Genomic DNA, 57,671 nt, shown 5'->3' with positions numbered 1-57,671 from the left:
GGGTCCGGGCCTGCGGGCGCACGCCTCCAAGACCGCCGAGGAGGCCGTTCCCGCACTCGGGTTCACCCCGTCCCTGCGCATGGAGGGGCTGCTCGACACCGATGTCCCGCACACCATGGCGGACGAGGTGGTGGCCGTGCTGAGCGAGGCATTGGCGAACATCGCCCGCCACGCGCACGCTTCGTCCGCGGAGATCGCGCTCATCGTCCGTAAGGAGCGACTCATCCTGACGATCACCGACGACGGCGTCGGGATGGGCCCAGGCGGACATCGCAGCGGGCTGCGCAATCTCAGCGAGCGCGCGCAGAACCTGGGCGGAGACCTCACTCTGGCCGTGCCGGCCGGGGGAGGTGCCCTTCTCCGCTGGGCCGTACCGCTTGCCGATCGCCGTTAGCGAGTTCCGGCAGCATCAGGCGTCCTTGTGGGGCAGCGGGTTCAGGCGGACTGCCAGGACTGCCGCCTGGACCCGGCGCTCGACTCCGAGTTTTGCCAGAAGCCGCGAGATATGGTTTTTGACGGTCTTCTCCGACAGATAGAGCCGCTTACCGATCTGCCGATTGGTCAGTCCCTCACCGATCAGATCCAGTATCTCGCGTTCGCGCGCGCTGAGAGCGCCCAACTGACCTGCTCCCGAGGAGGGTTGTGCGGCGGGGGCCCGGAGACTGCTCATCAGCCGCCCGGTGGTCGCCGGGTCCAGCATCGACTGCCCCGACGCCACTGTCCGCACCGCTGTGACCAGATCGGAGCCCTTGATCTGCTTCAGGACATAGCCGGCGGCCCCGGCCATGATCGCGTCCAGCAGAGCGTCGTCATCGTCAAAGGACGTCAGCATCAAGCAGGCCAACCCCGGCACCCGGTCACGTAGTTCACGACATACGGTGATGCCGTCACTGTCCGGGAGCCGGATGTCCAGAATGGCGACATCAGGGCGTAGTGCCGGACCGCGCACCAGCGCCTGCGCGCTGGTTCCCGCCTCACCGACCACCGTGATGTCCGGTTCCGAGTCGAGGAGGTCGTGCACCCCGCGTCGTACGACCTCGTGATCATCGAGCAGGAAGACCCGGATCGGTGATTCCGGTGAGAAAACGCGTTCTTGGATCACATCGCCCTCCAGGCGTCAGCTGTCGTCCGCGTGTGGTCCCGCTGCCGACGGGGCCCGTCATGGTCCAGCAGAGGAGTTCTGGCGGCGTGGAACCCGGTGGACAGCCACCCGCGCAACCCACAACCCGACCGCCGTTGCGGCACACGCGTCCAGGACCGCGACGGCGCCCGGACTCGACGATCATCCGTGCCATGCGGCCGCGCGCCCCGGCTTCGAGCCGGCCGCCGAACAGCATGTGCTGCCGGGCGTCGAGACGCGTCGCGGCCCGGCGGGCGCCCCGTACCGGGGGAATGTCCCCTTCTGCGGCCGTACCGTCGAGCGGGCCGCTGCTGAAGACCCAGACCGTCCGGTCCAGCAGCGCCGCACGATGCCGTCGCGAGAACCTCGCTGCGGCCCCGTGCCAGCGCCCCGCGTACTGCGCGCCGCCGATGGCCTGGGCTATGCCGCGGGTCGAACCGTTCTTCGTTCCGTACGCAACGAGCGCAAGCCGCGCCATGGCCGGTCCCCTGCCGTCAGATGCCTTCAGATGTTTTCAGGGTTTGTGGATCCAGGCGTCCGCAACCGCCGTCAGCCGGCAGGCGCAGCGCCCCTGCCAGGACCTCCTCCACCACTTCACGGTGCAGGTCCGCGTCCGGGCGCAGAAACAGCTGGAGGAGGTCCCGGGTCACGATGCCCACCAGGCGGTCCTCGTCGTCGACGACCGGCAGCCGCTCCACTTCGTGTTGCGCCGTCATCCGCGCACCGACAGCAACGGTTGTCCTCGGCGTGGACCGTAGCGGCGGGGGTCGACATCAACTGACGGGCCGCATGCGCTCGGACGCTGATATTCCGGTCCCACCGGCTTCGCCCCTGGGGTAGCGGCCGCCGTTCGGGTGGGAGCGCTGTGCCGTCCCGATCGCACATCAAGTCGCTCTCCGAGACGATCCCCATCACCCTGTCGTCACCGTCCACGACAGATAGGCCGCTGATCCGATGGCGGGCGAGGAGACGGGCGGCCTCCTTGAACGGAGTGCCGACTCGGCGCACACCAGGTCGCCCATCATCACCGAACCGATCTTGCTGTGTCACATGAAGCCGTCCTTTCAGCTCCGCTCGAACGATCACGGATCGCCGCAGCGACCCCCCCCGACACCGCTCCCACGAGTGCGGCGGCTCCTTCAATGTGCCGCACCGACAGGTCGTCGCGCTGGGGGCCGAAGGACCACGCAAAGGGCCAACCGGCCCTAACACGTGGCGCGATCAGGCTCGGCACGGGAGCATGCGGGTTGCCGTGCGCGTCGCGACGTTACGGTTCGGGGGAGAACGCCGACCCGGTCTCCACTCCGTGCTATCTGGCCCTGGGGTGGACGCCGGTGGGCTGCCTGACTTCCTTCAGGCCGCCGGGGCCGGCCGTACTCGCTCTGATCGCGTCCTCGGCGGTCCCCTCTACGGAGCGGGCGCACGCGTGAAAGCCGTCCGCCGGCGAACCTCAGGGAGGGCGCGGCCACGAACGGCAAAGATCGGCATCCTGGGGGTGGTCTACGTCGGCATTCCGCTGTGAGCGGCCGTTGCCGTGCCAGTCCAGGCACATCGCAGTCGCGTCGTCCCGCAGGTAGCCGTCGTTGGCGTCGACGATCGCCGGGGCGCTCTCAGCCTGTCGCCCCGGCCCAAAGCCACCTTCGGTCGGCTGCCCTCACAGCGGCTCCGTCTTCACGAGGCGGTCGAACCGCCCAGCGCCACGTTGGCCAGGTGCTCCCACACGATGCGCGACTTACCGTCGTGCCACTGAGCCACCGGTGACAAATAGGTGGCGCCGCTTCACAGCAGCGCGTGCGGATACTGCTGGGCGCGGTGCTGGAAGGCCAGGACCGCGGGGTTCTGGACGGCACCGCCGCGGATCTCGATCGCTCGGCGAATCGTGCCGTCACCGTCCCAGCCGGCCGGCCCTTCGAGGACCGGCCGCAGGAACGGGATCAGCGCCTCGCTGTTCTCCCAGGTGGCCGCATCCCACAGGTAGGAGGGGCTGTGGTCCACGGCGTAGTAGTGGATGTGGTCGCCCACGGTGAACATCGGCTCGTTGAACGTGGTGGGCTGAGCCCAGGCGAACCCCATGCCCGTGTCGCAGGAGACGTCGATGACGAGGGTGCCAGGCGCGAGCTTCGGCAGGTCCTCTTCTATCAGGAACATCAGCGGCGCCGCGGTGTCCTGGAGCACGCAGTTGACAATGATGTCGTGCCCGGCGAGGAACTGGGCCAGCGGCTCCGGTCCGTTCTCAGTGAGCGCGATGCTGCGCCGCGGGTTGAGGGTGTCGTCGGCCACGTCATGGTCGAAGTGCACGATTCGTGCCGAGTGGATCGGTGAGCTGACGGCAGCGGTGCCGCGAGCGGTCAGCACGTCCACGTCGTGAACGCCCAGCGCGCTGAGCGCGGTTACCGCGCCGCGGGCGGCGGCGCCGAAGCCGATCACTACCGCACGCCGCCGACGCCCGTAGTCACCGGTCGTCCCGGTCAGCTGCATGGCATGCAGCACCGAGGAGTAGCCGGCCAGCTCGTTGTTCTTGTGGAAAACGTGCAGGCTGAAGCCACCCTCCCGGGTCCAGTGGTTCATCGCCTCGAAGGCGATCACCGTGAGCCTGCGGTCGATGGCGGCCTGCGTGACCTTCTCGTCCTGCACACAGTGCGGCCACCCCCACAGCACCTGCCCGTCCCGCAGCTCCGCCAGATCCTCGTGCAACGGTTTGGTCAGAAGGATGACGTCACACCCTGCGATCAGCTCCTCGCGTGAGCGGAAACCGGCGACCCACGGTGCGAGCCGGCGGTCCGAAACCCCGAAGTGCTCTCCGTAACCGGCCTGCAGATAGATACTGCGCTGAAGGTCGACGTCGATGCGGTCGAAGTGCGCTGGGTGGATCGGCAGACGGTGCTCGTTCTCTTTACGGGTCTGCGACATGATGCCGAGCTTGAGCTTCTGCAAAATTCCCCTTTGCTTACTACCGGTGTAACACATCCCGGTCTGCGGGGGGCTTGGTCAGCAGTGCTCGGTCGGCGGGGCGCCCTCAACTGCGGACGAGATCGAGGAATGCTTCGTTGAGCGCCCCAAGGCTCCGCTCACCCACGCATCGGCTCAAGTCCCCGACCGCTATCCGGCTTTCGTCGACGAGCGCGGGCCGAGTTTCCGCGCGCTGCTCCAAGGCGGCACAGTGGCCGGTACATCCTGGACCACAGTCGTGATGGGCAGAGTGCGCAAAGCGGCTGCTGAGCGTACGCAGGAAAGGCGTCACGGTCCTCCCCCCCCCGGCGTCGCGAGGGCCGTGGAAGCGGCTATCCCCGTTATGGCACTTCTGGACCCGCTCGTTCAACGACGCGGGCACGGCTTTCAGCGCCCGGCAGGCCGGGGCCGGGCGGCGCGCACGTCAGCCTCCGGCTCCGGTCGCCGTGCCGCCCGGCCCCGAAACGGCACCGCACCCTCAGCCCCGGACCACCGCGCCCAGCCACGCCCCGACGACGAGCAGACAGGCGTAGAGCTCGGCCATCACCGAGTAGCCGCCGGCGCGCAGGATCGTACGGGCCGAGGCCCAGCCGTCCCCGCGACTGCCCAGCCGCACCCGCTCCGCGCCGTACAGTCCGCCGAGGAACCCGGCGATCCCGCCCACCACCGGCAGCACGAAGAAGCCCGCGACGCATGCCGCGCCGGCCACCAGGACCGACCGTTTGGACACGCCGGCCGCCTTGAAGCGGCGGGGCGGCAGGAAGGGGCGCAGCGCCTGGTTGAGGAGGAGGACGCCGGTGGCGCACGCCAGTACGGTCCAGGCGAGCCCGGTCGCCTCGTCCAGCGCCCACCACGCCACGGCGGCCCACACGATCGCCTGCCCGGGGACGCCGGGGACCAGCACGCCGCCCAGGCCCAGCAGGATCACCGTGCCGACCGCGAGGAGCTGCCACACGCCCATCTGCCCAGAGTGCCGGAACCCGCCCGCCCGCGCAGTGCGGGCCGTCCTGCCCCTGACGTGCGGTGACCGCCCTCTGGCCCAGCGTGATCAGCGGGCCACCCAGCCCCGCTCGTAGGCGTGCCAGCCGAGCTGGAGCCTCGTCGTCACGCCGGTGAGTTCCATCAGGCCCTTGACCCGGCGCTGCACGGTCCGCAGGCCGAGGTCCAGCTGCTTGGCGGCGCTCGCGTCCGTCATCCCGGCGAGCAGCAGCGAAAGGATCTCCAGGTCGGTCGCGTCGGGACCCGGGACCGACTCGACGACGCCGCGCCCTCCGGCGCCGAGCCGCAGCGGCACCGCGTCCCGCCACACCGCGTCGAACAGGCCCATCAGCGATGCGAGCAGCCCGCTCGCGTGCACCACGAGCGCCGCGGGCTCCGCGTCCCTGCCGGTCAGCGGCACCATGGCCAGAGCGCGGTCCGCGACCACGAGCTCTGACGGCACCCGCTCCACGGTGCGCACCTGCTCGTCGCGGCCCAGCGCGGCGGACAGTTCGGCGACGGTGTCGGGCAGCGCGAGCACCTGGCGCTCGGCCACCAACCGATGGCGGACCCCTGGGTTCGAGGCCGCGTCCTCGGACCCGCCGTCCAGCCCGGCGGCCGCGAACGGCCCGCCCGCCACCAGCGCGCACACCTCGTGGGTCGCGCCCAGCCGCACCTGGTGGAAGCGGTGGGCGACCGCGCTCGCGCCGGTCACCACCTCCACCAGGTCGTGCACGGCAGGCTCGGCCGCGTCCGCCCGGTACTCGGTGGCCAGCAGCGCCGCCGCCAGCTCGGCCCGGTCCAACTCGTGGCGCTGGCGGGTGAGAAGGGCGCTGAGGGCGACCCCGGGCGGGGCCGCGACCCACCGGCCGGTCCGGGCGGAGGACCGGGCGGCGAGGCCCTGGCGCTCCAGGCGGCGCAGCGCGCGCTCCGTCTCGCTCTCGGGCAGCGTCAGCCGGTGCGCGAGGTCACTCACCTCGGCCGCTCCCACCGCGACCAACGCGCGGTACGCCGACTCCTGCGTCTCGTCGAGACCTATCGCTCCCAGCACCCGGACCGCCTCTCTCACCTGCGCGACAGCGGGAAACTGCCCCGGCGCGAACCTGCCGCGCACATCATCGCCGTATCGCGCGCCGCGCTGCCAACGCGCGTACGCCGCGGCCGGCGACCCCGTGTGCGGCGCCGGGCCCCGCTCCCCCGAGGCGGAGGGGCACGGGGGACATTTCTGGGGCGTCACGGCACTTGTCCGTTGAGCACATTTTCCCGATGCCCCGGTTTCGGCTGCCCCCGCCGGTGGACAATAAGGGCATGAGCCAGCAGGGGGAGAGGCCGACCCGGGACGACGACTGGTGGAGCCGGCTGTACGACGAGCCGCCCCAGGACATCGGTGCCACCGGTGCCACCGGCTCGGACGAAAGCCTGGACGACCGGTTCGACTCGGCGTCGCAAGCGGTGAGTTGGCCGCCCCTGGCGCCGCCCGGGCCCCCGAAGGGAGAGGCCGCGCGGGCCCGGCCCCCGAAGAGGGAGGCCGCGCAGACCCCGGCCCCGGGCACGCGAGCCGAGCGGACCGCGACCCCGGGCGCGGGGGCAGCGCAGGCCCAGGCCCCGGGGGCGGATCCGGTCCAGGCCCCGGCCCCGGGGGCGGAGCCGGTCCAGGCCCCGGCTCCGGGGGCGGAGTTCGTTCCGCCTCTGGCCCCGGGCGCCGAGCCCGTTCCGCCTCTGGCCCCGGGCGCCGGGCCCGTTCCGCCTCTGGCCCCGGGCGCCGGGCTCGTCCAGTCCCTGGCCCCGGGCGCCGGGCCCGTTCCGCCTCTGGCCCCGGGCGCCGGGCCCGTCCAGTCCCTGGCCCCGGGCGCCGGGCCCGTTCCGCCTCTGGCCCCGGGCGCCGGGCCCGTCCAGTCCCTGGCCCCGGGCGCCGAGCCCGTTCAGCCCCTGGCCCCGGGCGCCGGGCCCGTCCAGTCCCTGGCCCCGGGCGCCGAGCCCGTTCAGCCCCTGGCCCCGGAGACGGGGGGCGTCCGGTCCGACGAGTTCGCGGCACGCCTTGCTCCGCCGCCGCCCGCCCCGCCCTCCACCCCGTCTCCAACCCCCGCCCCCGTCAAGACTCCCGAAGGGACACCCGTCGAGGCGCCCGCCCCGCCCCGAACCGCCCCCGACGAGCAGTTCGACCCTCCTCGGGCCACCGCGCCCGCGCCGTTCACGACGGTGCCACGGCCCCGTGCCGGGTATGTGGGGGACGGGCCGCCCACCTATGAGGCCGAGCCCACCGCGTTGCCCGGCGCCCGCCCCGACGGCCTCGACGAACTCGTCGCGGACACCGTGCTCGACGGCGCCCGCTACGGCGCCTACGTCCTGCGGGCCGGCTCCTCGCGGGGCGACTCCGCGCGCTACCGGGGCGAGCCGCGCCGCGACGCCCTGCTCACCGCCCGCTTCGGCACCGGCGAGAACGCCCTGGTCCTGGTCGCGGTGGGCAGCGGCGCGCGCACCAGCGAACGGGCCCACCTGGCGGCCGCCGACGCCTGCCACTGGATCGGCGGCGCCATCGGCCGCAGCCACCTCCGCCTCGCCGAGGACATCCGCGCGGGCCGGCGCGGCGACCTCAAGTCGGGACTGCACCGGCTCATCGACCGCAGCTACGGGATGCTGCGGGCCCGCGCGGGAGAGCTGGGCCTGCCACCGGGGGAGTACACGGCGAGCCTGCGGTGTCTGCTGCTCACCGCCGACCCCGCCTGCCGCACCCGGGTCTTCTTCGGCATCGGGCACGGCGGTCTTTTCCGGTTGCGCGGGGGAGTCTGGCAGGACATCGAGCCCGCCGTGCCCGAGCCGGGCGCCGTCACCGGGGCGCCGGTGGTGGGGTTCGGTTCGGCGCCCGCCGAGTCCCCGGCTGAGCAGAGCCTGACCATGGACCTGGGCACCGTCGAGCCGGCCCGCCCCTACATCGAACCGCCCGCGCCCCCGGGCGAACCGTTCCGCTTCCGGGCCTCCGTGGCCCGCCCGGGTGACGCGCTCCTGCTGTGCAGTACCGGCCTCGCCGAACCCCTGCGCGGCGAGAGCGCTCTCGCCGGGGAACTGGCCGAACGCTGGGCGGGCCCCGAGCCGCCGGGCCTCGCCGCCTTCCTCGCCGACCTCCAGCTCAGGGTGAAGGGTTACGCCGACGACCGTACGGCCGCCGCGGTCTGGGAGGCGTGATGGCGCAGGCCATGGGTTGATGGACCCATGGCCAAGCAGAACGTCGCAGAGCAGTTCGTCGACATCCTCGCGCGCGCGGGCGTCAAGCGGCTGTACGGAGTCGTCGGTGACAGTCTCAACCCTGTCGTCGACGCCATCCGCCGCACCCCCGGCATCGACTGGATCCAGGTCAGGCACGAGGAGACCGCCGCGTTCGCGGCCGGCGCCGAGGCCCAGCTCACCGGGGGGCCTGCCGCGTGCGCGGGGTCGTGCGGCCCGGGCAACCTGCACCTCATCAACGGCCTCTACGACGCGCACCGCTCGATGGCCCCGGTCCTCGCGCTCGCCTCGCAGATCCCGTCGTCGGAGATCGGCCTCGGCTACTTCCAGGAGACCCACCCCGACCAGCTGTTCCGGGAGTGCTCCCACTACAGCGAGCTGATCTCCAACCCGCAGCAGATGCCACGCGTACTCCAGACGGCGATCCAGCACGCGATCGGCCGGGGCGGCGTCAGCGTCCTCGCGCTGCCCGGCGACATCGCCTCCGCCCCCGCCCCCGACAAGGCCATCGACCACGCCCTGATGACGTCCCGGCCCACGGTCCGGCCCGGGGACGGCGAGATCGACCAACTCGCCGCCCTCATCGACAAGGCCAAGCGCGTCACCCTGTTCTGCGGCAGCGGCACCGCCGGGGCGCACGCGGAGGTCATGGAGTTCGCCGAGCGGATCAAGGCGCCCGTCGGGCACGCGCTGCGCGGCAAGGAGTGGATCCAGTACGACAACCCGTACGACGTCGGCATGAGCGGCCTGCTCGGGTACGGCGCCGCCTACGAGGCGACCCACGCGTGCGACCTGCTCATCCTGCTCGGCACCGACTTCCCGTACAACGCCTTCCTGCCCGACGACGTCAAGATCGTCCAGGTCGACGTACGCCCCGAACACCTCGGCCGGCGCTCGAAGCTGGAGCTCGCGGTGTGGGGGGACGTGAAGGAGACGCTGCGCTGTCTGACGCCCCGGGTCAAGGTCAAGACGGACCGCAAGTTCCTGGACAGGATGCTCAAGAAACACGCCGACGCGCTGGAGGGCGTCGTCAAGGCCTACACCCGCAAGGTGGACAAGCACGTCCCGATCCATCCCGAGTACGTCGCCTCCGTCCTGGACGAACTCGCCGCCGACGACGCCGTGTTCACCGTCGACACCGGTATGTGCAACGTCTGGGCGGCCCGTTACATCTCGCCCAACGGCAGGCGCCGGATCATCGGTTCGTTCAGCCACGGCTCGATGGCCAACGCCCTGCCGCAGGCCATCGGCGCCCAGTTCACCGACCGTGGCCGCCAGGTGATCTCGATGTCGGGCGACGGCGGCTTCTCGATGCTGATGGGCGACTTCCTGACACTCGTCCAGTACGACCTGCCCGTGAAGATCGTGCTCTTCAACAACTCCTCGCTCGGCATGGTCGAGCTGGAGATGCTGGTCGCGGGGCTTCCCTCGTACGGGACGACCAACCACAACCCGGACTTCGCGGCCATCGCGCGCGCGGCCGGGGCGTACGGGGTGCGGGTGGAGAAGCCCAAGCAGCTCGGGAGCGCTCTCAAGGACGCGTTCCGGCACAAGGGGCCTGCGCTGATCGACATCGTCACCGACCCGAACGCGCTCTCCATCCCGCCGAAGATCAGCGCCGAGATGGTCTCGGGCTTCGCCCTGTCGGCCAGCAAGATCGTCCTGGACGGCGGGGTGGGCCGCATGCTCCAGATGGCCCGCTCCAACCTCCGCAACGTGCCCAGGCCCTAGAAGCGGGGCCCCTCGGCGAACCACGCGCCCGCCCCGCGCGTCCTCACCTTCACCCGGTGCCCCAACACCGTTTACGCTCAACCGGGTTACGCCGATGACCAGGCGAGAAGGGCCGGGGGATTCACACCATCATGAGTGGTACCGACGGGGAGAAGAACGGCGGGACGGACGACTGTGTCGAGGGGGGCATCAAGCCGCTCGCGGTGAGCGATCCGGCGCGCATCGGGCCGTATCTGCTGCTGGGCCGGCTCGGCGCCGGCGGCATGGGGCGGGTGTTTTTGGCGCGTTCGGACAGCGGGCGCACCGTCGCCGTCAAGGTCGTACACGAAGAGCACGTGTCGGACGAGCACTTCCGGGCGCGCTTCCGGCGGGAGATCGAGGCGGCGCGCAAGGTCGGCGAGCGGTACACGGCGCCGGTGCTCGACGCGGGGCCCGACGACGAGCCGCCGTGGGTCGCCACGGGGTACGTCCCCGGGCTCTCGCTCGAACAGATCGTGCGACGGCACGGGCCGCTGCCGGTCGCGTCGCTGCACGCCCTCGCCGAGGGGCTGTTGAAAGCGCTCAAGGACATCCACGGCGTGGGGATCGTGCACCGCGACCTCAAGCCGTCCAACGTCATGCTCACCGTTGACGGCACCAAGGTCATCGACTTCGGGATCGCGCGGGCGCTTGAGACGTCCGTGGAGTCCCTGCTGACCAGTACGGGGATGGCGGTCGGCTCGCCCGGCTTCATGTCGCCCGAGCAGGTGCGCGGCCAGAGCGCCGGGGCCAAGAGCGATGTGTTCACCCTCGGGTGCGTGCTGACCTACGCCGCGACCGGGCAGCTGCCGTTCGGGCACGGGGCCAGCAATCAGCACGCCGTGATGTTCCAGATCGTCGAGGGCGAGCCCGACCTCGCGGGCGTCAAGGACGAGGCGCTGCGGGCGCTCATCGCCCGGTGCCTGGCCAAGGACATCGACCAACGGCCCGGCGTGGACGAGCTGTTGGCGGACCCCGAGCGCACGCGTCCGCGCTCCGCGCGGGGTGCCTGGCTGCCCGCCGCGGTCGTCGCGCGGCTGGCGCAGCAGTCCGCGCGGCTGCTCGACGCCGAGGCGAAGCCGCTGCGGGAGCCGCCCGTGGACCGGGCGACCATCGGCCTGCGGCCCGGAGCCGGTCCCGGCGCGGGCGTCATCGAGGGGGAAGCCGTCACCTTGCGCGAGCGCGAGCGGGGACGGGAAGGGGAACAGGAACAGCGGCCTCGTCGCCGGCGCCGGCTGATCGTGCTGCCGGTCATCGCCGTGCTCGCGGTCGGCGGCGGCACGATCGCGGTGATCGCGCCCTTCGCGAGCGACAGCGGGAGCGGGGCACACGCCGACGCCCCGGCCGCGAGCGCGAGCACCGGTGGGAGCGCGGGCCCGAGCGCCAGTGCCGGAGCGGGCCCGTCGGGCAGCAACTCGCCCAGCGCGCCCGGCGGTTCGCCCTCGCCCTCGGCGTCCGACAAGGACAAGGGCGACGCGAAGGGCCAGGACGGCAAGGCGGGCGACGGCGGGGTGAACGCCCCGGCGAACGGCGGGGCCTCGGCGCCCCCGGCCGGCGGCGCCGGAGGCGGAGGCAGCGGTCCGGTGAAAAGCGGTGGCGCGGGCGCCGGCGGCGGATCGGGGTCCTCGGGATCATCCAGCTCGTCCGGCGGGTCGGCTTCGTCCGGTGGTTCGGGGTCCGGTGGTTCGGGGTCCGGTGGTTCGGGCTCCTCCGGCGACAGCAAGCCGCCCTCGGGCTCTCCGCCGCCGGACCTGAAGGCGTACCAGCTCAAGTACAACAACTCCTGCGTCGGCGCGTGCTCGATGCCGTTCACCGCGAGCTGGACGCCGCTGTCCGAGGCGACCAGGTACGACATCCACTTCACCAACAAGGGCAGCAACTTCACCAAGAAGAACGTCGACACCATCTACTCCACGGGCGGCAGCAGCTACGTCGTCAACGGCCCCTTCTCCGGCGACGAGATCTGCGTCACGGTGCGCGCGGCCAACAAATTCGGCGCTTCCGCCTGGGCGGAGACGTGGTGCGGCACGGTGCCCTACTGAGTCGGCCCGGCCGTTCGGGGGGCGACGGTCCGGTCCGCCCGCTCACGTACTCGCCAGTACGTCTCGCGTGTCCCGTGCGTACCCGGGAGGTGGCGCTCCGGGCGGGATGTCGTGGGACCGATGCGGGGGGCCGCCTTCGCGGACGGCGACGAACGGCCTACGGAAGGCTGTACGCGCCCGGCGCGGCACGGCGGTCCCCGTCTGCGAGCCCCGGCGTCCCGTGGCGCCCGCACCGCTCGGTTCCGGGTACGCCACAAGACGTAGCCGCGAAGGATGGATCGGCGCAGGCCGACCGGTCGGTGCGTCTGCGTGCGGGGCGGCCCCAAGTGGTGGGGAAGTCAAGGGAGTTGGTGGCGGATCATGCGGGGCGGCACCGGTCCGCGGCCCTCCTCCACTGCCAAGGGGATATGCCGGACGCGGGGGAGGGGCCGCCCTCGGGCCGACACCCGCGCGGTCGTCGAGCGGACCGCGCGTGGGGGAGCGCGGGACCGATCCGGCGAAACCGGGGCCGACCGCCGCATCGGCCCTCCGCCCCGGCCGGGCATCGTGGGCCGGTCCCCTGGATCCGTGGCCGGCTCACCGGCCCGGACGCGTACCGCCCTCGTGCGGCTCGTATGGCGCCGTCAACGGGCTGGGCGGGGCCCGTCGTCCCGCGCCCCCGGGCCCGTCGTCTTGTCCGGCGCATGCCGAACGGCAGGAGTGGGCCTGCTGGGCGGCGGGGTCGCGCGGGGCGCATGAACGGGCGCACGGTCCGCTCGCGCGGGCCGCGCGCCGGAGCCCGACCGCCCGGTGGCGCGCCTCCGTTGGGGGCCGGTCCTGGGCATTCTCTTTGGGTTGCCGCGGAATCACCATGAGTGACCAGGCCGAGGCGGGGCATGCATCCCGTGTGCGTGTTCGAGGGAGGAAGGTCGTCACACCGTGCAGGTGGGGGCTATGACAGGGCATCAGGCAGGGTTCGGGTCCGCGGGGGCCGGGCCCGCCCGGACACCTGATGCGCAGCAGGGGGACCAGCGCCTGCTGTGCAGGAGAGTGGGGCACGCGGATCTGACGGCGGTGGCGGAAATACGTCGCGCACTCAGGGAACTTCTGCGCTCCTCGCGGCATTCGCGAGCGGCGGACGTGGCGGAGCTGCTGACCAGTGAGCTGGTCACCAACGCCCTCGTGCACACGGACCGGGGCGCCGTGGTGACGGTGACGGTCGGGGAGGCCGGGCTGCGCGTGGAGGTGCGGGACTTCGTGACCGACCTGCCCACCCCGCGCCGACCGACGTCCGACGACGGGACGCACGGCAGGGGCCTGGTCCTCGTCGAGGCGCTGGCGGACGCGTGGGGCGTGGACGAACACGAACGGGGAAAGATCGTCTGGTTCGAACTGGGCGATGGCGCGCCGCCGAGGTATTAGCCGCCCCGCCCCGACGCCCGGCCCACGCGAGCGGCCGGGACGACGACGACGCGACGACGACGGGTCGATGGCGGGTCGATGGCGGGTCGGCGCGGTCAGCCGAACTGCTGCTCAAGGTCCTTCAGTTTGCGCTCCAGGGAGTCGAGCCGGGGCAACGCCTGGGTGTCGTCCTCGGCGGTGAGGTCCACGGTCCTCGCGGCCGGGGCATCAGGGGTCCCGACGGACTGGAGGGAGGGCCGGCTGCGCTGCGGCAGTTGCCCCGGCTCCGCCTCGGCCGGCTCCGCGACAGCCTTGGGCTGCGCGGAGCCGGGTCCCGGCCCGATCCCCTGGACGCCGACCTGACGGCCGCCCCTGCCGCGCCCCCAGGCCCGGTTCTGCCGGCTGAGCGCCTTGAGGTGCGCCCGGTCCAGCTTCTCCTGATCACGCCTGCGGAGCTTGTTCTCCTCCTTGGCGCGCTTGTCCTCGCGCACCTCGTCGACCGCCTCGTCCAGGGTGCGTACGCCTTCGAGGAGCATCAGCGACCAGGCGCCGAAGGTCTCCCTCGGGGCGCGCAGCCACCGCACGATCCGGATCTGCGGCAACGGCCTCGGCACCAGGCCCTGTTCGCGCAGTGCCGCCCGGCGCGTCTGCTTCAGGGCGCGGTCGAAGAGCACGGCGGCCGAGAGCGACATCCCGGCGAAGAACTGCGGGGCGCCCGCGTGGGCCATGCCGCGCGGCGCGTGCACCCAGTTGAACCAGGCCGCCGCGCCCGCGAACGTCCACACCAGCAGGCGTGAGCCGAGCGCCGCGTCACCGTGGCTCGCCTCGCGCACCGCGAGCACGGAACAGAACATGGCCGCGCCGTCGAGGCCGAAGGGGACCAGGTACTCCCAGCCGTCCGTCAGATTGAGGTTCTGCCGGCCGAAGCCGACCAGACCGTGGAAGGAGAGCGCGGCCGCCACCGCCGCGCAGCAGAACAGGAGCACATAGGAGGCGGTGCCGTACACCGCCTCCTTCCTTCTGCGGCGCTCCTCGCTGCGCTCCCACGAGTCGTCGCCGGTGGCGTTGTCACCGGCGCGCTTGCCGCGAGCGAGCACTACCAGAGCCACGACGACCCCCACGATCATCACGCCGCCCGGAAGCAGCCAGTCAAGCGATATGTCGGTCAGTCGCATGCGGTGTCCCTTGCATCGCGTAGGGCGTATCGGCCGCCATACTGCTCCAGCCGCACGGGGCGGCAGGGGGTTTTCGGGGCAAGAGGACGCCAACGGAGTGCGAGGGCAGCCTGATAGGGGCCATGAGCCCGAACTGCCGTGCGGGGGAGGCGAGTTGTGTTCGGCCGTTGCTCACCCGTACGGGTGGCATGGAGTCAGGAAGCGGCGCTGAGTTTCGCCACGCGGTCGGCGTCGCAGGTGCGCGGGCACGTGACGCAGGTGTCCTCGGGGCGCACGGTGTAGAAGAGGCAGCAGCTCGCCCGGTCGCGGGTCGGCAGCCGGCGCCCGTCGGGCCCGGTCAGGTCGCGAAAGCCCGGGGTGCCCACATACGGCTTCTCGGTGCCGGGCAGCAGCGCGTCGAGCGCCGCCATCGCGCGCGCCTCCTCGCCGAGCAGCGAGCCGACGTACCAGAGCCCTTCGACGATCTCGTCCGTCGCCATGCCCCACAGGGCCCGCTTGCCCCGCCGCATGCGCGGCCCGAACCCGTCGAGCACCGGGCCCAGATGCTCGGCCACCGAGGCCCGCACCGCGCCCCGCAGCGCCTCCTCGTCCGCGACGACCCGGGCGCCGGGAAGGGCGGCCGCCGGATCGTCGGGGAGGCAGGCGAACTCCCGCACCCGCACCGTCATCCGGCCCAGGGCCCGGTGGTGGGCCACGTCGGCGACCGGGATCCGGGGCACCCGGCGGCTCAGGAACCAGGGCACGGTCACCAGCAGGCAGGCCGGCCAGGCGTAGCGGTGGAAGCCGAAGGAGGCGATGACGTCGGGGCGGGCCTGGTGTTGATAGTCCCGCAGGACCTGGGCGTTGTCCCAGGCCAAGAACGTGTCCAGGGCCGCGCCGCCCTCCGCGAGCTGCGCCGCGCCGACCCAGCCCGCGCCTCGCGGCGCCTGTTCCGATCGCGCCAGCTCCCTGATCCTCAGCGAGGGGAACACCTCGGCGAGGCGGGCGTAGGCGTCCGCGACGGGGCTCGGCAGCGGGCGGGGCAGCAAGGTGGAGACGGTCATACGGGACCACCGAATCACGATCGTTAACAGGTAAGCCTTACCTTAGCGGATGTGCGCCATGTTTGACCTCGCGCTTGGTCCGCCTATGGTCTGTGGGGGCAGACGGAGCCGTGGGAGGCCGGGGTGGAGCAGGGCAGAGCGCGCGAGGCGGCCGTGCCGCCGTCCGGGGCACCCCGCGTCCCCGGGCAGGCGAAGGGCCCGGGCGCGCGCGCCGGTGACCCGCGCGGCGAGCACGTCCACGGCGGACCGCCCGCGTCCCGCTCCGTCCACCGCCATTCGGTACGCGGCCAGATCCTGGCCGCCCTGCGCACCGCCCTGGTCGACGGCGAGCTCGCCCCCGGCGAGGTGTACTCGGCGCCCGCGCTCGGCGAACGGTTCGGGGTCTCCGCCACCCCCGTGCGCGAGGCGATGCAGCAGCTCAGCCTCGAGGGCGCCGTCGAGGTCGTGCCGAACCGGGGCTTTCGGGTCACCGAGCGCAGCGCGCGCGAGCTCGCGGAGCTCGCCGAGGTGCGGGCCATGATCGAGGTGCCCGTCATGCTACGGCTGGCCCGCACGGTCCCGGCGCGGCGCTGGGTCGAGCTGCGCCCCCTGGCCGAGGCCACCATCGAGGCGGCGGCCACCGGCGACCGCGCGGGCTACGCCGAACGCGACCGCGCCTTCCACCGGGCGGTCCTCGCGCTCGCGGGCAACGAGCAACTGGTGCAGGTGGCCGACGATCTGCACCGGCGCGCCCAGTGGCCGCTGACCGCCGCGCCGGTGACGCGCCGCGGCGACCTGGTGGCCGACGCGGCCGAACACCAGGCACTCCTGGACGCCCTGTGCGCCCAGAACCTGCCGGTCGTCCAGGCGCTGGTGCGCGAGCACTTCACCGGCTCGGCGCTCTGAGCCCCCGCCGACGGCGCGCCTGACACGGCGTCATTTTGCGGCCTGACGCTTCGTCACCTTGCCGTCTGACCTGGTGTCAGGTCGCCGGCGACGGGGGAGGCACCGCGCCCAGGTGGGTCACTAACCAGGTGGGCACGCCCAGGAGGCGTACGAGACGGGCCGCTTCCGTGCGCAGCCGGGTGGAGACCGGCTCCTCCTCGGTGTCGGCGAGGGAGGCGAGCGCGGGCGCCGTGCCGATGAGGTATCCCAGCTCCTCGCGGATCCGCAGGGATTCGGTGAAACCCTGCCGCGCCTGCGCCAACTCCCCCTCGCGCAGGGCGAGTCCGGCCAGATGGCGCCAGGTGAAGGAGAGCAGCAGCAAGTCGCCGTGGGCGGCGGCGCCCTCGTGGGCGCGGCGGTAGGCGGCGCGGGCGGCCTGCGGCGCGTCGGCCACGTTCTCCGCGAACAGCCCGCGCCGGAAGTCGAGCAGGGGCCGGCCCGGGCCCTCCGGCGCGGTCAGCGCCGCCGCCCGGCCGAACGCCGAGCGCGCCTCGTCCGCCCGGTCGCGCACCCCGAACAGGGTTGAGGCGTAAGCGAGATAGCCGCGTTCGCAGGCGGCGGCGCCGCGCTCCTCGTCGCTGCGGGCGACGGCCTCGGCGCCGCGCAGCGCCTCGTCGGCCTCCGCCCAGCCCGACTCGGTGTACACACACCGCTCGGTCAGCAGGGCGGTGCGCTGGAGCGCGCCCGCCGGGGCCGTGGCGTGGGGTTCGAGCAGCGCGGCCGCGTCCGTCCAGCAGCCGCGCGAGCGCAGCCGCCACACCGCGGTCTGGAGCGGATCCCCGTCATGAGCAGTCGTTCCGGAACCAGACATGGCGGTGTGCGCCACGTTGCCCTCCCCGAGCGCGCCATCGAGCCGATGAGTCGATGCCGCATCTCAGCATGGAATGGCGCGCCGGGCCAAGGGGGGTGCGTGAATGAGTTCACAAACGTCCCGGAGTGGCCGGAGCCGACCGTCAGCTCATCCGCAACGCCAGGAAGAAGTCCAGCTTGTCCTCCAGACGCGACAGGTCACGGGCCGTCAACTGCTCGATCCTGCCCACCCGGTAGCGCAATGTGTTGACGTGCAGATGCAGCCGCGTCGCACACCGCGTCCACGACCCGTCGCAGTCCAGGAAGGCCTCCAGGGTCGGGATCAGCTCGGCGCGGTGGCGCCGGTCGTAGTCGCGCAGCGGGTCGAGCAGGCGCGCGGTGAAGGCGCGCCGCACGTCGTCCGGTACGAACGGCAGCAGCAGCACGTGCGAGGCCAGCTCGTGGTGGCCGGCCGCGCACACCCGGCCCGGGCGGGCCGCGGCGACCCGGCGTGCGTGCCGGGCCTCCTCCAGGGCGCCGCGCAGCCCCTCGGCGGAGTGCACGGCGGCGCTGACGCCCAGGGTCAGGCGGCCGTCGTCGGCGAGGCCGGCGGCGAGCGGCGCGCGCACCGCGTTCAGCAGCACGTCGGCGTGCAGGCCGCCCTCGGCGCTCTCGCCGGTGACCGGGGGCAGCGGGACGAGCGCGATCGCCTCGTCGCCCGCGTGGGCCACGGCGATCCGGTCAAGGGACTCGGGTCCCACGACGGCGGGGTCGACCAGGATCTCCTCAAGGAGCGACTGGGCGACCGGGCCCCCCGCGATCTCCGCGCCCGCGTCGCGCTCCCAGTCCACCCGGGCCACCACGACCTGCCAGTGCGGGGCCGAGCCGAGGCCGGGCAGCAGCACGGGGGCGGCGACCCGCAGCCGGGCGGCGATCTCGGCCGGCGCGGCGCCGGTCTGCACCAGCTCAAGGACCTCCTGGGCCAGGCGGCGGCGGACCGCGCGCGCCGCGTCGCGCCGGTCGCGCTCGACGGCGATCAGCTGGGTGACGCCCTGGAGGAGGTCGAGCCGGGCGGCCGGCCAGTCGCTCGCGTCGGCCTCGACGGCGAGCAGCCAGTCCGAAAGCACGCTCTCGCGCACGTCCCGGGAGGCGGGGGCGGCTCCCCGGGCGTTGTTGCGGATCGGGAAGAGCGAGTAGGTCACCCCGTCGATGGCGGCCCGGTGCGGGCCCCGGCGGCCGGTGCGGCTGGCGCCCAGGTGCTCCGCGGCCAGCGCGGCGCCGAGCGCGGGGGCCAGCGGGTCGCCGACGCCCGCGATCTGGCGGCCGGTGGGAGAAAGCACCCAGGCCCGCAGATCGAGGTCGGAGCCGAGCAGATCGAGGACCACCTCGGGGCCGCCGCCGGCCGGGCCCGAGGTCATCAGCCTGCGGTGGCGGTCCACCACGGCCGCCAGGTCGCCGGCGCGCTCGCCGGACACCTGGCGTACGACATGCTCGGTGATGGTTGCGAACGCGACCGACTCATGGACCGCGAAGAGCGGCAGCCGATGGCGAGAACAAGCCAACACAAGATCATCGGGAATGGCTCCGAGTTCGGCCTCGCCGGCCGCGAGGCCCGCCACGCCCGCGCCCGCGAGGATGCGTACGAATGGCTCGGAATCTTCGGCGTCGCGTCGCCAGGCGAGACCGGTCAGAACCAGCTCGCCGCCCGTCAGGTAGCGACTGGGATCCCGCAGGTCCGTGGTCATGACCCCCCGCACCGTGCGGTCCAGCTCGTCCTCGCCGCCGAGCAGCCGCAGCCCCAGCGCGTCGGTTTCCAGAAGTGCGCGCAGCCGCATCGCGTGTCGCCGCCGATCTGTCTTGATGTTGCCGTTGGAAAGCGGTGAGGTAACGGAACACCGCCTTTCATACGAATCTACAAGACGTGAGCGGAGACCAGCCAACTCCTTCATGGTTTCAGTGACTGCACCCCGGCGCCGCGCGGCTTGTGTACTGAGCCCACACCGCGTTAACAGCACATGAACGACTGAGATGTCGAGGGCCTGCCGTCACCGGGACCCGCGCGAATGACCCCGATTTGAGAAGAAGAGAGCCACTCATGGACTTCCTTCGCCCCGCCAGCTGGGAGGAGGCGCTCGCCGCCAAGGCAGAGCACCCCACCGCTGTGCCCATTGCGGGTGGCACCGACGTGATGGTCGAGATCAACTTTGACCACCGCCGGCCCGAGTACCTTCTGGACCTGAACCGCATCGGCGAGCTGGCCCAGTGGGAGACCGGTGAGGAGAGCGTCCGGCTCGGCCCCTCCGTCCCGTACACGAAGATCATGGAGAACCTGCGGGCGGAGCTGCCGGGCCTCGCCCTCGCCTCGCACACGGTCGCCTCCCCGCAGATCCGCAACCGGGGCGGCGTCGGCGGCAACCTCGGCTGTGCCTCGCCGGCCGGTGACGCCCACCCCGCGCTGCTGTCCTCCGGCGCCGACGTCGAGGTCGAGTCGCAGGCGCGCGGCGTCCGGCTCATCCCCATCGACGAGTTCTACAAGGGCGTCAAGCGCAACGCCCTGGAGGCGGACGAGCTGATCAAGGCCGTCCACATCCCCAGGGCGGACGGCCCCCAGCAGTTCTCCAAGGTCGGCACCCGCAACGCCATGGTCATCGCGGTCTGCGCCTTCGGGCTCGCGCTGCACCCCCAGACGCGCACGGTCCGCACCGGCATCGGCTCGGCGGCCCCGACCCCCATTCGGGCGAAGGCGGCCGAGGAATTCCTGAACGCGGCGCTCGAAGAGGGCGGGTTCTGGGAGAGCGGAAAGATCATCACCCCCTCGATCGCCAAGCAGTTCGCCCAGCTCGCCTCGGGCGCCTGCAACCCGATCGACGACGTCCGGGGCACGGCGAACTACCGCCGTCACGCCGTCGGTGTCATGGCCCGTCGCACGCTGACGTGGACCTGGGAGTCGTACCGCGGCAACGGCCGCACCCTTGAAGGAGCTGCATGACCATGCGCGTCAATTTCACGGTCAATGGCCGTAAGCAGGAGGCCGACGACGTGTGGGAGGGCGAGAGCCTTCTGTACGTCCTGCGCGAGCGCATGGGGCTTCCCGGTTCGAAGAACGCCTGCGAGCAGGGCGAGTGCGGCTCCTGCACGGTGCGCCTGGACGGCGTGCCGGTGTGTTCCTGTCTGGTCGCGGCCGGCCAGGTCGAGGGCCGCGAGGTCGTCACCGTGGAAGGGCTGGCCGACTACGCCGCCCACCGCACCGACGCCCACCCCGGCGGCGGCTGCGCCTCCGGCGCCTGCGGCACCTCCATCGACGCCGCCAAGCAGTGGCAGGCCAAGCCCCAGGACGGCCGGACCGGAGAGGCGGGCACGCTCTCCCCGATCCAGCAGGCCTTCATCGACGCCGGCGCCGTGCAGTGCGGTTTCTGCACCCCCGGTCTCCTGGTGGCCGCCGACGAGCTCCTGGAGCGCAACGCCGAGCCGTCCGACGCGGACATCCGCGAAGCGCTCTCGGGCAACCTGTGCCGCTGCACCGGCTACGAGAAGATCCTGGACGCGGTCCGTCTGGCCGCGGTCCGTCAGGGAGAGGCGGTCTGATCATGGCTGGTACCACCACGGGCATCCCGAGGAACGTCACCCAGGGCGCGACCAAGGGCGGCATCGGTGAATCCACGCTGCGCCCCGACGGCACGCTGAAGGTCACCGGCGAGTTCGCCTACTCCTCGGACATGTGGCACGAGGACATGCTGTGGGGCCAGGCCCTGCGGTCCACCGTCGCGCACGCCGAGATCGTGTCCATCGACACCTCCGAGGCGCTGGCGATGGACGGCGTGTACGCCGTCCTGACCCACGAGGACCTGCCGGCCGCCAAGAACTACGGCATGGAGTTCCAGGACACCCCTGTCCTCGCCTACGGCAAGGTGCGCCACCACGGCGAGCCGGTGGCCCTCGTGGCCGCCGACCACCCGGAGACCGCGCGCCGCGCCGCCGCCAAGATCAAGATCGAGTACCGCGAGCTGCCGCTCATCACCGACGAGGCCTCGGCGACCGCCCCGGACGCGATCCTGGTCCACGAGAACCGGAACGACCACCACGCGGGCCACGTCCCGCACCCCAACATCGTCCACCGCCAGCCGATCATCCGCGGCAACGCCGCCGAGGCGGCCAGGCGCGCCGACGTCATCGTCAAGGGCGAGTACACCTTCGGCATGCAGGACCAGGCCTTCCTCGGCCCGGAGTCCGGCCTCGCGGTGCCCGCAGAGGACGGCGGCATCGACCTGTACGTCGCCACCCAGTGGCTGCACTCCGACCTCAAGCAGATCGCCCCCTGCCTCGGCCTGCCCGAGGAGAAGGTGCGCATGACGATGGCCGGCGTCGGCGGCGCGTTCGGCGGCCGCGAGGACATCTCGATGCAGATCCTCGCCTCGGTGCTCGCCCTGCGCACCAACAAGCCGGTCAAGATGGTCTACAACCGGTACGAGTCCTTCTTCGGCCACGTCCACCGCCACCCCGCGAAGCTCTACTACGAGCACGGGGCCACCAAGGACGGCAAGATCACGCACATGAAGTGCAAGATCGTGCTCGACGGCGGCGCCTACGCCTCGTCCACGGCCTCGGTCGTCGGCAACGCCTCGTCCCTTTCGGTCGGTCCCTATGTCATCGACGACGTGGACATCGAGGCGATCGGCCTCTACAGCAACAACCCGCCCTGCGGCGCCATGCGCGGCTTCGGCGCGGTCCAGGCCTGTTTCGCCTACGAGGCCCAGATGGACAAGCTCGCGGCGAAGCTGGGCATGGACCCGGTGGAGTTCCGCCAGCTCAACGCCATGGAGCAGGGCACCATCATGCCGACGGGCCAGCGGGTCGACTCGCCCGCCCCCGTCGCCGAACTGCTGCGCCGCGTCAAGGCCCGTCCGATGCCGCCCGAGCAGCAGTGGCTCGCGGCCGGCGAGCAGGCCGACGTCCGCGCGCTGCCCGGCGGCCTGTCCAACACCACGCACGGCGAGGGCGTCGTACGCGGTGTCGGCTACGCGGTCGGCATCAAGAACGTCGGCTTCTCCGAGGGTTTCGACGACTACTCGACCGCCAGGATCCGCATGGAGGTCATCAACGGCGAGGCCGTCGCGACCGTCCACACCGCCATGGCGGAGGTCGGCCAGGGCGGCGTCACCATCCACGCCCAGATCGCCCGGACCGAGCTCGGCGTCACGCAGGTCACCATCCACCCCGCCAACACCCAGGTGGGATCGGCCGGTTCGACCTCCGCGGGCCGCCAGACGTACATGACCGGCGGCGCCATCAAGAACTCCTGCGAGATCGTCCGCGAGAAGGTCCTGGAGATCGGCCGGCGCAAGTTCGGCTCCTACCACCCGGCGTGGGCCAACGCCGAACTCCTGCTGGAGGGTGGCAAGGTCGTCACCGACGGCGGCGAAGTCCTCACCACCCTCGTGGAGGTCCTTGAGGACGAGGTCGTGGAGGTGGAGGAGGAGTGGCGCCACCGCCCCACCGAGGCCTTCGACCTCGTCACCGGTCAGGGCAACGGCCATGTGCAGTACGCCTTCGCCGCGCACCGCGCGGTGGTGGAGGTCGACACGGAGCTCGGTCTGGTCAAGGTGGTCGAGCTGGCCTGCGCCCAGGACGTCGGCAAGGCGGTCAACCCGCTCTCCGTCGTCGGCCAGATCCAGGGCGGCACCACCCAGGGCCTGGGCATCGCGGTGATGGAAGAGATCATCGTCGACCCGAAGACCGCGAAGGTGCGCAACCCCTCCTTCACGGACTACCTGCTCCCCACCATCCTCGACACGCCGACCATCCCGGTCGACTACCTCGAACTCGCCGACCCGAACGCGCCGTACGGCGTGCGCGGCATCGGTGAGGCGCCGACCCTGTCGTCCACCCCGGCCGTCCTCGCGGCGATCCGGAACGCGACGGGCCTTGAGCTCACCAAGACCCCGGTCCGCCCCGAGCACCTGACGGGCACCGGAGCCTGACCCCCTGGGGGAGCGGGTGAAAGAGATGTCCTCCCCGGGGGTCACATCCCCGGCCCGCTCCTCCTCACAAGCCCTCCGGGCGGTGCGTGCCTCCCAGGAACGTCACACTTCCGACGCCCGCGCCGCCCGGAGTCACACCAGCAACGCCCGTAGTCAGCTGCCCTGCGGTACCGACGCGGTACCCCGGCAGGAGCAGTAACCGTTCGTCTCGGGCCGTCCCCCGGGTCGTGCAGCCCACGCACCATCCCAAATCCCGCAGCTTGTCTGACCTGAGGATTCAAGTCTTATGCGGGTGCCCCTGTGAACCTTGGGAGTAGGCACCATGACCCAGCAGTCCCTGGAGCCGAAGACCACCGCCGAGGACGCGGGCTCCGGCTCCCGTCCGCCCGCCGGCAGGTCCTGGCTCGACCGGTACTTCCACATATCCGACAGAGGATCGACGCTCGCGCAGGAGGTGCGCGGCGGCATCACCACCTTCATGGCGATGTGTTACATCCTCCTGCTCAACCCGTTGATCCTCTCGACGCCCGATGTCGACAAGCACACCCTGGGCCACGCGGGACTGGTGACCGCCACCGCGCTCGCGGCCGCGGTCAGCACGCTGCTGATGGGCTTCATCGGCAAGGTCCCGCTCGCGCTCGCCGCGGGTCTGAACGTCTCCGCCGCCCTGACCACCCAGGTGGTCCCGAACATGACCTGGCCGCAGGCCATGGGCATGTGCGTCCTGTACGGCGCCGTCATCATGCTCCTGGTCGTCACCGGCCTCCGCGAGATGATCATGAACGCCATTCCGCTGGCGCTCAAGCACGCGATCACCATGGGCATCGGCATGTTCGTCGCCCTGCTGGGCCTGGTGAAGGCCGGATTCGTCGGCAAGGGCCCCGAACACGGTCCGCCGGTCACCCTCGGCGTGACCGGTCAGCTCGTGGGCTGGCCCGTCTTCTTCTTCGCGATCACCCTGCTCCTGATCTTCGCGCTCCAGGCCCGCAAGGTGCCCGGCGCGATCCTGATCGGCATCGTCACCGGCAGCGTCCTGTCCTTCGTGGTCACCAAGGTGGCGGGCCTGACCGACGCGGACTGGGGCGGCACCGCCCCCGACCTCAAGGGCAGCGCGGTCTCCTCGCCCGACTTCGGACTCTTCGGCCACGTCGAGTTCGGCGGCTGGGGCTCCATCGGCGCCATCAGCGTCACGATGATCGTCTTCACCCTGGTGCTCGCCGGCTTCTTCGACGCGATGGCCACCATCATCGGCGTCGGCCAGGAGGCCAAGCTCGCCGACGAGCAGGGCCGCATGCCGGGCCTGTCCAAGGCGCTGTTCATCGACGGCGCGGGCGGTGCGATCGGCGGCGTCGCCGGCGCCTCCGGCCAGACCGTGTTCATCGAGTCCGCGTCCGGCGCCGGTGAGGGCGCCCGTACCGGCCTCTCCTCTGTCGTCACCGGCCTCTTCTTCGCGGCCTGCCTCTTCTTCACCCCGGTCACCCAGCTCGTTCCCGCCCAGGTCGCCTCCGCGGCCCTCGTGGTCATCGGCTCGATGATGATGAGCGCCGCCAAACACGTGGACTGGAGCGACCGGTCGGTCTCCATCCCGGTGTTCCTCACCGTGGTCCTGATGCCGTTCACGTACAACATCACCGCCGGCGTCGGCGCGGGTGTCATCGCCTACACCGTGATCAAGGCGGCGCAGGGCAAGTGGCGGGAGATCGGCGGGTTCATGTGGGCCCTGACGGCCGTCTTCACCCTCTACTTCGCCCTCCATCCCATCGAGAACTGGCTCGGCGTCAAGTAGCGGCCGCGCCGCTGACGCCCTCCATACGTTGCTTAAGGAGACCGAACATGCTGGACATCGCCGAAGAGCTCAACCGGTGGGTCGAGCAGGGACGCGAGTTCGCCGTGGCCACCGTGGTGGCCGTCGGCGGCAGCGCGCCCCGGCAGCCGGGCGCGGCCCTCGCCGTCGACAGCGAGGGCACGGCGATCGGCTCGGTCTCCGGCGGATGTGTGGAGGGCGCCGTCTACGAACTCTGCCAGCAGGCGCTCGACGACGGCGAGACCGTGCTCGAACGCTTCGGATACAGCGACGATGACGCCTTCGCGGTCGGCCTGACCTGCGGCGGCGTCATCGACATCCTCATCACCCCGGTCCGGACGGACGCCCCGGGGCGCCCGGTGTTCGCGGCCGCGCTCGCCGCCGCCGCGCGGGGCGAGTCCGCCGCCGTCGCCCGGATCACCGACGGTCCCGCCGAACTCATGGGCCGCGCCCTGCTCGTCCGCCCGGACGGCCGCTACGAGGGCGCCCTCGGCGGACACCCCGAACTGGACCGCGCCGTCGCCGACGAGGCCGCCGCCCTCCTGGACGCCGGCCGCACCGCCACCCTCTCGCTCGGCGCGGACGGCCGCCTGTGCGGTCAGCCGCTCACCGTTCTGGTCGAATCGAGCGTCCCGGCCCCCCGGATGATCGTCTTCGGCGCCATCGACTTCGCCGCCGCCCTGGTCAGGGTGGGCAAATTCCTCAACTACCACGTCACCGTGTGCGACGCCCGGCCCGTCTTCGCGACGAAGGCCCGCTTCCCCGAGGCGGACGAGATCGTCGTGGAGTGGCCGCACACCTACCTCCAGCGCACGGACACCGACGCGCGCACCGTGCTGTGCGTCCTCACGCACGACGCCAAGTTCGACATCCCGCTCCTTGAGAGCGCGCTGAGGCTGCCGGTCGCCTACGTCGGCGCGATGGGCTCGCGCCGCACCCACCTGGACCGCAACAAGAGGCTGCGCGAGGCGGGCGTCACCGAGCTCGAACTCAACCGGCTGCGCTCCCCGATCGGCCTCGACCTCGGCGCCCGTACGCCCGAGGAGACGGCCCTCTCCATCGCCGCGGAGATCGTCGCGAACCGGCGCGGCGGCACCGGGGCCGCACTGACCGGCGCCCACACCCCGATCCACCACGACCCCTCGACCACCCCGGACCGCCACATCGGCTCGGTCGCCTGAACCGGGGCCCGCACGCACCCCGGGGTGACGGGGTCAGCCGTCGCGGGTCAGTTCGTCGCCCAGTTCCGTACGGGCATACAGCACCACCCGCCCCGCCCGCGCGCGACTGACGAGGCCCGTGCGGTGCAGGACCGCGAGATGGTGGGAGACCGCGCTCGCCGTGACCCCCAGACGCCGCGCGAGCCCGGTCGTCGACGCGGGGCCCGAGAGCGCGGTCAGCAGCGCGGACTTCGGGCCGCCCACCAGCGCGGCCAGCGCGCCCGCCGGCCGGGGAGGCCGGGTCTCCCACAGCGTGGCCACCCCTCGCGCCGGGTAGGCGATCGTGGGCCGCTCGTCCGCGCCGACCGGGCTGATCGTGTGGTGCGCGAACAGCGTCGGTACGAGCCAGAAACCGCGCCCGTCGACGCCCGCCGCCATGTGCAGGTCCCGGTGCACGAACAGGGTCAGCCGCCCGTTGTCCCACGTGGCCGACGGGTCGAGCGAGGTGAGCAGCGCCGCCGCGCCGTCCCGGGCGAGCAGTTGCGCCCGGTGCACCATGTCCGCCTCCAGGACCGCTCGCATCCGCGACCAGTGCGGCGCGATCGCCAGCTCCCAGTACGCCTCCACCACATCCGCGACGGCCGCCGTCAACTTCCTTGGATCGGTTGCCAGTTGGGACAGCCGGGGCGGCAGCGGACGGTTCGCGTACGCGGCCCGTACATCGGCGAGCGCCTTGTCCGGGGCGGTGGCGCGCAGGCGGCGCAGCTCGTCCGCGACGTCCGGCAGCGGCGAGTCGGGGCGCGGCGTGATGAAGTCGGGGATCCAGCCGCTGCCCTCCACGGTGAGTTCGCCGAGCAGTCCCGTGTCCGGGCCGCCTTCGCGCGCCAGCGCCTCACGGGTACGCCGGATCCACGGAAGGTGCAGCGCGTACGCGTCCGGCCGGCGCAGCGCCCACAGGCTTGTCGCGGTCTCCAGCAGCGGTGAGCAGGCGAAACGCATGTCGGCGAGATCGTCGACGCCGAGGATGTAGCTGAGCATTGAGGCAGAGCCTAAATCTCTGTGCCCCGCCCGTACAACGCAGTTGAGTGGAGGCCATGTCCTCCACCCCCACGCGGGCGGCAGCACTGCTGCCGTCTCGCGGTCCGCTGCGCGCCTACGCCGTCACCACCCTCATCGACTGGATCGGCAACGGCCTCTTCCACACCGGCGCCATCATCTACTTCACCCGGGTCGTCGGGCTCGGCGCGGCCCAGGTCGGACTCGGGCTCACGGTGGCCGCGCTGCTCGGCCCCGCCATGTCCGTCCCGGCCGGCCGGCTCGGCGACCGGCTCGGCCACCGCCGGATATACCTGGCGACGATCCTCGTCCGCGCGGTGGCCTTCGCCGGGTATCTCGCGGTCGGCTCCTTCGCTGGCTTCCTCGCGGTGGTGTGCCTGATCTCCCTGGCCGAGAGCGCTTCCAGACCGGTCAAGAACGCCTACCTCGCCCAGCTGGCCGATCCCACGGCGCTGGTCGCGGCCAGCGCGTACAGCAGGGTCATGCTCAACATCGGCTTCTCGCTCGGCAGCCTCAGTGCGGGCGCGGTGCTCGCCCTCGACTCCCGCGCCGGATACGCGGCGCTGGTCATCGGCAACTGCCTCTCCTACGTGCTCGTCGCGGGGATCGTGCTGCGCATGCCCGAGGGGAACAGGACCGGGGCAGCCGCGACCGTACCCGGACCCAAGCGGCGCGGCGCCCTGCGCGACGGGCGCTTCCTGCTCCTGGCCGTGCTCTCCGGGCTCCTCTACGTCAACGCCGAAGTCGTCACCATCGGTCTGCCGCTGTGGATTTCGCAGCGCACCGAGGCGCCCCGCTGGTCGATCGCCGCGCTCATGCTCCTCAACACCGCGCTCGCGATCCTGCTCCAGGTGCGCGCGGCGCGCGGCAGCGACACCGTGCCCGGGGCCGCGGTGGCCGGCCGGCGCGCGGGGGTGGTGCTGCTCGCCGCCTGCGCCGTGACGGCGACGACGGCCGGGCTCCCGGGCGCGTGGGGGGTCGCGGTGCTCGCCGTCGGCGTGGCTCTGCTCACTGCGGGCGAGCTGCTGGCGTCGGCCTCCGGCTGGGGCATCTCGTACGGGCTCGCCGCGGTGGAGCGTCAGGGTGAGTACCTGGGTGCCTGGGGCCTCGCCTCCGACCTGGCCCGTGCGGGCGGGCCGCTGCTCGTCGCGGTCCTGGTCACACACGGCGGCGGCGCGGGCTGGTTGGCGCTGGGCGCCCTGTTCCTGACGGCGGGCACGGTCACGGTGCCGGTGGCGACCCGGACGCCCCGGGCGCCGCGCCCGGCGGTGACGCGGAAGATGGCCCGCTGAGCCGCGAAGCCGGGCCCGAGCCGCGCCCCGTGCGGCGGCCCACCCCGGCCGAGGCGACCTGGCGCCCTCCGAGCGGCCGCACTTCCCGGCGGCCCGCCACCTCCGAGCGGCGGCGCTGCCGAGCGGCCCGCCTCCTCCCAGCGCCCGCGTCCTCCGAGTAGTCCGCGTCCTCCCGGCGCCCACGCTTTCGACCGGCCCGCCTCCTCCCAGCGCCCGCGCCCTCCCAGCGGCCCGCCTCCTCCCACCGCCCGCACCCCCGAGCGGCCCGGGCCCCCGCACCCCGCCAACCACGCGGAGGCCGTCCCGCCCCCACCCCACCCCGCTCCGGCCGGTATGGGAGTGACGCCCCGTTATGGGCGGGTTAGGGTCGCGGCATGAGTGAGCTGGAGTTCCGCGACGTGCCCGAGTCCGACGTCGATCGTGCCCTGGAGCTCTGGTGGCTCGTCTATCACGACCGTCCCGCCGAGCCGGCCAAGCGTGCCTACCACCGCGCGATGGTGCTGCGCTGCGACCGCGTCGGCGCCTACGACGGCGACGCGCTCGTCGGGTTTCTCGTCGCGCACCGCTTCACCCTGTCCGTGCCCGGCGGTGAACTCCCGTGCCCGGGGCTCACGTTCGTGTCCGTCGCGCCCACCCACCGCCGGCGCGGCGTGCTCTCCGGGATGATCGCCGAGGTGTTCCGGCGCTGCGCGGAACACGGCCGCCCCATCGCCGCCCTGTGGGCGACCGAGGCCGCGATCTACGGCCGCTTCGGCTTCGGCGCGGGCACCTACGGCACCTCCGTCGAGATCGACTCGACCCGCCCGCTCGCCCTGCGCCTCGACCCCGACCCGCGCGCCCTGCGCCTGATCGACCCCGAGGACGCGCCCGCCGAACTCGGCCCCTGCTACGAGGCGACCCGCGCCCGCCGTGCCGGGCGCGTCGCTCGGGACGCCGAGCGCTGGCGCGGCGAGTGGCTGCCCGAGACCGACGAGGACGACGGCGAACTCGGCCCGCCCCGCGTCGTCGGCCTCGGCGCCACCGGCGAACCACTGGCCGGGTACGCCGTCTACCGCACCCGGCGCGAGGACGACCCCGCCAAGCCCGGCACCGTCCAGGTCGCCGAGCTGGTGGCCGACACCCCGGCGGGCGAGGCCGCGCTGTGGAACTATCTGGCCGGCATCGACCTCACCGGCACCGTCCGCGCCTGGGGTCTCGCGCCCGACGACCCGCTGCTCCTGTTCGCCACCGACCGGGACCAGGTCAGGGCCGTCACCCAGTTCCCGGCGCTGTGGATCCGCCTGGTGGACGTCCGGGCCGCGCTCACCGCGCGGTCCTGGGCCACCGAGGTCTTCCTCACGATCGACGTGCGCGACGACCGGATCCCGGCCAACTCCGGCCGCTTCCGCCTGGCCGCCTCCCCGCACGGCTGCGCCTACGAGCCGACCCCGGCCGCGCCTGACCTGGCCTTCGACGTGCGTGACCTGGCCGCCTGTTACCTCGGCGGCACCGAGGTCCGCCGTCTGGTCATGGCGGGCCTGGTCGCCGAGTACACCCCGGGCGCGGCCGAGGCCCTGGACGCGGCGCTGCGTACGGGTGAACTGCCGCACACCGTCGACGAGTTCTGACCGCCGGCCCGTCCCGAGGACGCCGCACGCCGGCAGCCGGCGCGTGACGGGCCCGGCCCGCCCGGGGCCTCGCCGCCCGGCGTGACATGCCTCTCGTGTCCTGCCGCGCGAGGGCCAAGGCGAAGGTCCCGCCGCGAACCGCCTGCTCACCAAGGGAACCGGAAGCGCCCTTGGCGGGGTCTTTGCCTGCGCGTTGGGGACCAAGGTCCCGGCGCGCGGCGCGCGCACCACGCCCCTCGGGTCACTGAGGACGCGTCAACCTCTCCGGTCGCCCAGGTGGTTGCGGAGAATGGGGTATTTTCCGTCCCTGCCCGGTCGGAGAATTCACATTTCGGGATTCGGGCGCGATCGTGCGATCGTGGCCGACTGGTGAAGCTCCGCTGCCGTACCGGCACGTACCGAGGGGATGGGGAATCCATGGCGCGACTGACCGCCCACACACGCCGCATCGTGATGGCCGCAGCGGCGGCCCTGGTCACGACGGGCGGCGTGGCCGCCGCGGTGTTCCTCGGCAGTGACACATCCGCCAGCGGCCCCGGCCCCGTCCTCGCGCACGCCTCGGCCACCCACGCATCGGACGACAAGCCGGTCGCCCGCCCGGCGCCCTCGGGGCCCGGCGGCAGCGACAGCGCCCCGGACGGCTCGGACGGTTCGGGCGACGCGACCGGCCCCGCCGCGCCGCCCGGCGCCGACGGCATATCGGAGACGATCGACCACGCCACCGAGAGCGGCGGCAAGTCCGTCTCGATCACCATCGACGACGGGCCGAGCCCGGTCTGGACGCCGAAGATCCTCGCGGTGCTCAAGCAGTACGACGTGAAGGCCACGTTCTGCATGATCGGCCCGCAGGCCAAGGCCAACCCCGCCCTCGTCAAGCAGATCGTCGCGGACGGCCACCGGCTGTGCGACCACACGGTCAGCCACGACGAGGCCATGAACAAGAAGCCCCTCGCCTACCAGAGCTCCGAGGTCCTTGACGCCCAGAAGATGATCGAGGAGGCCGCCGGCGGGGCCAAGGTGCGGTACTTCCGCGCGCCGGGCGGCGCCTTCACGCCGGACAACCGCCGCATCGCCGCGAGCCACGGGATGCGTCCGCTCGGCTGGAACGTCGACACCAAGGACTGGAAGCAGCCCGGCACCGCGACCATCGTCAACACGGTCAAGCAGCAGCTCAAGAACGGCCCGATCGTGCTCTTCCACGACGGCGGCGGCGCCCGCGCCCAGACGGTGGACGCCCTCAAGGACGTCCTGCCCTGGCTGGCGCAGCAGGGCTACACGTTCAGCTTCCCCGCCGTCTGAGCCGGCCGGCCCCTCAGGGCATCGTCGCCCACAGCGCGCAGTGGTGTCCGGGCCCCGGCCGCACCGGCCCCGTACGGCCGGGAGCCAGGCTCTGCACGGCCGCGCGCGACCAGTGCGGCGCGCCGCCCCCGTTGGGGTCGCCGGAGCGGGCGAACCGCGTCCAGTACCCGATCATGGTCGCGGCGAGCCGGTGCTGACGCTCCGTCAACTCCCGTGGTGTGCCGCCCAGATCGAACAGATACGGCAGCTCCGTGGTGTGGGTGGCCCCCAGTGGGAACGGCGGGGGAGCGGGGGTGGGCCGGGGCGCGTCGGGGTCGGCGAACTCGTAGCGCCAAACCCGCTGATGGGCGGCAAGGAGCGCCCCGGTCCGCAGCGTGGGACAGGCGTAGTCGGCGTCACCGATGAGCGCGCCGAACACCGGGCCGCCCTCCGCGCCGCGCAGCGGATAGGCGCGCACCACCTCGGACGTTCGCGCCGGGTCGGGCCCGAAGTCCCGTACGACATCCGGCCAGGTCGCCGGGGTCACCGCGACCCCGGCCGCCATGATCCCGGCCGCCCAGACCGTGCCCTCGTCGTGGTTGGCGCCGATCAGGACGTCCACCCGCGCCGCCCGCCCGGAGGCGACCGCGTCCGCCGGGTCGCGCGGCAGCGGAGCGGTGCCGTACTCGGGCTCCTGATCGGCGCCCTGCGCGGCGAGCAGCTTGGGCACCGGAACGCGCCGCAGGCAGCCGAGCTCATCGGCCGCCTGCCCGCAGCCCACCGCGGCCGTCAGCTTCGTCCCGGCCGCCTCCGCCGCCGATGGGGCCAGTGCGAACGGGGCGAAGGGGCGCGCGGGGCCGCCCGCGCAGGGGCCGCTCTCAATGATCGCCCGCTGGAACAGACCCGCCGCCGAGGGGGAGGCCAGCTGCGCGCAGACGCCGTACCCTCCGGCGGACTCACCGGCCAGCGTCACCCGGGTGGGATCGCCGCCGAACGCCCCGATGTCGTCCCGTACGTACCGCAGCGCCGCCTGCTGGTCGGCGAGGCCGAAGGTGCCGGAGCCGGGCAGTCTCGCGCGCGCGAGGAAACCGAGCGCGCCCAGGCGGTAGTTGACGCTCACCACGACCACGTCGCCGCCGACCGCCATGCGGTGCGCGTCGTAGGAGCTGCCGGCGCCGCTGGTGAAACCGCCGCCGTGCAGCCACACGATCACGGGCTTCGGGCGGCCGGGCGTGGCGTCCGAGGGGGCGGTGACGTTCAGATACAGACAGCCCTCGTCCGTGCTGCCGCTGGGCACCTCGCCGGCCGGCTGGGGACAGGCGGACGCGGGCCGGCGCGCGTCGCGGATCCCCGGCCACGCGGCGGGCGGCCGGGGCGCGGCCCAGCGCAGTGCGCCGACGGGCGCGGCGGCGTACGGGACGCCCTCGAAGACCCGGTAGTCCTCGTGCGCCGAGCCGCGCAGGGCTCCCGCGCGGGTGTGCGCCACGGGCGCCACGGCAGCCGCGGGCTCGGGGGCCGCCGGGGCCGGCGCGGGCAGAAGCAGGGCGAGAGCGCCCGCGAGCGCCGCCGCGACGGCGCGCACGTCAGCCACCGCCCATGCCGCCCTGGGCGGCGACCAGCGTGGTCCCAAGGCCCCGCACGGCGGCGCCGAGCGAGGGAGCGACGGCGTCGAACGTGCCGGTCAGCGCCTCGACGCGGTCCTTGTGGGCCCGGGCGTCCGCGCGCGGCACGAGGTGGCGCACCTTGCCCGCGACGGCGAGTGCGAGGAGCACCGCCTCGTCGGACCCGACCGCTCCGCCGTCCCGCAGCCGAGCCCTGAGGCCGTCCTGGAACGCGCGCACCCCCGCCGCGTCCCGCACGCTCACCTCGCGCCGTGCGGGGCGCGCGAACGCGGACCGCTCGCGGACGGTGAGCGCGCCGAGCTCCGCGAGCCGGTCCTCCACCGCGCCCAGCGTCTCCTCGCGGTCGGCGCGCACCCACGCCTTCCAGGTACGGCGGCGCCCCCGGAGGGCGCCCAGCACGTGATCGAGGACAGGGTCATCCGTCGCGCCGGGACCGGGGACGGTCACCTCGCCCGCCGCGTCGGCGACGCGGCCCGTGCGGGCCAGTTCCGTCAGGACCGCCACGCGCAGCAGGAAACCGGTCCGGGTGCGGTCGTACACGGCGCCGGCGTCGGTGTCGTAGGCCGCGAGATACATCCGGCCGTACAGGGAGTGCGGGAGAGACGTCATGCCTCGACGCTAGGCGGCGCCGCCCCGGAGGAGATCCACCCGTGGGCCCGGTCCGCGCCGCGCCCACGGGATGAGTACGCGGCCGGCTCAGCCCGTGGGATGAGGCGGCGGGGGATGAGGCGGCGGCTCAGCTCCGGCGCGGCTCGACCAGGCCGAGGTCGTAGGCCGCGACCACCGCCTGGACCCGGTCGCGCAGCGCCAGCTTGCGCAGCACCGCCGACACGTGGGTCTTGACCGTGGCCTCCGACAGATGGAGCAGGCGCGCGATCTCGGAGTTGGACCGCGCCTGCCCGACGAGGGTGAGCACTTCCCGCTCGCGCGGGGAGAGACCGTCGTGCGCGGCCGGGGCCGCCGGCGCGGTGGTGTGGGCGAAGCGGTCGAGCATGCGCCGGGTCACGGTGGGCGCGAGCAGCGCGTCCCCGCGCGCCACGACGCGCACGGCCTCGGCGAGCTCGGCGGGCCTGATGTCCTTGAGCAGGAACCCGCTGGCCCCGGCCCGCAGCGCGGTCAGTACGTGTTCGTCGAGGTCGAAGGTGGTGACCACCAGGACCCGGGTCGCGCTGCCGGACGCGACGATCGCACGGGTCGCCTCGATGCCGTCCATCACCGGCATCCGCACGTCCATCAGGACGACGTCCGGCCTCAACTCGCCGACCAGGCGCACCGCGTGCTGCCCGTCGGTCGCCTCGCCGACCACTTCCAGATCGTCCCGGGCGTCGATGATCATGCGGAACCCGCCGCGCACCAGCGCCTGGTCGTCGGCCACCACCACCCGGATCGTCACGACGCGTACCTTATCGGCAGCACGGCACGCACCTGGAAACCTTCCTCGGGCCCCGGTCCCGCCTCCAGGGTGCCGCCGAGCAGCGCGGCCCGCTCACGCATCCCCGCGAGCCCGCGCCCCGAGCCGCCCGAGCGCCAACTCCCGCTCGCCGCGCGGCCGTTGTCGCTCACCTCGATGCGTACCGCGTCCTCGTCCCGGCGCACCGACACCCGCACCCGGCTCGCCCCCGAGTGCCGCATGGTGTTGGTCAGGGCCTCCTGCACGATCCGGTACGCCGCGAGGTCCACGGAGGCCGGCGGCGTCAGGGACGCGCCCTCCTCGGACACCTCCACGCCGAGCCCTGCGGCCCGCGCGTTCGCGGCCAGCTCGGCCAGGTCCCCGAGCCCGCGCGGCGGCCGCCGCCCGTCACCGCCGCCGTCCGCGCCGCCGTCCCCGTCGAAGGCACCGCCGTCGCCCGCCTCCGCGCGCAGCAGGACCCGCAGCTCCCCGAGCGCCGAGCGGCCCGCGCTGTCGATGGCGCGCAGCGCGTTCCTGGCCTGCTCGGGGTGGGTGGCGAACACGTCCTGCGCCGCGCTCGCCTGGATCACCATCACCGAGACGGTGTGCGCCACCACGTCGTGCACCTCACGGGCGATCCTGGCCCGCTCCTCGGCCACCGCGCGCCGCGTCTCGGCGGCCAGCCGGTCCTGGTGGGCCCGGCGCCACTGTCCCGCCGTCCACGCCAGCGTCACGGCCAGGACATGGGTCACGAGCGCCACCGTGCCCGCGCCCGCGTAGGCGAGCGGCGCGAGCGCGAGCAGGCCGAGAAGCCCCCACCGCGACAGACGCACGGGCCGCAGCGCCGAGAGCGCGCACAGCGCGATCTGCGCCCCGATGAACGCGCCGGTCACGCTCAGCGCGGGCAGGAGCAGCCACATCGCGGCCCCCAGCGCAGCGCTCGCGGCGAGCACGGCGCCGGGCCGGGCCGCCACCCACCACAGCAGGGCGGCCTGCGCGAGGGCGAGCAGGAGCGCGACGAGGGCCCCCGGCCCGGTGCCGGCCGCCAGACAGGTGGGCAGCGCCACGGCGAGCACCAGCGCCGCCGAACCCAGCCGCAGCGCCCGGACCGTCCGGGCCGGTGGAGGGGTGTTCCTGCTGTCCACAGCGCGTTCGAGACCCACGCCGCGACGCTATCAACCCGGGCCCGGGGGGCAGTCGAAGGCAAAATATTTCTTGTCCGGACCCCGGGAATTCTCGGGAAGTACGGCGCGTACGCCCCGGGCTGTCCCGCGCCACGCCCGGAAATGTCCCATTTGCCGCGCCGGCATCTCGGACCTGTGCTACTGTTGATCTCAGTTGCAGTTGTGGTTCCCAAAGACTTCAAGTGCCTCGATGGTTTTATGCCGTCGGGCGCTTTTGTATTTCCGGTGCGTTTTCCGGACGGGGCAATCATCTCAGTAACGGCGGGGTCAGCACAGTGCGGGCCCCCGGGCATTGCCCCGAAGGAGATATGACATGGCTACTGGCACCGTGAAGTGGTTCAACGCGGAAAAGGGCTTCGGCTTCATCGAGCAGGAGGGTGGCGGCCCGGACGTGTTCGCCCACTACTCCAACATCGCCGCCCAGGGCTTCCGTGAGCTTCAGGAAGGCCAGAAGGTGAACTTCGACGTCACGCAGGGCCAGAAGGGCCCGCAGGCCGAGAACATCACGCCTGCCTGACGCTGAGGCGTTTTTCGCACGCGGCTGGGGCCCGCACCTTGGGGTGCGGGCCCCAGCCCGTTGCTGTTCCACCGGGCCCGCCGTCACACCGTGACGGCACTCTCGCGGCCCTCGGGACACCGGGAACCGTCCCGGGCGTCCCGTCACCCAGCGGACCCACCGCCACGGCCACGGCCCGGCGGGGACCGGCCCGCTGTCCTGATCCGGACCGGCCGCCACCGCGCGGCGGATGCCCGGCACTCCGACAACGGGCGAGGATTTCCCGCGCCCTCTGTGCGGCCGGATCAGAATTCGACTTCTGTTTCCGGCTCGTTCTTGCGATGTCCCGGCGCCCCGATCGCGCCGGATATCCCTCGATACGTGCCATATCGAGGAAGGTTCTCCTTGAACCGTTCAGCTCGCACGAACGACCGCTCCACCGCCGCCCGCAGGGGCGGCGCCGACCGCGGGGCCCGCTTCCGCCCCCAGGGCGCCGGCCGCTCCGGCGGCGCCCGCAGGCCCTCGGCCCCGCAGGGCGAGTTCGCCCTCCCGGTCACCATCACCCCGCCGCTGCCCGCCGTCGAGCACTTCGGTGACCTCGACCTGCCGGCCCCGGTCCTCGAGCTGCTGAGCAGCCTGGGCATGAACGAGCCGTTCCCGATCCAGGCGGCCACGCTGCCCAACTCGCTGGCCGGCCGTGACGTCCTGGGCCGTGGCCGCACCGGCTCCGGCAAGACCCTCGCCTTCGGCCTCGCCCTCCTGGCGCGCACCGCGGGCCGCCGCGCCGACTCCAAGAAGCCGCTCGCCCTGGTGCTGGTCCCCACGCGTGAGCTGGCCCAGCAGGTCACCGACGCCCTCACCCCGTACGCCAAGGCGCTGAGGCTGCGCATGGCCACCGTCGTCGGCGGCATGTCGATCGGGCGCCAGGCCGGCGCGCTGCGCTCCGGCGCCGAGGTCGTGGTGGCCACCCCCGGCCGCCTCAAGGACCTCATCGAACGCCGCGACTGCCGTCTGGACGAGGTCGCCATCACCGTGCTCGACGAGGCCGACCAGATGGCCGACATGGGCTTCATGCCGCAGGTCACCGAACTCCTCGACCAAGTGCGCCCCGAGGGCCAGCGGATGCTGTTCTCGGCGACCCTCGACCGCAACGTGGACCTGCTGGTCCGGCGCTATCTGCACGACCCGGTCGTCCACTCCGTCGACCCGTCGGCCGGCGCGGTCACCACGATGGAGCACCACGTCCTTCACGTGCAGAGCGCCGACAAGTACGCCACGACCACCGAGATCGCGGCCCGCGACGGCCGGGTGATCATGTTCCTCGACACCAAGCACGCCGTGGACCAGCTCACCAAGCACCTGCTCCAGAGCGGGGTGCGGGCAGCGGCCCTGCACGGCGGCAAGTCCCAGCCGCAGCGCACCCGCACCCTGGCCCAGTTCAAGACCGGCGCCGTCTCGGTCCTGGTCGCCACCAACGTCGCCGCGCGCGGCATCCACGTCGACAACCTCGACCTCGTCGTCAACGTCGACCCGCCGACCGACCACAAGGACTATCTGCACCGGGGCGGCCGCACCGCACGCGCCGGCGAGTCCGGCAGCGTCGTCACCCTGGTCCTGCCCAACCAGCGCCGCGACATGACCCGCCTGATGATGACCGCCGGGATCACCCCGACCATCACCCAGGTCCGCTCCGGCGAGGCCGAGCTGAGCCGCATCACCGGCGCCCAGGCACCCTCCGGCATCCCGGTCGGCCCCGTGGCGCCACCCGCGGACCAGCCCAAGCGCGGCCAGGCCCCCTTCCGTGGCCGTGGCACCGCCCGCGGCCAGTCCGGCCGCCCCGCCACCTCGCGCCGCACCGGCGAGTCCCGCGAGCTGGCCGAGGCCCGCAAGGCGGCCCGCGTCCGCCGCGCCGCCTGACCAACTCACCCCTGCCGCACGGCAGTTGACCACCACGGGCCCTCGCCCCCCGCGCATCGCGCGCGGAGGCGGGGGCCCGCGTCGTGACACCGCACGCGACGGCCCCGGCCGATGACATCCCGGGCACCGGCCGGCGCGATGTCCGGCGACCCGAAGCGGCCGGACGGCCACGCGTCGGGGACGGCGGACCCCCAGGTACTGTCGGTGCGAGTCCACCCGGGGCCGCCCGGGCCGTCGGGGATGCCAAGGGGGCGCGTTCATGGTTCTGGCGTATCTGCCGAGTCCTTCCCAGGGGGTGTGGCACCTGGGGCCGATACCGATCAGGGCGTACGCGCTGTGCATCATCGCCGGTGTCTTCGCGGGCGTGTGGCTCACCCGGCGACGGTGGGCGGCGCGCGGAGGCAACCCGGACGACATCTCCGACATCGCGGTGTGGGCGGTGCCGTTCGGACTCCTCGGCGGCCGGCTCTACCACGTGATCACCGACCCGGAGCTGTACTTCACGGCGGGCCATCAGCCCATCAGGGCGCTGTACATCTGGGACGGCGGCCTCGGCATTCCCGGGGCCGTGGCGCTCGGCGCGCTGGGAGCCTGGCTCGGCTGCCGCCGCCGGGGCATCACCCTGGCCGACTTCGCCGACGCGGCCGCGCCCGGCCTCGTCCTGGCCCAGGCGATGGGCCGCTGGGGCAACTACTTCAACCAGGAACTGTTCGGCACCCCCACCTCCCTGCCGTGGAAGCTGCTGATCGACCCGGCCCACCGGCCCGACGACACACCCACCGTCGCCTTCTACCACCCGACCTTCCTGTACGAGTGCGTATGGGACCTGGGCGTCGTGGCGCTGCTCCTGTGGCTCGACCGGCGGTACGGCATGCGGCGCGGACGCCTCTTCGCGTGCTACGTCCTCGCCTACACCGCGGGGCGGGCCTGGATCGAGGCGCTGCGCGTCGACCACGCCAACCACTTCCTGGGCCTGCGCCTCAACGACTGGGTGTCCGTTGCCCTGTTCCTCGGCGCCGCCGCCTTCCTGATCCTCTCCCGCCGTCCCGCACCGGCCGACGGCGCCGCGATCGTGATGCCGGACAGTCCAGGCGAGCTGAACAAGGACAAGAAGGCGCCGGCCCCCTAGGTCGTGTCTTCAAAGTCCCGTCTGGCCGGCGGGGTCTGGCACGCACGCTCGCGGCGTTGTCGTCGGTCGCCGACTCCCCCAAGGTCTCGGCTCCGCTCGAACAGGGGGGACCCCCACCGCGTCGACTCCCTCCTCCGCCTTGCGATCGCACGCACCAGACCCCGCCGGCCCCGCCCTACGGGCGGACGACGCCACTTTGAAGACACTCCCTAGGGGGTGTCTGGTGGACCATGGCCGGGGCGCGGCGTCTGGCACGGCACCTCGCGGCGTTGCCGAATCGCCCCGATAGCTCCGCTATCGAGACACTCCGGCGCCTTGCGATGCACCGCACCAGACGCCGCGCCCTGACCGACCCTGATCCACCAGACACCCCCTAACCGTCAGGGCCCCGGCGTCGTCCTCGGGTGCGCCGCGTGCCGTACGCCCGGGTTGACCAGCGGGAAACGGGGATCGCCCGCCCTGGTGATGGCGGATTCGACGGCCGCGACGCGGTCCGCGAGCAGCCCGAGCGCGGCCACGGCCCGGGTGAGCGGGTCGTCCTCGGGGCCGCCGAGCGCTTGGGTGCGCACGTACGCGGAGGTGATCTCCGCCCAGCGGGCGGCCTGTTCGGCGGTGTGGCCGCCCCGCAGCGCGGCCAGCTTGAGCAGGTTGGACTCGGCGCCGGTGGTGAGCGTCTGGGCCTCGCCCGCGTAGTGGTCGTCGATGACGGCGGCGAGCTCGGCGTCGTTCATGACCGGGTCGATCCGTGCGGCGATCTTGTTCATGTCGCGGTACGAGCCCTGGAGCCGGAAGGGCGGCTCGGTGCGGCTGCTGTCGCTTTGGGCGGCCGAGGCGATATAGGCGGCGTTGACGGCGAGGACGGTGGCCCGGGCCGTGAGCAGATGCCGCAGCACGGCCACGATCCGCTCCAACTCGGCGGGTGGGTAAGGGTGGTTGAGCCGGTCGGCGCGGGCCGACGGGTCGCCGTCGGCGAGGCGCAGGAGCAGATCGAGATCGGCGCGGTCACGTCCCGCGAGCGGGGCGAGCACCGGGTTGGAGGTCAGCGCGTTCTCCACGAAGCTCAGCGCGAACACGCTCTCCTTGCCGGTGAGCACGTCGCCCAGGTTCCACACATCGGCCCGGTTGGCCAGCATGTCGGGGATGCGGAAGCGCTGCCCGGACTCGGTGTAGGGGTTGCCCGCCATGCAGATGGCGAAGCGCTTGCCGCGCAGGTCGTGGCTGCGGGTCCGCCCGTCCCGGACACCTTCCACACGGCGCGTGGCGTCGCACAGCGAGATGAACTTCTGTAGCAGCTCCGGTGAGGTGTGCTGGATGTCGTCGAGGTGGAGCAGGGTGTTGTTGCCCGTCTCAAGCGCGAAGTTGATCTTCTCGACCTCCCGGCGGGCGGTGGCGTTGGGCGCCTCGGCCGGGTCGAGCGAGGTGACCGCGTGGCCGAGGGCCGGCCCGTCGACCTTGACCAGGACCAGGCCGAGCCGGCTAGCGACGTACTCCATCAGGGTCGTCTTGCCGTAGCCCGGCGGGGAGATGAGCAGAAGCAGTCCGTTGTTGTCGGTGCGTCTGGTGGCGCCGCTCGCGCCGAGCTGCCTGGCCAGGCTGTCCCCGATGAGCGGCAGGAAGACCTCGTCGAGCAGACGGTTGCGGACGAAGGAGGACATGACCCGAGGCCGGTACTCCTCCAGGCGCAGCCGCTCGCGTTGGGCCGCGACGAGCGCCGTGCGCCGGCGCTGGTAGTCGCGGAAACCCACGGAGGTACGGGCGGTGAACTCCGCTGTCCGCGCGAGGAGTTCGTCGATGCGGACCGTGAGGGTGCGGTTCGCGCCGATGCGCGGGTGCGTGCCGAGCAGGCCCTCGACGGTGACGGAGAGCGGCGCGTCGCAGTCTCGGCGTGCGAGGTCCGGGCAGAGTTCGACGGCGACCGCTTCGGCGAGGTCCCCGGCGTCGGAGCTCTCGCCCGCCGCCGAGGCGTAGGAGGACAGCCACGCCTCGACGAGCTGGCGCCGGTCGGCAAGGGAGTCGAGAGCGGCCAAGTCCTCCTCGTAGGCCGAAGTCCCCGCCGCGCGGCGGAACTTGTCCAGGAGGTCACGGGTGGCACTGCGGGTGACGAACCCCTCGGGCGAGCAGGCCAGCTCCTCGAAAAGGTAGGCGGCGCCCTGAGCGGACCCGCCCAGGGCGCCGGCCAGTTCGGCCAGGAAGTCGGCGATGGCAGGGGAGGGGCCGAACGCCGCGCGTGCGCGGGCCAGCGACACCGCGCGCCGCGTCCACGTCTCCCGCTCGGGCCCGGTCGTGCGATGAGCCCAGAACAGCTGGGCCTGGGCGCGCGCCGACGGGGTGTGGCGCAGCAGCCCCGCGCCGTCGTGCAGCCGCAGGAGAGCTTCGAGGATGAGAGCGGCGTCGTGGTCGTGGACGCCCCGCTCATACCCCTCGTCGTACGCCGACTCGGCCGCCCGCCGCGCCAGTTGGAGCAGGTCCGCGCCGGCCAGCGCGGCGGCTCCGTGCTCGGTGAACAGGCGCGCCGCCAGATACTCGGCGCGGTAGACGTCGGCGTTCTCCGAGGGCAGCGTCTGCTCCCAGTAGGGCCGGGTGGCCAAGAACGCCGGGTCCTCGACGGGGGAGCGGTAGTCCGTGCCGGTCAGCGCGAAGGCCAGCCCTTCGCCGTCGGGGACCAGGGTGAGTTCGAGGGGCTGGGAGTTGACCGCGAACGCGTGCCGCCCGAGGCGCACGGTCCTGCCGCCGTCGCTGTACAACTCGGTACGGTCGCGAAGGGCGCGCCCGGCCTCCTCGCGGGCCGCCTTGAGGCGCCCCTGAAGTTCCTCCGCCCGCACCGGCTCGCCCAGTTCGCGCAGTTCCTCCGCGACCCGGCGCACCTTCGCGACCATGGGGTCGGACGCGAAATAGGTGTTGACCGCGTCCAGGTCGGCGAGCGCCGTCAGACGGCGGGCGATGGTGTCAAGGACCCGGGTGGCCGAGCGCGCCAGGCGTTCCGCGCGGCCTGCCAAGGCGTCGCGCAGTGTCTGCTCACGGGTCGAGAACGCCTCGTACACCTCGGTGCGTCGGGCGCCGAGCGCGGTCAGGGCGGCGTCGGATTCCGCGAACCGCGACTCCAGGTTCTCCAACCGCAGCAGAATTCCCGCGAGTTGTTCCTCGCAGTCCCCCGGGCTGGTGGCGGCCGCCAGCGCGCCGGTGACGGACTGCCCCAACAGGCCCATTTCCGCCGCGAATTCGGCGGCGCCCTCGTGCTCGCTCAGCTCACGGCGGCGCGCGTCGAGGATGGCGCGGGCCCGGTTGACGCCGCCCAGGACGTCCGCGATCCGCTCCAGGATCGAGGTGCGGACGGTCGCGTCGCCCGTGTCGAGCGCGGCCACCACCTCGGTGACCGTCCGCAGCCCCTCGGTCTGTTCGTCGAGCCGGGCGGCCACGGGGGCCGCGTCGGCGACCGTGGCGACCGTCTCGGCCCGCGCCGTGATCCGCTCGATGTCCTCGTGGTAGCCGGCGAAGGCGTCCTCGCGCGCCAGGAAGGCGACCGCGCGCTGGGCGAAGGCGGCGATGTCGCCCGTGACCCCTTTGGCGAGCTCGTCCACGCGTGCGGTGTCGGCGTACCGCAGCTCCTTCAGGGTGATCAAGTGGCCCTGTGCGGAGCGCAGTTCGGTGAGCCGGTCCACCCAGTCGGCCGCGTCGCGCGGTGCCTCGCCCCGGACCCGTCGTACGAGCGAGGCGATCGCGCCGGCGGCCTCGTCCACCGCGTCGTGGGCCCGCCGGGTGAGCGTCTGGACGGTCTCGAACTCGGCGAGCACCTGCTCGGCGGTGGCCCTGACCTCGTTCAACGGGCCCAGCAGGTCGCCCACGTCGGGATCGCCGAGCCAGTGGTGGGTGTCGGCGGCGCGTACGCAGGAAGCGAGCAGCGCCTCGTGGACACCGGTCGTGGGGGCGTCGGTCGCGGTGACCGCGCGGGCCAGCGAGAGGCAGTCGGAGATGCCGCGCACGAGATCCGCGTCGCCGAAGCGGGCCAGCGGTCCTGAGCCGGCGGTCCGGGTGGCGGCGTAGGTGTCGCTGACGTAGGGGGAGCGCCAGCGCTGGAGGGGGTGGACGCGGGCCGGCTCGGCGTCGCCCCGCGCGCCGTCCGCGCGCAGCACCCAGAGGGTGCCGTCCTCGAAGAGCGCGTAACCGTGGCAGGACAGCGGCGTGGTGATGGACTTGGCGATGACGTCGTAGGGCAGGAGCAGGCTGCGGCCATCGGCGCGGGCATGGAAGACGTACAGCACGTCCTGGCCGCCGGGCGAGCGCAGCGTCCGCTCGAACTCCAGGCCTTCGGTGGCAATTTCGAAGGTCTTGGCGGTGCCGTCCGCCAGGCAATAGCCGCCGGGGAAGACGATGCCCTGGTCGTCGGGGAGCAGACGGCACGCCTGCCCGATGCCGTCCAGGCGCACCACGGTCCTGGTGGCACGGTTGAAGACGAGATGGCGCGGCGCTTCCTCCTTGTAGGGGCGCACCCGCAGCAGGATCAGCTGCCCTGCGCGGGCGTACTCGACGTCCGCGTCGGCGAGGGACTGAAGGGGCTCCGCGACCGACTCGGTGTGGATGCCCGCGCCCGTCTCGGTGTCGTTCTCGGTCTTGACCGTGAGGGTCCCGCCGACTGTCGAGACGAACACCTCGCCGTCGATGGAGACGTGGGGGTGGCGGCCGAGGACGTGGTCCTCGCGGGTGGTGGCGGTCCACTCCACGTCCTGGGCGGGCGGGAAGACATGATCGCGCTCTCCCCGGTCGTCGAGGAAGGCGGCGCCGTCACCGTCCAGGGCCCAGCGCAGGACGCGGACGTCCTCACCGCTCTCACCCGTCCTGAAGACGGCAAGCAGCTTGCCCTCGACCAGCCGCAGCCGCAGGAGCCGGGCCTCGCGGTAGTAGCGGTGCAGCGCGGTGAACGCGCGGACGAACGCGGGATCGTCGAGCAGGCCGGGGACCGCGTCGTCGGGAAGCGGCTTGAGGTGGTGGTCGTACAGCGTGAAGACGTCACCGACCGCCGTCTCCTCCTTCAGGCCCGCGACGACGGTGCGCCCGAACAGCAGACGGCCGCCGACCGCCACGACGTCGCGGGCCACGGCGCTGTCCTCGGTGCGCAGCCGCTCGGTGCCGGCGAGGGCCAGCTCGGCGGAGCCGAACTCCTCGGTGCGGCGCGCATTGAGCGCTTCGGCCCTGCGGGCCAGCTCGGCGGCCTGCGCGGCCAAGCGGTCCCGCAGCACCTCATAGGTGCCCGCGTCCAGGGCGGACGAGGGGGACGTGCTGTTCATGGTGGAGCTCCCTGCGGGTGCGTACGGAGGGGATCCGGTGGCCGTCGCGGCGCGCGGCGGGCCCCGGACCGTGCGTCAGGCCGTGGCCGACCCGTTGACGGCGACGGCGGCGGCCGGCGCCGGGACGGGTGTGTCCTCGACCCCCAACCGCCCAGATCCGTCAGCCTTGTTGAGGAGATGGCTCAGCTGTCCGGCCTGGACGTCCCCGGAGTTCATCAGCTTCATCAACAGGGCCGACACCGTCAGGTTCTGTACGTCACCGCTCGACACCGAGCTCAGGACGCGGGTCAGGTCCTCGGGGAAGCTGGCGCTCCCGTCGAGCCAGGGCTCCGCGAGCGCCCGCGCCGTCTCGGAGTGCCGCACGAAGCCGTCGACGCTCTGGCCGAGGGCGATCGAGGAGATGAGCCGGTCGAAGAAGACGGACTCGCCGCCCACGATGTTGATGTCGGCGTTCTCCAGACCCGTCGCGAGGACCGAGGCCTGCGCCTCGGCGACCTGGCGCTGCGCGTCGAGCCCGGCCAGCCGGATCTCCTTCTCGGCCGCGAGGCGCAGCCGGTACTCCTCGTGTCCGCGCGAGGCGTCGTCGAGGGCGGCCATCGCCGCAGCCTTCTTGGTCAGGCCCTCGGCCTCGGCCTTCAGCTTCTCCCCGATCATCGCGGCGTCCGCCGCCGCCTGCGCCTGAGTGCCCTCGGCCAGCGCGAGCGCCTTCAGGCGCGCGCCCTCCGCCTCCGCCTTCAGGCGCGCCCCGGTCGCCTCCGCCTCGGCGCGCCCGGCCTTCTCGGTGACCTCGGCCTCCTTGTCGCGGACCTGGACCTGCGCGAGACCATCGGCGGCCGCCTCCGCCTGCAAACCCTCTGCGAGCCGCAGCTTGGCCCGCGCGTCGAGATCGGCGGACTTCAACCGGGCCTCGGCCAGGGTGAGTTGTTCGGCCGCGCGGTGCTTGGCCGCGGCCTCGGCGGCCTCCGCCGCCTTGATGTCCTTGACCAGCTTCTCCTGCGCCTCGGCCTCGGCGCCGATGATCACGGCCTGCCGGGTCCGCTCGGCCTCCTCCACCGTGCGGAGCTTCTTGATCGACTCCTCTTGCTCGGCGACCGTACGGTCCACCGCGATCCGCTCGCGCACCACATCGGCCACCTCGCGCCGCTCGGCCTCGACCTCCTTGTCCTTCGCGATCGCGGACAGTGCCGTCTCCCGCTCCCGGCCGATGACTTCGAGCATCCGGTCCTTCTCGATGCGCTCGTTCTCCACCGCGATGACCCGCTCGCGGTTCTTCTGCGCGACCGCGATCTCCCGCGCCTGGTTCTCGCGCTGCACCCCAAGCAGCTCCTCGGTCCGCAAGAACGCGGTCTGCGCGCCCAGGCGTTCCTCCTCCTGCACCTTGGACGTCGCGGCCTCCTCCCGCGCGCGCAGCGTCTCGACTTCCCGGTGCTGCTTGATCTCGGCCTCCGCCTGGCGGCGCTGGAGCTCCAGGATCGTCTCGCGGGCGTCCACGTTCTGCCGAGTGATCTCCTTCTCCTCGGTGCGCTGGAACTCATTGGTGCGTACGTGCTCGACGGTCGTCAGCTCGGTGATCTTGCGGATGCCCTGGGCGTCGAGGATGTTCGCCGCGTCCAGCTGCGACATCGGGGTCTGCTCCAGGTGGTCGATCGCGGCGTCGTCGAGGTGGTAGCCGTTCAGGTCGGTGCCGATGACGCGGATGATCCGGTCGCGGAACTCCTCGCGCTGGGTGTACAGGTCCACGAAGTCGAGCTGCTTGCCCACGGTCTTCAGCGCCTCGGAGAACTTCGCGGCGAAGAAGTCCTGGATGGCGACCCGGTCGCTGGCCCGCTGGGTGCCGATCGACTGGGCGACCTTGATGACGTCCTCGACGGTCTTGTTGACCCGGACGAAGAACGAGATGTGGATGTCGGCCCGGATGTTGTCCTGGCAGATCAGGCCCTCGCGCCCGGTGCGGCGGATCTCGATGGTCTTCACCGAGATGTCCATGTACTCGGCCTTGTGCAGCACCGGCAGGACCACGGCGCCGGTGAAGGTGACATCGACCTTCTTGGTCTTGGAGATGATCAGCGCCCGGCCCTGCTCCACCTTCCGGAACAGCTTGCCGACCACCAGGAGCAAGGTGACCGCGATGAGCAGGACAACGGCGACGAGTACGCCGATGCCCAGGGAAATGGCATCCATGAGACGTCCTTGGGACAGGGTGGAGTGAAAACGAGACGGTGTCCGGGTCCGGCGGGTCCGGCGGCCCTGGCGAACGCGTCAGGCGCGGGCGCGCGGGTCGAGCGCCGGATCGTAGGGCGCGACCCAGAAGAACTCGCCGTCGTCGTCGAACGCGTACAACAGGCCCGTGCTGCCCAGGCGCAGGGGGTCGGTGCCGCTCTGGCGGACCTGTACCAGGGCGGTCGATCCGTCGGGCGCCGCGACCTCCGCCTGACCGAACACGGCCGACACGGAACCGGTACGGATCGTGCAGGTCAGGCCGATGAAGTCGAGCCGGGACGGCGGCGGGTGGTCGGGCAGGAGGCGGCGCAGACAGCGGACCAGGAGGCGGGCGGCGACCCAGCCGGTCACCAGCGCCGCCGCCAGCACCCCGCCGCCCAGCGCGGCACGCAGCGAACCGGACGCCCCCGAGCGGCGTACGAGCACGCAGCCGGCGAGACTGGTGAACCAGGCGATCGCGGTCAGGAGCGACACCGAAACCGTCACCGGGACCCCGCCCACGCCGAACGCGCCGCCACGCACGTCCCCGTCGAACGCGCTGTGCTCGGCGGCGCCGACCAGCACGAGCAGCCAGAACACCACGACCACGACCAGCGCGGCGCTGAACAGCGCGGCGGGAAACCCGAACGCGGCGCCCCAGAACTCCCCCATCGCGGCGCCCCCTTCGTACCCGGCCACGGTGATGGCGGGCCACCGGGGTGCTCCGGTGCCAGGCGCGTACCGCGCGTTCGGCACCGGAGTCGTTCCCCCGTGTTCCCCCGCGCACATCTTGGCCAGGGCCGCGCCGGCGCGCACTGCCGGATCCCGGCAGTCTTTACGGCTGGACGCTGCCGGATACCGTCCCGGCCGCCACGGGCCGCAGGCGCCCCACGTCAAGAAAGCGCACGAAGCGCGTCAAAAAGCGCGGGCGGCACGTCAATGTGCGGCAGAACCGGCGACTGTGCGGGGGCCGACTGCGGGGGCAACTGTGCGGGGGCGCGGCGCACACGCGGGCACGGGGACCGCGTACCGCCGGCTCCGGCCCGCTACACCGGCTCGGGCTGCGGCTCCGGCCGCAGGGCCGGCACGTCCTTCGGCTCCCACGCGGCGGTGGTGCGCAGGTAGCCGAGGATGACGGACAGGAGCGCCAACACGACCAGAGGACCGCACACCCACGGGTGTTCCGCCATCGTCACCGGCAGATAGCGGTAGGAGGTGAGGAGCGCGGCGAAGACCGCCGTGCCGTAGGCGACCATCCGGATTCCCGAGCGGTCCCAGCCCCGGTCGAAGGCCCGCAGCGCCGTCTCGACGGTGAGCGCGAACACCACACCGGCCACGAGATCGACGCCGTAGTGGTAGCCGAAGGCCAGGGTCGCGCTGAGCGTGGCGACCAGCCAGAACGCCCCGGCGTACCGCAGCAGGCGCGGGCCTCTGCGGGAGTGGATGAAGATCGCGGTGGCCCACGCCGTGTGCAGGCTCGGCATGCAGTTGCGCGGGGTGATCCCGTCGTACGGAACCGGGTGCGGGACACCGATGGGCGGCGGTGTGTGCGGCCACAGGTTGGCCACCGCCCACTCGACGCCGCCGGTGCCGGAGGTGCCGGGCCCGTACGCGAAGATCGGGCCCACCACGGGGAAGATCATGTAGACGGCGGGCCCGAGGAGGCCGATCACCAGGAAGGTGCGCACCAAGTGGTGGCGTGGGAAGTGGCGTTCGGCGGCCACCCTGCGCAGCTGATACAGCGCGACGACGACCGCGGCCACCGCGAGCTGGGCGTAGACCACGTGCAGCACGTGGCCGCTCATGGGGCCCGCCGCCTTGAGCAGCCGGCCCGCGATCCACGACGGATTGCCCAGGGCGTGATCGGCGGTCGCCACATAGGGGTCGAGCACGGTGGGGCGGGTCTTGGAGGTGATGAGCAGCCAGGTGTCACCGGTCTTGCGGCCCGTCACCAGAAGCAGCCCGAGACCTACGCCTTTGAGCAGCAGCGCCCGCTCCTGCCCGCTGCGGCGCGCCAGCGCGAAGACCGCGCAGCCCACCATCGCCCACAGCGCGCCGTTGCCGAAGAACTGTCCTTCGGGCACCTGGACGTCGAGCGCCCAGCGCACCAGCACGAAGACGAGGTCGATACCGACGGCGGCGCCGGCCGCGACGAGCCGCTGCCGCCAGGTGAGCACCACCATCATCAGGGCGAGCCCGCCGTACAGCGGCCCCGGCTTCGGCGGCAGGACGAGCTCCCGCGCCTGGGCGGTGAGCGGCCCGGGTATGCCATGACGGCGGGCGACGATCTCCAGCGTGACGAAGAAGGCGAGGGCCGCCGCGGCCGCCGCGCCCCACAGCACCGTACGGGGCCGCCCGCGCGGGGCGAGCTCTGGCGTGCGCGATGTCCCTGGGGCTGTCCGCGAAGGTATGCGTATCAAGTGTCCGGCCGTCGTGATCGATGCTGTGCGGGCGGCCCGCCCCCCACGTGCAGATCGTCGCCCGGGGCGACGGAAGGGCGGGACGGCTGCTGGTCCCGGCTAGATCATGCCATTGGGGTCCCGCGACCGGTCCGGCGCCTTCGTCCATCTTTGTACGGGCGTTGTGCGGAGGCTGTACGGCGGCTGCGTGCGGCCTGTGCGGCGGCCGTCGCGGGGGGAGCGCGCCCGGCGGCCTGGGAGCCGGCGCGGCCGACCGGTGCGGGCGGTTGCGGCCTGGGCGAGCGCGACGGCGACACGGTCACGTGCGGCGGCCAGGGGCGGGGTAAGCGGTCCGGGATGCGCGATCGCGGCCCTGCACCGGGCGGTTAGAGCGGTACTTTCCGGGCCGGCACTTCGGCGCGGGTCCACCGGGCCTCCGCGTGCTGCCGGAATCCGGGGCGGGGAGCCGCGTCGTCCCGAATGCGGTCCAGCGCGGTGAGCAGAATGATAAGCGGTTCACCGGCGTATTCCAAGGTGACGACCCGTCCCGATTGTTCGAGGTATACGTCGGGCGTAAGAGTGTCCTTTCCGGCGTTGCTCGCGGAGTACATCATCCAGGTCCCCAGGCGACGCAGCAAAGGCGTTTTGATTTCGTGCACGCCCCTTCAACGACACTCGTCGGCGGAAGGATTGGACCATTCGGGGGCCGGGCGCCCCGCGTGACGCCCCGCGCGGTCGGGGCCATAGGGGCCAATCGAGTGGCGATCGATTCGGAGCGGAGCCGATCAGGCTCCGGGACGTTAGGTGCGGTATGGAACCTAGGCAATTGTGGGAACGTCACGCAGTGCTTGCGAGGGCGTTTTGTATGAGCGATGACCACGTGCGCGAAACCCGGGTGTCGCTGGATGAGGCGCAGGCCAACCGGAGCCAGACGCTGGCCGCGTTCGCCGTCACCGTGGGAAGCGACGGAGTGGTGGCGGGACTGCTCGGGCTGCATGAACGTGAGGTACGGCAGGCCCGGCGCTCGGTGGGCAAGGAGAACGCGCGCAACGTCGCCGATTCGCTTCTCGTTCCGCCGCCGCGTCCGCAGGAAGAACCTGTTCCCGAGGCGTGTGACGCCTTCGAGCCGCAGGTCGCCGCTCAGGCCTACCCCCAGCCCATGGCGGCGCCCCTCGGGTCACCCCCCGCGGGGCCGGGCCCGCAGGGGCAGCAGCACGGCTGGCCGCAGCCCCCGCACGCGCAGAGCGCCCAGGCTCCGCCGGCACCGGCGCAGGCCGGCCAGAATCAAGCGCCGCCTCCGGTCGCGCAGGACGCGTACGACCCGACGGCGGGCTCCTCCGCCAGGTCACAGGGGTCCGCGTATCCGGCGGCGGGCGGACAGCAGTGGACGGCCGCGCTGGACGCGCTGCTGGTCAACAGCTGGCAGCAGGGCCTCGACCTGACCGTGCTGGCCAGCCAGTTCGGGCTCGAGCTGGTGCAGCTGGTGTCCCGGGTGCAGCAGCTGTCCGCCGAGGGACGCCTCAGCGAGCAACAGGTCCGGGAGTCGGGCCGGCACCGCCGTTCCCGTGGACACGCGGCACCGGAGGACGACCCCGGATACGACGAGGGATCGTCCGAGCACCGCAGATATACGCCTTCCGGTATGGGCGTCGTGCCACCCCAGCCGCTCGCCAATCATCCGGGCGCCTGGTCGCAGGAGTATTACGAGCCCTATGTTCCGGCCGACCCCCCGACGGTCGCCTACAACTGGGACGGGATCCTCAACCATTGGCAAATGGCGTCTCCCGGCTCGCAGTAGCCTCAGGTGCGGCGGTGGCCGATCAGGCCGAGGGGTGCGTGTTTCATCCGGCCCACCGCCGCACATCGCTGGGGAAGCTATCGTTCATATGCCCGTCCATAATTCTCCGGATCGTTCCCGTATCCGGTATCCCGTACCTCGTATCCCGTATCCCGTATCCCGTGTTCCGCGTTTATGCGGCGCGGCGCCATACCTGTCCGTGCGGGGCGCATGGGGAAACGTTTTTCCGCAGGGCGGTTCGCCGAGCCGGGAATTGTCGACAGTAATCGCCAGGCCTTTGAGCGATACGGAACACGCCTCCCCAATGCGCCGCTCTGCGCCCCGCTATTCGGTGTAACATCCCGAGCAAAAACGTTATTTTGATTCCGGGGCAGGGTCCCGTGACCTCTCCACTCGTTTTCTCAGATGTCCAAGATGGGCAGACATGAGACTCGTGGAGGTAAAATCATTATGGCTGTCAGCTGGGCGAGACGGATCGCCGTCATCGAACCCGCCCCCAGGACCGTGCGCTACGCGAGGTATCTCGCCCCGCACTGGAAAGGACTGACCCGCCTGGAGAGCGACAATTGCATTGGCCTCTTTCCCGCGGTGCTGCTCTTCACCCTGGCCGCCCTGAGCCTTTTCGGCGCCGGCGGCGCCGCCCTCGCGTGGCTGACCGACGAACTGACCGGACACCGCAGGCTCCCTTACCTGTGGCTGGTGTTCGACGCCCTCGCGGCCGCGAGCCTGGCGGTGTCGTACTGGCTCGTGAGCCGCTATGCCCTGCGCTTCTACGAGGCCGAACCGTCCTCGTCGCCGACCTGGCGGCTCGTCACGATCGCCAACACCGCCTGGCGGTGTCTGCCCGCCCACCACCGGGACGCCCAGAAGCCCCGGCTGCGGGCCATCAACACCGCCGCCCGGCTGCTGCTCACCGACCCGGACGACTCCCACACCCACCGCGTTCTCACCGAACACGCTGATGCCCTACGCCACCTTGCCACCACCGTGCTCCACGAGACACAGCAGGATCAGCAGGATCAGCAGGACCTCGGCGGACCCGCCCTCCCCTTCGCCCGCTCGGGGCGGCTGAAGGCGGGCCAGGCCGCGCCCGCCCGCGCGCAGTAGCCACCCGCCCCTGCCGCTCGGCGGCTAGGAGCGGACGGGGACCCGGCCGGCGACGCGGGTGAGGGCGCAGTCGCCGCACAGCGCGCCCCTGCGGTCCGGGGCGGCCCGGTAGATCAGGCAGCAACTCCTGCGCCGGAACGCCCCGTTGGCGGAAGTCGTGGCGCTGCCGCGAAGGGCGGGCCCCGCCAGGAGATGTGCGACGACGGCGCGGCCGCGTGCGCCGAGGGCGGGCCGGGCGGCGGCGATCATGGTGGCGGCGCCGTTGAGCGCCGAGGCGAGATTGCCCCGCAGGATGTGCGGGGAGAGCGCGAACGGCCCCATGGTGACGGCGAGTTCGGCGAGCGGGCCCTCGATGACGGCTGCCAGGCTCTCCGGTCCGGCGCAAGCGGAGGCGAACCCCGTGTCCGGCAGGGACACGGGGACGGGGCCGCCGAGGACCGGCTGCCAGTACACCTCCGTGAGGGCGAACGTCAGGGAAGCTCCGCGCAGGACGAAGGCGGCGAGCGCGGGTGACACCAGCCGAGCGGCCAGACCGAGATGCGTCACGGACGCGGCCACGCGCGCCTCGACCGCGTCGGGCCGCTGCCCGCCGGCCGTGGCGAGCCGGTCCCGTACGGCCGACACACGATCCCCGATCGCGGCGGCGGACATCGGCTGCCAAGGCGCGGCCGGCGGAGCGGCCACGGGGTGGGCGCCGAGGGCGAAGAACGGCCCGAGCGCGCTGACCTCGGAAGCGATCACCGCGCCGGCCGCCGCCGGTCCGGGCGTCACGCGGCGACGGGGGCCGGACCCCGCGTGCCCGCGCCGGCGGCTGCCCCGCAGGGGCCGAGCGGACGCTCGGCCAAGGGGCCGTAGAACGGCCCGATGGCGGCCCACGGGAGGAGCTGCGCGGCCACCGGGAAGAGGCGGAAGGGGAACAGTACGTCGGCGGCGGCGGGGGAGCCGGGGTGGACGATCACGCGCATGGCGTCCTTGAGGGGCAGAGGTGTCTCGGTGGCCTGGTTGCCGAGTCTTGCGTGTTGTGGGCGAGTTGCCGGGTCGAAGGCAGGATCAGTATGCCCCCGCCGATCGCGACGGCGATCGTCAACTTGGCGGTAAACGATCGTGGTCATCGGTGCGGGCTGCCCTAGCATGCCCGGGAAGCAGGCCTGGTCGTCCGAGAACCCCCGGAGCACGAAGTGGCCCCTGTCCCGCCCCTGCCGGTCACGCTCAAGGACCCGACGGCCAGGACGAGGACGGCGCCGCCGTCACGGCGGACGCGGCGATGATCCTCATCGCGCGCGACCGTCAACGTGCCGACCCCGCACTGCCGCCGGAGGGCACCTACGCGCCCGCGCGACGCGGACAAGAACTCATTTCATCGTCCGCGAACAGGTCCTGAAGCACCCCAGGGTCAGCGTGCGCACGCACACCAGGGCCGTCGGGCTGCTCGGCGACCGTCGCGGTGTCACGGGCATACGGGTCCGCGCCGCCGAGGGCCCGGAATCCGATCTCCACGCCGATCTGGTCATCGATGCCTCTGGCCGGGCGACCCGCACGCCCCAGTGGCTCACCCGTCTGGGCATCACCGGGCTCACGCAGGACGACGTCAACTCCGTTCTGGCGTACGCCAGTCGGATGTATCGCGCACCCGTGCCGACCGACGGATGGCCCGTGATCGGCGTGCAGGGCGACCCGGGTCTGCCCCGGCCCGCGACGGCCGGTGGCATTCTGCCCATCGAAGGGGACCGGTGGCACGTCAGCCTGATGGGCGCTCCCGGCGCGCACCCCACGCGTGACACGGACGCCTTCGAACCCTTCGCCCGTACGCTGCGCCACCCCCTGCTCGCCGAGCTCCTGACACACGCGGAACCCCTCACCGACGTCAGCCTCACCCACAGCACCGCCAACCGGCGCTACTACTACGAACGCCTGCGCACCTGGCCCACGGGGTTGATAGCCCTCGGGGACTCGGCCGCAGCCTTCAATCCCGTGTACGGGCAGGGCATTTCGGTGGCGGCGCAGGGAGCCGTCGCCCTGCGCGACCTGCTCTCGGGCGGCCTTGCCCCGGATCTCGCTCGCAGAGCCCAGCGCGCCATCAGCCGCCCCATCGACAGTGCGTGGGCCCTCGCCACCGGACAGGACATCCACTTCTCCACCACGACGGGCAGGGGCCCGAACCTCGCCGACCGCCTCCTGCACCGCTACGTCAGCCGACTGTCCCGCACCTCGACGGGCTCCTTCCACGCCGCCACGGCCCTGACCGACGTCCTCTCCCTCCAGGCCCCGCCCACCACGCTTCTCACCCCAGGCGTTCTCCTGTCAGCTCTCCGCGGCCCCCTCCGCCCACCCTGCAAGGGCCCCCAGTTCACCCCGGCCGAACGCGCCCTCCTCAAGACCCTGGGACAGCCTCCACAGACCTCCGGATAGACGTGTCCCGCAACCGCGATGCGTTCGGCAGTTCGGTACGTCATCGGTGCGTGCCGGCGCCCCCTCTGCTCATGGACGGCGGGTGTGCGCCCGGGGATGGCCGGCGGGGACGGTCAGGCGCCCAGTCCGGCCAGGGGCTCGGCGTCGTTGACGAAGACTCGGGCGATGTCGGACAGGCGGCGGTTGTGGGCCCGGGCGTAGCCGCGCAGGGCGGTGAACGCCTGCTCCATGTCGATGCCGTGGCGTTCGGCGAGTTTGCCTTTGGCCTGTTCGATCAGGACGCGGCTGTTGAGGGCGTTCTGGAGCTGCTCGTTGAGGACGGTGCTGCGGTGGCTTGAGCGTTGTTGGAGAAGACTGATGGTGGCGACGTCGGCCAGGGCCTGGGCGATGGAGGTGCCGTCCGGGTCGAAGGGCCCGGGGTCGGTGTGGAAGAGGTTGAGGGCGCCGACGACTTCGTCGCGCAGACGCATGGGGAGGGCCTGGACCGCCTCGAACCCATGAAGCCCGGCCTGTGTGGTGAAGCGCGGCCAGCGGTCGGACTCTCTGCGCAGATCGGGGACGGTCGTGGGTGTTCCCGTGCGGTAGCAGTCCAGGCAGGGGCCTTCGTCGTTCTGGAGCTGGAAGAGTTCAAGGAGGCGTACTTGTTCGTCGGAGGCGGCCATGACGCGGAGTTCGCCGTCGCGGTCCGCGAGCAGGACACCTGCGGCGCTGGCACCGAGCATGCCGACGCAGCGGTCGGTGAGCAGGCGCAGGAAGTCGATCAGGTCGAAGTCGGCGACCAGGTTGTCCGCCAGCTCGACGAAGGTTTTGGCCAGGAGTCGCTCATTCATCGCCTACACCCCTGATGGAGGTCGGTTGCGCCCGAACGGGCCGGGGAACGCCTGTGGTCCAGCGGACCACGCACGGGAACTGGCCGTCCTCATCGGCCCTCCTCGGTCCGCTTGGGCTCCATGCCCGGGGAGAAGCGCAGGCGGTGGGAGACTATGTCGGAGGCCACGTCGGCGAGCCGGTGTCCGTGGGCGAAGGCGTGCGCGCGCAGCCGGATGAACGCCTCCTCGATCCCGACGCCGAGCTGAACCGTGAGCATGCCGGTGGCCTGGTCGATCTCGGCCCGGTACGCGCCCAGGTCGTCACGGCTCCCCACCGGCCCCGTATCGCCGGAGTCGATCCGGGCGTCGAGCAGGAGCAGCGTCGCGGTGTCGGCGAAGGCCTGGGCGTCGGCGAGCGCGTCGGGGCCCAGCTCGACCGGCACGTCGGCGTAGAGGTCAAGGACCCCCGGACTGATCGCCCCGATCTGCAAGGGGAGCGCGAAGACCGCCCGCGCGCCCGCCTCCAGGGCGGCGTCGGCGAACACCGGCCAGCAGTCCTGGAGTTCACTCGTGAGCAGGTCGGGCGTAAGGATCGCCGAGCCATGGGCGAAGGCGTCCACGCACGGCCCCTCACCCAGGGTGAGCTGAAGCTCCTCGAGCCGTGCACTGATCTCGTCGGTGCTGCACATGGGATGGCTGGCCGTGTCCGTGAACATCGCGGACAGGCCGGCGCCGTCGACCGGCAGCGTGGCGACCGCGGCGGTGCACACGTCCACGACCCCGACCCGGGCATCGCGCAGGGCCGCCTGCCGGGCGACGAGCGCCTGGATCCGGGACGACCGGCTGTGGGGCGTCACGCGGTCCTCCGGGGCCGGCTGGGACGCGGAGGTTCCGCCGGCCCGAGGGATCGTTTCGCGAAGCGGAGAATCAGGGCCCGGAGCGGCGGTGGACCGGTCGGGTTCCACGCTGTTCCGATGTCCTGCCAGCCTCCGGACCGGAAGCCGGCGAGGGCCGGCAGGTCAGCTGGGTCCACCAAGGCCGCGCCCAGCGATGCCCGGCGGCCGGTCAGGAGCCGTTCCTGTAGTCGGCAGGCCAGCTCCCCGCCCGCGCGGTGCGGCCGGACCAGGATCTCGGAGATCGCGAAGACGTCGCCGGAGGTGGTGAGCCGCGCGACGTCGCAGGGGAGCGTTCCGTCGAACCCGAACCACCACCGTCCGTCGCTGGGAAGGGGGAATCCGAAGGCACACCCCACCAGGTGATCGGTCTCCGCGATCACGAGGACGAACCCCGGTCGCCGGATGTCGGCGGCGAGGCGACGCAGGAAGAGGGTCCGTCGGAGGCCGCAGTGCGTCTCACCGACCCTCACCCGGCGGGCCTCGGTATAGAGATGTGCCAGGTCCTCCCGCAAGTCCTGGGCCCGCCCGCGGCTCACCCGGCGCAGCCGCACGGAGGCCATGAGGTAGGGGTCGTCGTGCCTGGGCGTGTGGGCCAGCTCCGGCCAGGGCCGACCGCTCACAGCACATCACCTGTGACGGCGGGTCCCCAGGACGCGAGCCGGCGCAGTGCTCCGCGGCAGCCTGTCGGCGGCGAAACCGGTGTCGCGGTGAGGGGGCCGTCCCCAGGGGAAGGGGATTGCCGGCCGAACGGATCCTCAAGGAAGAGGAATTCGGTGCTCGTGACCCTGGCCATCCAGGCCAGCGTGGGTGGCGGATGGTGCAGCAGCAGGCATCCGCCGAGCGAGGCGGTCCGCCGCGCCGCCCAGAGGAAGGCGTTGAGCCCGCTCACGTCGCAGAAGGTGAGCGGGGTGAGGTCGACGTCGATCGTACGGATGCCGTCGCGCAGGCACTGTTCCAGGGCCTCGCGTAACTGCGGGACGGTCTCCAGGTCGATCTCGCCTGCCAGGGTGATCAGCGACCGTTGCCTTCTGTCGTGGCGGTAGGTGTTCAGCTGGGGCAGGGGCATGACGCCTCGGTTCGGTAGACCCACCGGGCAGTGCCAAGGGCGGAGCCGGACTCACGGCCGCTCTTGGCACGCTGTCGACAGGGGCGTACTAACGGCGGAGGCAGACCGGCGGCCGGCCCGACAACCCGGTACCGGGAGCGGGACCCGCACGGTTTACCTCGGGAGATGCACGGGTGACCGGACGGAGGGTCCGTCCCCCGAGCCTCATTCGGAGCAGCACATGTCCGCCGGGGTCTGGGACGTCCACGCGACAGCATAGTCCCGGCTGTCCTCGCCAGGACTCTTCCGGCGAAACACCATGAGCGGCGATGGTTTCGGCAGCGCCACCTCCGAAATGCCTCGGAGGTGGTACTGCGTCGCTCGCGTGGGTCGCTGGAGGAAATGATCAGTCGGGCCGGGTCACGACGAGCGCTTCGTGCACC

The 57,671-nt window shown here is 72.5% G+C and carries 45 protein-coding genes and 1 pseudogene (2 of these 46 cut by a window edge); 20 read left to right on the top strand and 26 right to left on the bottom strand.

From position 1 onward, the window contains the following. A protein-coding gene (locus ACFYM2_RS07825; RefSeq protein WP_388834219.1) for a GAF domain-containing protein crosses the window boundary here: on the top strand, window positions 1-394 show its 3' end. 1,328 nt of this gene lie to the left of the window's left edge; 394 of the gene's 1,722 nt are visible here — the last part of the coding sequence; its start codon lies beyond the left edge, outside the window; its stop codon occupies window positions 392-394. 15 nt (window positions 395-409) lie between these two features. Here ACFYM2_RS07825 and ACFYM2_RS07820 read toward each other — a convergent pair whose 3' ends face one another. The 6 genes and pseudogenes from ACFYM2_RS07820 to ACFYM2_RS07795 all read right to left on the bottom strand — a co-directional run bounded on the left by ACFYM2_RS07820 (window position 410) and on the right by ACFYM2_RS07795 (window position 6,098). After that, the gene (locus tag ACFYM2_RS07820) at window positions 410-1,102 is read right to left on the bottom strand and encodes a response regulator (protein ID WP_388834216.1); all 693 of its coding nucleotides are present in this window, start codon (window positions 1,100-1,102) and stop codon (window positions 410-412) included. A 512-nt stretch (window positions 1,103-1,614) separates the two neighbouring features. Next, window positions 1,615-1,836, bottom strand: coding sequence for a CBS domain-containing protein (locus tag ACFYM2_RS07815; RefSeq protein WP_388462569.1), 222 nt, complete (start codon window positions 1,834-1,836; stop codon window positions 1,615-1,617). 220 nt (window positions 1,837-2,056) lie between these two features. Further along, window positions 2,057-2,128, bottom strand: a pseudogene (locus ACFYM2_RS07810) (hypothetical protein); the annotation flags it as partial. A gap of 771 nt (window positions 2,129-2,899) precedes the next feature. Beyond that, window positions 2,900-4,054, bottom strand: coding sequence for a N(5)-(carboxyethyl)ornithine synthase (locus ACFYM2_RS07805; RefSeq protein WP_359008963.1), 1,155 nt, complete (start codon window positions 4,052-4,054; stop codon window positions 2,900-2,902). A gap of 493 nt (window positions 4,055-4,547) precedes the next feature. Beyond that, complete coding sequence (locus ACFYM2_RS07800) at window positions 4,548-5,030, bottom strand: DUF456 domain-containing protein (protein WP_359007871.1); 483 nt, start codon at window positions 5,028-5,030, stop codon at window positions 4,548-4,550. Between the two features lie 87 nt (window positions 5,031-5,117). Continuing rightward, entirely contained in the window at window positions 5,118-6,098 is a 981-nt protein-coding gene (locus tag ACFYM2_RS07795) for a helix-turn-helix domain-containing protein (RefSeq protein ID WP_359007874.1), read from the bottom strand. Window positions 6,099-6,355: 257 nt separating this feature from the next. On the opposite strand from ACFYM2_RS07795, the gene ACFYM2_RS07790 reads away from it, so the two are divergent. The 4 genes from ACFYM2_RS07790 (at window position 6,356) to ACFYM2_RS07775 (ending at window position 13,461) form a co-directional block, all read left to right on the top strand. Then, the gene (locus ACFYM2_RS07790; protein ID WP_388834212.1) at window positions 6,356-8,230 is read left to right on the top strand and encodes a protein phosphatase 2C domain-containing protein; all 1,875 of its coding nucleotides are present in this window, start codon (window positions 6,356-6,358) and stop codon (window positions 8,228-8,230) included. 27 nt (window positions 8,231-8,257) lie between these two features. Then, a complete protein-coding gene (locus tag ACFYM2_RS07785; protein ID WP_388462041.1) occupies window positions 8,258-10,000 on the top strand; it encodes a pyruvate dehydrogenase in 1,743 nt (580 codons plus the stop codon). 131 nt (window positions 10,001-10,131) lie between these two features. Further along, window positions 10,132-12,060 carry a serine/threonine protein kinase gene (locus ACFYM2_RS07780; protein WP_388834209.1) on the top strand — a complete coding sequence of 643 codons (1,929 nt, stop codon included), beginning with the start codon at window positions 10,132-10,134 and terminating at the stop codon, window positions 12,058-12,060. Window positions 12,061-13,113: 1,053 nt separating this feature from the next. Next, window positions 13,114-13,461 (top strand): ATP-binding protein, encoded by a 348-nt coding sequence (locus ACFYM2_RS07775; protein ID WP_388462045.1) that lies wholly within the window; start codon window positions 13,114-13,116, stop codon window positions 13,459-13,461. A 95-nt stretch (window positions 13,462-13,556) separates the two neighbouring features. On the opposite strand, the gene ACFYM2_RS07770 is transcribed toward ACFYM2_RS07775, so the two are convergent. Beyond that, complete coding sequence (locus ACFYM2_RS07770; RefSeq protein ID WP_359007888.1) at window positions 13,557-14,615, bottom strand: DUF2637 domain-containing protein; 1,059 nt, start codon at window positions 14,613-14,615, stop codon at window positions 13,557-13,559. A gap of 194 nt (window positions 14,616-14,809) precedes the next feature. Continuing rightward, complete coding sequence (locus ACFYM2_RS07765; protein WP_388834206.1) at window positions 14,810-15,658, bottom strand: (2Fe-2S)-binding protein; 849 nt, start codon at window positions 15,656-15,658, stop codon at window positions 14,810-14,812. Between the two features lie 123 nt (window positions 15,659-15,781). Here ACFYM2_RS07765 and ACFYM2_RS07760 point away from each other — a divergent pair, with 123 nt between their 5' ends. Beyond that, entirely contained in the window at window positions 15,782-16,543 is a 762-nt protein-coding gene (locus ACFYM2_RS07760) for a GntR family transcriptional regulator (protein ID WP_388834203.1), read from the top strand. Window positions 16,544-16,619: 76 nt separating this feature from the next. On the opposite strand, the gene ACFYM2_RS07755 is transcribed toward ACFYM2_RS07760, so the two are convergent. Continuing rightward, window positions 16,620-17,393: a hypothetical protein gene (locus tag ACFYM2_RS07755; RefSeq protein WP_388462094.1), complete on the bottom strand. Its 774-nt coding sequence runs from the start codon at window positions 17,391-17,393 to the stop codon at window positions 16,620-16,622. Between the two features lie 142 nt (window positions 17,394-17,535). Next, on the bottom strand, window positions 17,536-19,206 hold the full coding sequence (locus tag ACFYM2_RS07750; RefSeq protein ID WP_388834200.1) for a PucR family transcriptional regulator: 1,671 nt from the start codon (window positions 19,204-19,206) through the stop codon (window positions 17,536-17,538). A 260-nt stretch (window positions 19,207-19,466) separates the two neighbouring features. On the opposite strand from ACFYM2_RS07750, the gene ACFYM2_RS07745 reads away from it, so the two are divergent. The 5 genes from ACFYM2_RS07745 (at window position 19,467) to ACFYM2_RS07725 (ending at window position 26,334) form a co-directional block, all read left to right on the top strand. Then, window positions 19,467-20,360 (top strand): FAD binding domain-containing protein, encoded by an 894-nt coding sequence (locus ACFYM2_RS07745; RefSeq protein WP_359007900.1) that lies wholly within the window; start codon window positions 19,467-19,469, stop codon window positions 20,358-20,360. 2 nt (window positions 20,361-20,362) lie between these two features. Beyond that, entirely contained in the window at window positions 20,363-20,956 is a 594-nt protein-coding gene (locus ACFYM2_RS07740; RefSeq protein WP_359007902.1) for a (2Fe-2S)-binding protein, read from the top strand. A gap of 2 nt (window positions 20,957-20,958) precedes the next feature. Next, a complete protein-coding gene (locus tag ACFYM2_RS07735; RefSeq protein ID WP_359007905.1) occupies window positions 20,959-23,349 on the top strand; it encodes a molybdopterin cofactor-binding domain-containing protein in 2,391 nt (796 codons plus the stop codon). Window positions 23,350-23,671: 322 nt separating this feature from the next. Beyond that, window positions 23,672-25,135: an NCS2 family permease gene (locus tag ACFYM2_RS07730; protein WP_359007908.1), complete on the top strand. Its 1,464-nt coding sequence runs from the start codon at window positions 23,672-23,674 to the stop codon at window positions 25,133-25,135. Between the two features lie 47 nt (window positions 25,136-25,182). Beyond that, window positions 25,183-26,334, top strand: coding sequence for an XdhC family protein (locus ACFYM2_RS07725; RefSeq protein ID WP_388462053.1), 1,152 nt, complete (start codon window positions 25,183-25,185; stop codon window positions 26,332-26,334). Window positions 26,335-26,367: 33 nt separating this feature from the next. Here ACFYM2_RS07725 and ACFYM2_RS07720 read toward each other — a convergent pair whose 3' ends face one another. After that, window positions 26,368-27,351, bottom strand: coding sequence for a DUF5937 family protein (locus ACFYM2_RS07720; protein WP_388462055.1), 984 nt, complete (start codon window positions 27,349-27,351; stop codon window positions 26,368-26,370). A gap of 56 nt (window positions 27,352-27,407) precedes the next feature. Here ACFYM2_RS07720 and ACFYM2_RS07715 point away from each other — a divergent pair, with 56 nt between their 5' ends. The 3 genes from ACFYM2_RS07715 (at window position 27,408) to ACFYM2_RS07705 (ending at window position 31,567) form a co-directional block, all read left to right on the top strand. Beyond that, on the top strand, window positions 27,408-28,661 hold the full coding sequence (locus ACFYM2_RS07715; RefSeq protein WP_388462056.1) for an MFS transporter: 1,254 nt from the start codon (window positions 27,408-27,410) through the stop codon (window positions 28,659-28,661). Between the two features lie 374 nt (window positions 28,662-29,035). Further along, complete coding sequence (locus tag ACFYM2_RS07710) at window positions 29,036-30,268, top strand: GNAT family N-acetyltransferase (protein ID WP_388834197.1); 1,233 nt, start codon at window positions 29,036-29,038, stop codon at window positions 30,266-30,268. 417 nt (window positions 30,269-30,685) lie between these two features. Beyond that, the gene (locus ACFYM2_RS07705; RefSeq protein ID WP_388834194.1) at window positions 30,686-31,567 is read left to right on the top strand and encodes a polysaccharide deacetylase family protein; all 882 of its coding nucleotides are present in this window, start codon (window positions 30,686-30,688) and stop codon (window positions 31,565-31,567) included. Window positions 31,568-31,580: 13 nt separating this feature from the next. Here ACFYM2_RS07705 and ACFYM2_RS07700 read toward each other — a convergent pair whose 3' ends face one another. The 4 genes from ACFYM2_RS07700 to ACFYM2_RS07685 form a co-directional block, all read right to left on the bottom strand. Next, entirely contained in the window at window positions 31,581-33,137 is a 1,557-nt protein-coding gene (locus ACFYM2_RS07700; protein WP_388834191.1) for a carboxylesterase/lipase family protein, read from the bottom strand. Then, window positions 33,130-33,777, bottom strand: coding sequence for a GPP34 family phosphoprotein (locus ACFYM2_RS07695; protein WP_359007928.1), 648 nt, complete (start codon window positions 33,775-33,777; stop codon window positions 33,130-33,132). The genes ACFYM2_RS07700 and ACFYM2_RS07695 overlap by 8 nt, the downstream gene beginning before the upstream one ends. Window positions 33,778-33,904: 127 nt before the next feature. Beyond that, a complete protein-coding gene (locus ACFYM2_RS07690) occupies window positions 33,905-34,561 on the bottom strand; it encodes a response regulator (RefSeq protein WP_388834188.1) in 657 nt (218 codons plus the stop codon). Continuing rightward, entirely contained in the window at window positions 34,558-35,721 is a 1,164-nt protein-coding gene (locus ACFYM2_RS07685; RefSeq protein WP_388834185.1) for a sensor histidine kinase, read from the bottom strand. The genes ACFYM2_RS07690 and ACFYM2_RS07685 overlap by 4 nt, the downstream gene beginning before the upstream one ends. Window positions 35,722-36,055: 334 nt before the next feature. Here ACFYM2_RS07685 and ACFYM2_RS07680 point away from each other — a divergent pair, with 334 nt between their 5' ends. The 3 genes from ACFYM2_RS07680 to lgt all read left to right on the top strand — a co-directional run bounded on the left by ACFYM2_RS07680 (window position 36,056) and on the right by lgt (window position 39,284). After that, window positions 36,056-36,259 (top strand): cold-shock protein, encoded by a 204-nt coding sequence (locus tag ACFYM2_RS07680; protein ID WP_100580096.1) that lies wholly within the window; start codon window positions 36,056-36,058, stop codon window positions 36,257-36,259. A 384-nt stretch (window positions 36,260-36,643) separates the two neighbouring features. Then, window positions 36,644-38,155: a DEAD/DEAH box helicase gene (locus ACFYM2_RS07675; protein WP_359007936.1), complete on the top strand. Its 1,512-nt coding sequence runs from the start codon at window positions 36,644-36,646 to the stop codon at window positions 38,153-38,155. Between the two features lie 259 nt (window positions 38,156-38,414). Further along, entirely contained in the window at window positions 38,415-39,284 is an 870-nt protein-coding gene (gene lgt, locus ACFYM2_RS07670; protein ID WP_359007939.1) for a prolipoprotein diacylglyceryl transferase, read from the top strand. Between the two features lie 380 nt (window positions 39,285-39,664). Here the strand turns inward: lgt and ACFYM2_RS07665 are convergent, their stop codons facing one another. From ACFYM2_RS07665 to ACFYM2_RS07650, 4 genes are all read right to left on the bottom strand, one after another. Beyond that, a complete protein-coding gene (locus tag ACFYM2_RS07665) occupies window positions 39,665-44,566 on the bottom strand; it encodes a DNA repair ATPase (RefSeq protein WP_388834181.1) in 4,902 nt (1,633 codons plus the stop codon). A 75-nt stretch (window positions 44,567-44,641) separates the two neighbouring features. Continuing rightward, complete coding sequence (locus ACFYM2_RS07660) at window positions 44,642-46,747, bottom strand: flotillin family protein (protein WP_388834178.1); 2,106 nt, start codon at window positions 46,745-46,747, stop codon at window positions 44,642-44,644. A gap of 78 nt (window positions 46,748-46,825) precedes the next feature. Next, complete coding sequence (locus ACFYM2_RS07655; protein ID WP_388834176.1) at window positions 46,826-47,437, bottom strand: hypothetical protein; 612 nt, start codon at window positions 47,435-47,437, stop codon at window positions 46,826-46,828. 374 nt (window positions 47,438-47,811) lie between these two features. Continuing rightward, the gene (locus ACFYM2_RS07650; protein WP_388834173.1) at window positions 47,812-49,107 is read right to left on the bottom strand and encodes a phosphatase PAP2 family protein; all 1,296 of its coding nucleotides are present in this window, start codon (window positions 49,105-49,107) and stop codon (window positions 47,812-47,814) included. Window positions 49,108-50,029: 922 nt separating this feature from the next. Between ACFYM2_RS07650 and ACFYM2_RS07645 the strand changes: the two genes are divergently transcribed. Together ACFYM2_RS07645 and ACFYM2_RS07640 are read left to right on the top strand one after the other, a co-directional pair. Further along, the gene (locus ACFYM2_RS07645) at window positions 50,030-50,962 is read left to right on the top strand and encodes a hypothetical protein (protein ID WP_388834170.1); all 933 of its coding nucleotides are present in this window, start codon (window positions 50,030-50,032) and stop codon (window positions 50,960-50,962) included. A gap of 450 nt (window positions 50,963-51,412) precedes the next feature. Next, a complete protein-coding gene (locus tag ACFYM2_RS07640) occupies window positions 51,413-52,069 on the top strand; it encodes a hypothetical protein (RefSeq protein WP_388834167.1) in 657 nt (218 codons plus the stop codon). A 24-nt stretch (window positions 52,070-52,093) separates the two neighbouring features. Here ACFYM2_RS07640 and ACFYM2_RS07635 read toward each other — a convergent pair whose 3' ends face one another. Together ACFYM2_RS07635 and ACFYM2_RS07630 are read right to left on the bottom strand one after the other, a co-directional pair. Further along, window positions 52,094-52,840: a hypothetical protein gene (locus ACFYM2_RS07635; RefSeq protein WP_388834165.1), complete on the bottom strand. Its 747-nt coding sequence runs from the start codon at window positions 52,838-52,840 to the stop codon at window positions 52,094-52,096. After that, window positions 52,837-53,034, bottom strand: coding sequence for a hypothetical protein (locus tag ACFYM2_RS07630; RefSeq protein WP_359007793.1), 198 nt, complete (start codon window positions 53,032-53,034; stop codon window positions 52,837-52,839). Before ACFYM2_RS07630 ends, ACFYM2_RS07635 begins: the two co-directional genes overlap by 4 nt. 166 nt (window positions 53,035-53,200) lie before the next feature. Here ACFYM2_RS07630 and ACFYM2_RS07625 point away from each other — a divergent pair, with 166 nt between their 5' ends. Next, window positions 53,201-54,478 carry an FAD-dependent monooxygenase gene (locus ACFYM2_RS07625; RefSeq protein WP_359007796.1) on the top strand — a complete coding sequence of 426 codons (1,278 nt, stop codon included), beginning with the start codon at window positions 53,201-53,203 and terminating at the stop codon, window positions 54,476-54,478. Between the two features lie 113 nt (window positions 54,479-54,591). Here ACFYM2_RS07625 and ACFYM2_RS07620 read toward each other — a convergent pair whose 3' ends face one another. From ACFYM2_RS07620 to ACFYM2_RS07600, 5 genes are all read right to left on the bottom strand, one after another. Beyond that, the gene (locus ACFYM2_RS07620; protein ID WP_388834162.1) at window positions 54,592-55,308 is read right to left on the bottom strand and encodes a GAF and ANTAR domain-containing protein; all 717 of its coding nucleotides are present in this window, start codon (window positions 55,306-55,308) and stop codon (window positions 54,592-54,594) included. An 89-nt stretch (window positions 55,309-55,397) separates the two neighbouring features. Beyond that, on the bottom strand, window positions 55,398-56,144 hold the full coding sequence (locus ACFYM2_RS07615; RefSeq protein ID WP_359007801.1) for a GAF and ANTAR domain-containing protein: 747 nt from the start codon (window positions 56,142-56,144) through the stop codon (window positions 55,398-55,400). Continuing rightward, complete coding sequence (locus ACFYM2_RS07610; protein ID WP_388461968.1) at window positions 56,141-56,803, bottom strand: hypothetical protein; 663 nt, start codon at window positions 56,801-56,803, stop codon at window positions 56,141-56,143. Before ACFYM2_RS07610 ends, ACFYM2_RS07615 begins: the two co-directional genes overlap by 4 nt. Then, complete coding sequence (locus tag ACFYM2_RS07605; protein WP_359007807.1) at window positions 56,800-57,249, bottom strand: STAS domain-containing protein; 450 nt, start codon at window positions 57,247-57,249, stop codon at window positions 56,800-56,802. Before ACFYM2_RS07605 ends, ACFYM2_RS07610 begins: the two co-directional genes overlap by 4 nt. A gap of 385 nt (window positions 57,250-57,634) precedes the next feature. After that, a protein-coding gene (locus ACFYM2_RS07600; protein ID WP_388834159.1) for an STAS domain-containing protein crosses the window boundary here: on the bottom strand, window positions 57,635-57,671 show its end. It continues 377 nt past the right edge of the window; 37 of the gene's 414 nt are visible here — the last part of the coding sequence; the start codon falls outside the window, past its right edge; the stop codon is at window positions 57,635-57,637.

It is taken from the genome of Streptomyces sp. NPDC006711 (genome assembly GCF_042869775.1).
In the GTDB taxonomy this organism is placed as follows: Bacteria; Actinomycetota; Actinomycetes; order Streptomycetales; family Streptomycetaceae; genus Streptomyces.
Note: the sequence above shows the minus strand (reverse complement) of the source record. Positions and strands in the feature narration are given on the sequence as shown.

Coding starts and splice junctions, on each gene's coding strand:
- ACFYM2_RS07815 (WP_388462569.1), bottom strand. CDS start 1,836: ATGACGGCGCAACACGAAGTGGAGCGGCTGCCGGTCGTCGACGACGAG.
- ACFYM2_RS07800 (WP_359007871.1), bottom strand. CDS start 5,030: ATGGGCGTGTGGCAGCTCCTCGCGGTCGGCACGGTGATCCTGCTGGGC.
- ACFYM2_RS07790 (WP_388834212.1), top strand. CDS start 6,356: ATGAGCCAGCAGGGGGAGAGGCCGACCCGGGACGACGACTGGTGGAGC.
- ACFYM2_RS07785 (WP_388462041.1), top strand. CDS start 8,258: ATGGCCAAGCAGAACGTCGCAGAGCAGTTCGTCGACATCCTCGCGCGC.
- ACFYM2_RS07780 (WP_388834209.1), top strand. CDS start 10,132: ATGAGTGGTACCGACGGGGAGAAGAACGGCGGGACGGACGACTGTGTC.
- ACFYM2_RS07770 (WP_359007888.1), bottom strand. CDS start 14,615: ATGCGACTGACCGACATATCGCTTGACTGGCTGCTTCCGGGCGGCGTG.
- ACFYM2_RS07765 (WP_388834206.1), bottom strand. CDS start 15,658: ATGACCGTCTCCACCTTGCTGCCCCGCCCGCTGCCGAGCCCCGTCGCG.
- ACFYM2_RS07755 (WP_388462094.1), bottom strand. CDS start 17,393: ATGTCTGGTTCCGGAACGACTGCTCATGACGGGGATCCGCTCCAGACC.
- ACFYM2_RS07750 (WP_388834200.1), bottom strand. CDS start 19,206: ATGCGGCTGCGCGCACTTCTGGAAACCGACGCGCTGGGGCTGCGGCTG.
- ACFYM2_RS07745 (WP_359007900.1), top strand. CDS start 19,467: ATGGACTTCCTTCGCCCCGCCAGCTGGGAGGAGGCGCTCGCCGCCAAG.
- ACFYM2_RS07740 (WP_359007902.1), top strand. CDS start 20,363: ATGCGCGTCAATTTCACGGTCAATGGCCGTAAGCAGGAGGCCGACGAC.
- ACFYM2_RS07735 (WP_359007905.1), top strand. CDS start 20,959: ATGGCTGGTACCACCACGGGCATCCCGAGGAACGTCACCCAGGGCGCG.
- ACFYM2_RS07730 (WP_359007908.1), top strand. CDS start 23,672: ATGACCCAGCAGTCCCTGGAGCCGAAGACCACCGCCGAGGACGCGGGC.
- ACFYM2_RS07725 (WP_388462053.1), top strand. CDS start 25,183: ATGCTGGACATCGCCGAAGAGCTCAACCGGTGGGTCGAGCAGGGACGC.
- ACFYM2_RS07720 (WP_388462055.1), bottom strand. CDS start 27,351: ATGCTCAGCTACATCCTCGGCGTCGACGATCTCGCCGACATGCGTTTC.
- ACFYM2_RS07715 (WP_388462056.1), top strand. CDS start 27,408: ATGTCCTCCACCCCCACGCGGGCGGCAGCACTGCTGCCGTCTCGCGGT.
- ACFYM2_RS07710 (WP_388834197.1), top strand. CDS start 29,036: ATGAGTGAGCTGGAGTTCCGCGACGTGCCCGAGTCCGACGTCGATCGT.
- ACFYM2_RS07705 (WP_388834194.1), top strand. CDS start 30,686: ATGGCGCGACTGACCGCCCACACACGCCGCATCGTGATGGCCGCAGCG.
- ACFYM2_RS07695 (WP_359007928.1), bottom strand. CDS start 33,777: ATGACGTCTCTCCCGCACTCCCTGTACGGCCGGATGTATCTCGCGGCC.
- ACFYM2_RS07680 (WP_100580096.1), top strand. CDS start 36,056: ATGGCTACTGGCACCGTGAAGTGGTTCAACGCGGAAAAGGGCTTCGGC.
- lgt (WP_359007939.1), top strand. CDS start 38,415: ATGGTTCTGGCGTATCTGCCGAGTCCTTCCCAGGGGGTGTGGCACCTG.
- ACFYM2_RS07665 (WP_388834181.1), bottom strand. CDS start 44,566: ATGAACAGCACGTCCCCCTCGTCCGCCCTGGACGCGGGCACCTATGAG.
- ACFYM2_RS07660 (WP_388834178.1), bottom strand. CDS start 46,747: ATGGATGCCATTTCCCTGGGCATCGGCGTACTCGTCGCCGTTGTCCTG.
- ACFYM2_RS07655 (WP_388834176.1), bottom strand. CDS start 47,437: ATGGGGGAGTTCTGGGGCGCCGCGTTCGGGTTTCCCGCCGCGCTGTTC.
- ACFYM2_RS07645 (WP_388834170.1), top strand. CDS start 50,030: ATGAGCGATGACCACGTGCGCGAAACCCGGGTGTCGCTGGATGAGGCG.
- ACFYM2_RS07640 (WP_388834167.1), top strand. CDS start 51,413: ATGGCTGTCAGCTGGGCGAGACGGATCGCCGTCATCGAACCCGCCCCC.
- ACFYM2_RS07630 (WP_359007793.1), bottom strand. CDS start 53,034: ATGCGCGTGATCGTCCACCCCGGCTCCCCCGCCGCCGCCGACGTACTG.
- ACFYM2_RS07625 (WP_359007796.1), top strand. CDS start 53,201: ATGCCCGGGAAGCAGGCCTGGTCGTCCGAGAACCCCCGGAGCACGAAG.
- ACFYM2_RS07620 (WP_388834162.1), bottom strand. CDS start 55,308: ATGAATGAGCGACTCCTGGCCAAAACCTTCGTCGAGCTGGCGGACAAC.
- ACFYM2_RS07605 (WP_359007807.1), bottom strand. CDS start 57,249: ATGCCCCTGCCCCAGCTGAACACCTACCGCCACGACAGAAGGCAACGG.